General features: G+C 41.5%; 42 protein-coding genes, 3 pseudogenes, 1 riboswitch and 1 other annotated feature (1 of these 47 running past the window's edge). Of the genes and pseudogenes, 17 read left to right on the forward strand and 28 right to left on the reverse strand.

What is annotated here, in order from left to right:
• The first annotated feature begins 298 nt into the window (after positions 1–298).
• Positions 299–913 carry a hypothetical protein gene (locus BGP78_RS21720; RefSeq protein WP_119863363.1) on the forward strand — a complete coding sequence of 205 codons (615 nt, stop codon included), beginning with the start codon at positions 299–301 and terminating at the stop codon, positions 911–913.
• A 502-nt stretch (positions 914–1,415) separates the two neighbouring features.
• Here BGP78_RS21720 and BGP78_RS21725 read toward each other — a convergent pair.
• On the reverse strand, positions 1,416–2,459 hold the full coding sequence (locus BGP78_RS21725; RefSeq protein ID WP_119863364.1) for an IS110 family transposase: 1,044 nt from the start codon (positions 2,457–2,459) through the stop codon (positions 1,416–1,418).
• 437 nt (positions 2,460–2,896) lie between these two features.
• Between BGP78_RS21725 and BGP78_RS21730 the strand changes: the two genes are divergently transcribed.
• From BGP78_RS21730 to BGP78_RS21750, 5 genes and pseudogenes are all read left to right on the forward strand, one after another.
• Positions 2,897–4,402, forward strand: a complete 1,506-nt coding sequence (locus BGP78_RS21730; protein ID WP_119863365.1) for a reverse transcriptase domain-containing protein — start codon at positions 2,897–2,899, stop codon at positions 4,400–4,402.
• Between the two features lie 213 nt (positions 4,403–4,615).
• Positions 4,616–5,835 (forward strand): annotated as a pseudogene (locus BGP78_RS21735) (IS3 family transposase).
• Positions 4,894–5,010: a sequence feature (AL1L pseudoknot), on the forward strand. Its footprint overlaps the pseudogene before it by 117 nt.
• Before the next feature lie 51 nt (positions 5,836–5,886).
• On the forward strand, positions 5,887–6,804 hold the full coding sequence (locus BGP78_RS21740) for a transposase (RefSeq protein ID WP_119863366.1): 918 nt from the start codon (positions 5,887–5,889) through the stop codon (positions 6,802–6,804).
• Positions 6,805–7,215: 411 nt separating this feature from the next.
• Positions 7,216–7,352 (forward strand): annotated as a pseudogene (locus BGP78_RS23010) (DUF1272 domain-containing protein); the annotation flags it as partial.
• Positions 7,353–7,684: 332 nt separating this feature from the next.
• Positions 7,685–8,707: a S9 family peptidase gene (locus tag BGP78_RS21750; RefSeq protein ID WP_119863367.1), complete on the forward strand. Its 1,023-nt coding sequence runs from the start codon at positions 7,685–7,687 to the stop codon at positions 8,705–8,707.
• Between the two features lie 127 nt (positions 8,708–8,834).
• Here BGP78_RS21750 and BGP78_RS21755 read toward each other — a convergent pair whose 3' ends face one another.
• From BGP78_RS21755 to BGP78_RS21765, 3 genes are read right to left on the reverse strand one after another with little or no spacing between them, the layout of a single operon-like run.
• Positions 8,835–10,061, reverse strand: coding sequence for a DUF1552 domain-containing protein (locus tag BGP78_RS21755; protein WP_119863368.1), 1,227 nt, complete (start codon positions 10,059–10,061; stop codon positions 8,835–8,837).
• A 29-nt stretch (positions 10,062–10,090) separates the two neighbouring features.
• Positions 10,091–13,258: a DUF1592 domain-containing protein gene (locus BGP78_RS21760; protein ID WP_119863369.1), complete on the reverse strand. Its 3,168-nt coding sequence runs from the start codon at positions 13,256–13,258 to the stop codon at positions 10,091–10,093.
• A gap of 12 nt (positions 13,259–13,270) precedes the next feature.
• Positions 13,271–15,073, reverse strand: coding sequence for a cellulose binding domain-containing protein (locus BGP78_RS21765; protein ID WP_119863370.1), 1,803 nt, complete (start codon positions 15,071–15,073; stop codon positions 13,271–13,273).
• A gap of 228 nt (positions 15,074–15,301) precedes the next feature.
• Positions 15,302–15,384: riboswitch (cyclic di-GMP riboswitch) on the reverse strand.
• 212 nt (positions 15,385–15,596) lie between these two features.
• Here BGP78_RS21765 and BGP78_RS21770 point away from each other — a divergent pair.
• The 5 genes from BGP78_RS21770 (at position 15,597) to BGP78_RS21790 (ending at position 22,833) form a co-directional block, all read left to right on the forward strand.
• A complete protein-coding gene (locus tag BGP78_RS21770; protein ID WP_119863371.1) occupies positions 15,597–15,962 on the forward strand; it encodes a hypothetical protein in 366 nt (121 codons plus the stop codon).
• Positions 15,963–16,087: 125 nt separating this feature from the next.
• Positions 16,088–16,606, forward strand: coding sequence for a GNAT family N-acetyltransferase (locus BGP78_RS21775; protein ID WP_119863372.1), 519 nt, complete (start codon positions 16,088–16,090; stop codon positions 16,604–16,606).
• A 364-nt stretch (positions 16,607–16,970) separates the two neighbouring features.
• Positions 16,971–20,243, forward strand: coding sequence for a VPS10 domain-containing protein (locus BGP78_RS21780; protein ID WP_119863373.1), 3,273 nt, complete (start codon positions 16,971–16,973; stop codon positions 20,241–20,243).
• Between the two features lie 191 nt (positions 20,244–20,434).
• Positions 20,435–22,315, forward strand: a complete 1,881-nt coding sequence (locus BGP78_RS21785) for a TonB-dependent receptor (RefSeq protein WP_119863374.1) — start codon at positions 20,435–20,437, stop codon at positions 22,313–22,315.
• Positions 22,316–22,323: 8 nt separating this feature from the next.
• On the forward strand, positions 22,324–22,833 hold the full coding sequence (locus tag BGP78_RS21790) for a PepSY-associated TM helix domain-containing protein (protein WP_119863375.1): 510 nt from the start codon (positions 22,324–22,326) through the stop codon (positions 22,831–22,833).
• 213 nt (positions 22,834–23,046) lie between these two features.
• Here BGP78_RS21790 and BGP78_RS21795 read toward each other — a convergent pair whose 3' ends face one another.
• The 5 genes from BGP78_RS21795 to BGP78_RS21820 all read right to left on the reverse strand — a co-directional run bounded on the left by BGP78_RS21795 (position 23,047) and on the right by BGP78_RS21820 (position 29,891).
• Positions 23,047–25,026, reverse strand: coding sequence for a TonB-dependent siderophore receptor (locus tag BGP78_RS21795; protein WP_119863376.1), 1,980 nt, complete (start codon positions 25,024–25,026; stop codon positions 23,047–23,049).
• A 92-nt stretch (positions 25,027–25,118) separates the two neighbouring features.
• A complete protein-coding gene (locus BGP78_RS21800) occupies positions 25,119–25,493 on the reverse strand; it encodes a hypothetical protein (protein WP_119863377.1) in 375 nt (124 codons plus the stop codon).
• Positions 25,494–25,681: 188 nt separating this feature from the next.
• Positions 25,682–26,500, reverse strand: coding sequence for an ion transporter (locus tag BGP78_RS21805; protein ID WP_119863378.1), 819 nt, complete (start codon positions 26,498–26,500; stop codon positions 25,682–25,684).
• Between the two features lie 200 nt (positions 26,501–26,700).
• On the reverse strand, positions 26,701–28,356 hold the full coding sequence (locus tag BGP78_RS21810; protein WP_119863379.1) for an alpha/beta fold hydrolase: 1,656 nt from the start codon (positions 28,354–28,356) through the stop codon (positions 26,701–26,703).
• Positions 28,357–28,898: 542 nt separating this feature from the next.
• A complete protein-coding gene (locus tag BGP78_RS21820; protein ID WP_119863381.1) occupies positions 28,899–29,891 on the reverse strand; it encodes a GlxA family transcriptional regulator in 993 nt (330 codons plus the stop codon).
• A 116-nt stretch (positions 29,892–30,007) separates the two neighbouring features.
• Between BGP78_RS21820 and BGP78_RS21825 the strand changes: the two genes are divergently transcribed.
• Entirely contained in the window at positions 30,008–31,906 is a 1,899-nt protein-coding gene (locus BGP78_RS21825; RefSeq protein ID WP_119863382.1) for a beta-ketoacyl synthase, read from the forward strand.
• Positions 31,907–31,982: 76 nt separating this feature from the next.
• Here the strand turns inward: BGP78_RS21825 and BGP78_RS21830 are convergent, their stop codons facing one another.
• The 3 genes from BGP78_RS21830 to BGP78_RS21840 all read right to left on the reverse strand — a co-directional run bounded on the left by BGP78_RS21830 (position 31,983) and on the right by BGP78_RS21840 (position 36,136).
• The gene (locus BGP78_RS21830; protein ID WP_119863383.1) at positions 31,983–33,953 is read right to left on the reverse strand and encodes a choline BCCT transporter BetT; all 1,971 of its coding nucleotides are present in this window, start codon (positions 33,951–33,953) and stop codon (positions 31,983–31,985) included.
• A gap of 206 nt (positions 33,954–34,159) precedes the next feature.
• Positions 34,160–35,005, reverse strand: a complete 846-nt coding sequence (fghA, locus tag BGP78_RS21835) for an S-formylglutathione hydrolase (protein WP_310732140.1) — start codon at positions 35,003–35,005, stop codon at positions 34,160–34,162.
• A gap of 9 nt (positions 35,006–35,014) precedes the next feature.
• Complete coding sequence (locus BGP78_RS21840) at positions 35,015–36,136, reverse strand: S-(hydroxymethyl)glutathione dehydrogenase/class III alcohol dehydrogenase (RefSeq protein WP_119863385.1); 1,122 nt, start codon at positions 36,134–36,136, stop codon at positions 35,015–35,017.
• A gap of 98 nt (positions 36,137–36,234) precedes the next feature.
• Between BGP78_RS21840 and BGP78_RS21845 the strand changes: the two genes are divergently transcribed.
• Positions 36,235–37,134, forward strand: a complete 900-nt coding sequence (locus BGP78_RS21845; RefSeq protein WP_119863386.1) for a LysR family transcriptional regulator — start codon at positions 36,235–36,237, stop codon at positions 37,132–37,134.
• Here the strand turns inward: BGP78_RS21845 and BGP78_RS21850 are convergent.
• Positions 37,058–38,749, reverse strand: coding sequence for a SulP family inorganic anion transporter (locus BGP78_RS21850; RefSeq protein ID WP_119863387.1), 1,692 nt, complete (start codon positions 38,747–38,749; stop codon positions 37,058–37,060). The two genes, BGP78_RS21845 and BGP78_RS21850, sit on opposite strands and share 77 nt — an antisense overlap.
• Positions 38,750–38,906: 157 nt before the next feature.
• On the opposite strand from BGP78_RS21850, the gene BGP78_RS21855 reads away from it, so the two are divergent.
• The 3 genes from BGP78_RS21855 to BGP78_RS21865 are packed head-to-tail and all read left to right on the forward strand — an operon-like array spanning position 38,907 to position 42,040.
• Entirely contained in the window at positions 38,907–40,118 is a 1,212-nt protein-coding gene (locus BGP78_RS21855) for a lipoprotein-releasing ABC transporter permease subunit (protein ID WP_119863388.1), read from the forward strand.
• Positions 40,111–40,818, forward strand: coding sequence for a lipoprotein-releasing ABC transporter ATP-binding protein LolD (gene lolD / locus BGP78_RS21860; RefSeq protein WP_119863389.1), 708 nt, complete (start codon positions 40,111–40,113; stop codon positions 40,816–40,818). The genes BGP78_RS21855 and lolD overlap by 8 nt, the downstream gene beginning before the upstream one ends.
• A complete protein-coding gene (locus tag BGP78_RS21865; protein WP_119863390.1) occupies positions 40,811–42,040 on the forward strand; it encodes a lipoprotein-releasing ABC transporter permease subunit in 1,230 nt (409 codons plus the stop codon). Before lolD ends, BGP78_RS21865 begins: the two co-directional genes overlap by 8 nt.
• Before the next feature lie 56 nt (positions 42,041–42,096).
• On the opposite strand, the gene BGP78_RS21870 is transcribed toward BGP78_RS21865, so the two are convergent.
• The 10 genes from BGP78_RS21870 to BGP78_RS21915 are packed head-to-tail and all read right to left on the reverse strand — an operon-like array spanning position 42,097 to position 52,502.
• The gene (locus BGP78_RS21870) at positions 42,097–43,728 is read right to left on the reverse strand and encodes a bifunctional diguanylate cyclase/phosphodiesterase (RefSeq protein ID WP_119863391.1); all 1,632 of its coding nucleotides are present in this window, start codon (positions 43,726–43,728) and stop codon (positions 42,097–42,099) included.
• A 3-nt stretch (positions 43,729–43,731) separates the two neighbouring features.
• Positions 43,732–44,796, reverse strand: a complete 1,065-nt coding sequence (locus BGP78_RS21875; protein ID WP_119863392.1) for a chemotaxis response regulator protein-glutamate methylesterase — start codon at positions 44,794–44,796, stop codon at positions 43,732–43,734.
• Complete coding sequence (locus tag BGP78_RS21880) at positions 44,793–45,593, reverse strand: protein-glutamate O-methyltransferase CheR (protein ID WP_119863393.1); 801 nt, start codon at positions 45,591–45,593, stop codon at positions 44,793–44,795. The genes BGP78_RS21875 and BGP78_RS21880 overlap by 4 nt, the downstream gene beginning before the upstream one ends.
• Positions 45,594–45,595: 2 nt before the next feature.
• Positions 45,596–46,129 (reverse strand): chemotaxis protein CheW, encoded by a 534-nt coding sequence (locus tag BGP78_RS21885; RefSeq protein WP_259386417.1) that lies wholly within the window; start codon positions 46,127–46,129, stop codon positions 45,596–45,598.
• Complete coding sequence (locus BGP78_RS21890; RefSeq protein ID WP_259386418.1) at positions 46,122–46,694, reverse strand: chemotaxis protein CheW; 573 nt, start codon at positions 46,692–46,694, stop codon at positions 46,122–46,124. The genes BGP78_RS21885 and BGP78_RS21890 overlap by 8 nt, the downstream gene beginning before the upstream one ends.
• Before the next feature lie 6 nt (positions 46,695–46,700).
• Positions 46,701–48,683 carry a methyl-accepting chemotaxis protein gene (locus tag BGP78_RS21895; RefSeq protein ID WP_212751259.1) on the reverse strand — a complete coding sequence of 661 codons (1,983 nt, stop codon included), beginning with the start codon at positions 48,681–48,683 and terminating at the stop codon, positions 46,701–46,703.
• A gap of 20 nt (positions 48,684–48,703) precedes the next feature.
• The gene (locus BGP78_RS21900; RefSeq protein ID WP_119863395.1) at positions 48,704–50,824 is read right to left on the reverse strand and encodes a chemotaxis protein CheA; all 2,121 of its coding nucleotides are present in this window, start codon (positions 50,822–50,824) and stop codon (positions 48,704–48,706) included.
• Positions 50,815–51,114: a lipid asymmetry maintenance protein MlaB gene (locus BGP78_RS21905; RefSeq protein WP_119863396.1), complete on the reverse strand. Its 300-nt coding sequence runs from the start codon at positions 51,112–51,114 to the stop codon at positions 50,815–50,817. The genes BGP78_RS21900 and BGP78_RS21905 overlap by 10 nt, the downstream gene beginning before the upstream one ends.
• 8 nt (positions 51,115–51,122) lie before the next feature.
• Positions 51,123–51,491, reverse strand: coding sequence for a response regulator (locus tag BGP78_RS21910; RefSeq protein WP_119863397.1), 369 nt, complete (start codon positions 51,489–51,491; stop codon positions 51,123–51,125).
• A 9-nt stretch (positions 51,492–51,500) separates the two neighbouring features.
• Positions 51,501–52,502, reverse strand: a complete 1,002-nt coding sequence (locus tag BGP78_RS21915) for a hypothetical protein (RefSeq protein ID WP_119863398.1) — start codon at positions 52,500–52,502, stop codon at positions 51,501–51,503.
• Between the two features lie 157 nt (positions 52,503–52,659).
• Between BGP78_RS21915 and BGP78_RS21920 the strand changes: the two genes are divergently transcribed.
• Positions 52,660–53,097, forward strand: coding sequence for a DUF4826 family protein (locus BGP78_RS21920; protein WP_119863399.1), 438 nt, complete (start codon positions 52,660–52,662; stop codon positions 53,095–53,097).
• Here the strand turns inward: BGP78_RS21920 and BGP78_RS21925 are convergent.
• The 5 genes and pseudogenes from BGP78_RS21925 to mnmA all read right to left on the reverse strand — a co-directional run.
• Complete coding sequence (locus tag BGP78_RS21925) at positions 53,081–53,539, reverse strand: GNAT family N-acetyltransferase (RefSeq protein ID WP_119863400.1); 459 nt, start codon at positions 53,537–53,539, stop codon at positions 53,081–53,083. The genes BGP78_RS21920 and BGP78_RS21925 overlap by 17 nt on opposite strands.
• Before the next feature lie 139 nt (positions 53,540–53,678).
• The gene (locus BGP78_RS21930; protein WP_119863401.1) at positions 53,679–54,833 is read right to left on the reverse strand and encodes a cupin domain-containing protein; all 1,155 of its coding nucleotides are present in this window, start codon (positions 54,831–54,833) and stop codon (positions 53,679–53,681) included.
• Between the two features lie 63 nt (positions 54,834–54,896).
• On the reverse strand, positions 54,897–56,267 hold the full coding sequence (gene purB, locus BGP78_RS21935) for an adenylosuccinate lyase (protein WP_119863402.1): 1,371 nt from the start codon (positions 56,265–56,267) through the stop codon (positions 54,897–54,899).
• A 34-nt stretch (positions 56,268–56,301) separates the two neighbouring features.
• Positions 56,302–56,904 carry a high frequency lysogenization protein HflD gene (gene hflD / locus BGP78_RS21940; protein ID WP_119863403.1) on the reverse strand — a complete coding sequence of 201 codons (603 nt, stop codon included), beginning with the start codon at positions 56,902–56,904 and terminating at the stop codon, positions 56,302–56,304.
• Positions 56,904–57,671 (reverse strand): annotated as a pseudogene (gene mnmA / locus BGP78_RS21945) (tRNA 2-thiouridine(34) synthase MnmA) (its annotated part continues 342 nt past the right edge of the window); the annotation flags it as partial. The pseudogene mnmA and the gene hflD, both read right to left, overlap by 1 nt.

Raw genomic sequence — 57,671 nt, forward strand, 5'->3', positions numbered from 1 at the left:
TGCATCAATGGTAGCGGGTCGTTTACCTTGTAATTTTAAGTTGGTAAGATGTTGAAGATAAAGGAAGTCGAAATGTTTTTGTTCGAGGTCATTCATGGTATTAACTCCAGTGTGACACCACCAACATGGCGATGTTCCAGAGTTTAAGTATGAATGATGTTTTTCTGCCGCTTAGCGGCTTCGTTCAACAAGGGTTTTCAAGTCGGACAAATAACAGTTGGCTTTTTGTTCGTGCCTCACTTATTTTAGCCAACTGAAATTTGCCGCTTAAAACGGCGTTATAAGCCACAAGGATAGTATGAAGATTGTTTTAAAGTTTATTGGATTAATTTGGGCTGTTTCATTTTTTTCATTTTTCATCCTTTCTTTCTACTCAGGCACTGGTGGTGAAATACCTCCTATCGCTCAAGAGTATGTAATCAATTTTCAGGACTTATTAGAATCTTTTTTAACCTCCCACTGGTTTTTTATCGTTTTTATAGCTGGTTGGTTTGGTGTCTCTTATACGTTAGGAAAAGAAAGTGGCTGGCAAAATTTAGCTAAAAAGTATGGAAATAATAAATACGATAATCCAGACGAAAATTTTCAAACTGGAAATGGGTATATCGGCAAAACAAGACATAATGGTATTTTGAAAGTTGCAGCAAACAGCAAAGGAGTTTATTTAAGAGTACTTTTTCCTTTTAAGTTTGGTCATAAAAACTTGTTTATTCCTTGGCAAGACATTGAGGCTATAACATCGGAAAGTGGTTTGTTTTCGGATAAAACGCCTAGTTTTCTTAAACGAGTAGGTAAATTAATTTCTGGCACTGAGTACTTAAATATTAAATTGCACCAGTTTCCAGAGCAACGGCTAACGATTCAAAGCACTGAACAATTGCTTGGTTTTATACCAAAAAACATTAAGAAATAGGTGTAGGGTAAGTGGCTTATAACACATATGAGCCTTAACTCTGTCAATAGGCACTAATGTTCTTTTTGGCCGTTTTTATAAGTGACGGCCAACCCTAAATCAATAAACAAATCCGTTTATTTCGTCTGTCGATGTGGCTGTTAAGCAAGTTGCTTACGGCAAACACATATAGAGGCTCTCTTATTGCGAGCTCATCGCTGCCTACTTTTTTCCATTTCCTTATGGGTTCGCAGGGGCACTAGACATTCATCGGTTAACCTCATCATGGCACTATTCAAGGCGGCTGGTTTCATCATTGTGATCCAGTTAGTTTCAGGCTCAAGTCAGGTGTAAGCGACTTTGCTTATTGTATTAATGCACGCGTACTGAGCGTCTAATCAAGCCAAATGGCTTTGGTCGTTAGGCATATGATCAGGTTATAGCTTAATGGCTATTTACTCACCCAATTGATTGATGCTCAGCCTTTTATCCAGTTAGACGTTCAGCTCACTCAGTACCGTGACTAACGCTTTAAGAATCGGGTTTCATCGAATACAGTCTCTTTTTTAAGCATATAGTAAACACATCGACCAAGCTTATGCGCCAGCGCTGACAATGCTTTGGCTTTACTCATACGCTTTTGTAATTTCTCAAGGTATTTGGTGGCGTTATGATTATGGCGTAGCAGTAGTACAGCCGCTTCACTGAAGGCCCATTTTAGATGTGCATTACCAATTTTGTTGCCCTGTGTGCCATAGGTTTTACCTGCTGACTCAGCTTTGCATTTAACAAGCCGACTGTATGAAGCGAACTTTTGTACGCTTGGAAAGCGATTGATATCACCAATTTCATAAATAATGGTGAGTGCTAGAATACGGCCTATGCCATTAATGGTTTGCAATATATGAAGGTGAACGGGGTTATGTTGTTTGGCCATTTGTTCAATATAATGCTCTAAAGGCTTTAGCTCTTTTTGATAGCAATCAAGTATGCCCATATCGAGATTAATAGAACGTTGTACGACGGGGTCGGGGAAGTAATAACGCATTTTTTCTCTGTCACAGACATTTTTCAAATTAACATTATGAGCGGGTAAATTGTATTGGCTTGCAGTGTTGGCGACATGGGCTTTTAAATCGGCGCCGTGGCGAACAATTTTGGTTCTGCGACGTAATAAGTCACGCGTAGCACGCATGTCTTTGTGGTAAACATAGGCAAGAGGGAAGTTACCACCTCGAATAAGCTTAGCGATTTTATAGGAGTCTATTTTATCGTTTTTGGCTTTGCCACCATGTATAGCCTTCATGTAGAGGGCATGGCCGAGAATAAAGTGGATATTGTGGTCTTTACAAAAATCAGCGACCCAATACCAACAATGCATGCATTCTACGCCAACAACTATATCGCCGATGTAGGGTTCAAGTAATTTTAGTAGTGCTTCTGGGTCATCTTTAATCTTCTTATGAACGAGGATAAGTCCAGTATTATCAATGATACAGACGAAAAGAAGTCTGGCGTGTAAATCGATTCCACAATAATATGGATGCATGTTATTGTAAAAGTTCATTGAGCTTTCTCCTGTAGGTTTGGTTGCCTGTTTAGCGTAGCGAATAATCGCGGTGCTAGGGAGGAGGCTCAATGAGTATCAAGATGCTCAAGCAGACAGCTAACGTGTGGCATTTTTGGTTTGGTCTAGTTTAGTGTTTACGGTGGCTTTGCTTGAGTGTCGTGGTGTTAGCTGCTACTTAGCAGAGCGTTAGCTGAATCAAATTGGCATTATCTATTGATTCTAAAGTGTTTGATTGATAAAGTTATTTTAATTCCTTATGGGAATAACGGTTTCACCTTCTACTTGTTCAGAAATGACGAGTCTTCAGTTGTAAATTTATACACTGGCGGGGGCGGGGCTTCGAAACTTCGCCAACCAAATGGTAACTTACTTTTACTTGGGTTGACACCGTGATAAAGCCTGAGTTTACTCAGGCTTTTTTGTATGGAAATAATATGGATTTAGAGCAACAAATAGCAAAGATTATCAAAGATGAAGCAGATAAGTTAATTGCTAGATATCATGAATATCATAATAGAATGCACTTGGAGCAAATTAGGAATGAAAAACGCCTTGGTGACTCCGCAAGCAAGAAAGTTATTCATGTCCCTGATTATTGGAAACATGATAAAAAATTCAATCCATTTTATGTAAGAAAACGACATAAAAGCATTGCTCATTCAATAGCAAAAAATATTGAAAAAAGGACTTATAAACCTAATGCTCCATACTTAAAATCTGTCCCCAAATCAGATGGCGGAGAAAGAACCGTTTCTATTTTTCAAATTCCAGACGCTGCAATATCAAAATTATTCTTCAGTCGGTTACTAGCTAAAAATAAACATAGGTTTAGCTCTTTCTCATACGCTTATCGAAATGATCGAAACGTCCATTTTGCAATTCAAGATATTGCTGTCGATTTAGCTCTTGATGAAAGAACCTTTATTGCTGAATTTGACTTTTCTGACTTCTTTGGTTCAATCTCTCATGATTATCTTTTTCAGCAATTTGATAAGAATGGCTTTTTTATAAGCCCAGAAGAAAAATATGTCATTAAAGCTTTTTTAAGTGGACGTAAGGTAGGAATACCTCAAGGCACATCAATAAGTCTATTTTTGGCAAATCTAACATGTTGGAAGTTTGATCATAGCCTAGAAAAAGAAGGTGTTAAGTTTTCTAGATACGCTGATGATACAGTAGTTTGGACTCCTGATTACTCTAAGATTTGTAACTCTTTTGGTTTGATAAATGAATTTGCTAATGATGCAGGCGTTAAAATTAATGCTTCTAAATCAGAAGGTATTTCATTATTAACAAAAGAAGATTTTCCATCCGAAATAAGTGCTAAAAGTAGCGTTGATTTTCTTGGATATACATTGTCTGTTGAGAACGTATCAATTAAAGACAAATCTCTTGAAAAAATCAAAAAACAGCTTTCATACATTTTATATAGAAACTTAATTCAGCCATTAAAACAATCTTCCCTAGCCGGTCAAGAAATACCGGCAAATGATAAAGATAAATCACTGCTATCTGCAATGATGCAATGTAGACGTTATATATATGGAGGGTTGAGCAAGAAACAAATGAAAGACTACCTTTCAGGTAGAACTAAGCGGATATATTTCAAAGGTGTCATGAGCTTTTATCCATTAGTTAACGATGTAGAACAGTTAACTAAATTAGATGGCTGGTTACTATCTATATTACATAGAACTATTCAACTAAGAGCCAAGCTTCTTATTCAGTGGGGTTTTAATCAAAACCATAGCTTTCCATTTAATCAATCAAGAGAGCAGCTTCTAAAGTCTTGCGCTGAAAAATTAATAAAAGGTAAACCATTATTAGAAATTCCTAGCTTTTTGTTAATTCACAAAGCTTTACAAAAAGGCTTGTTAGAAGCAGGTATTGAAAAAGTTATGAACCCAGAATCTCTCAATTACGATTATTCTACGGTGTAAATTCAGCTAACAAGACATTTCAGCAGCAATTTTAACTGACACCCATTCAAAATTGATTGTCCTTCATTCATTGCCTATCTTTTAGATTCAGCTTGAAATATAGGCGCTTTCACTCATGGCTACAGCACGTAAAAGACAAGTGAGTTTGACGGATACCAAATACTGAATCGCCCCGTGTTTGCCAGAGACTCAATAACTTGAGAAACTGGAACTATGAAAAAATCAAATCGCTATACATCAGAATTTCGTGAACGTGCAATTAGGCTTGTTACTACACAACAGCATGAATACCCTTCTCTTTGGGCTGCGCTAGTATCGATTTCAGATAAACTGGGATGTACACCAGAAACACTTAGAGCATGGGTCAAGAAATCTCAAGCTCAACCGTCTAAACCACCTTCTAACACTTAATCAACTGAAGAACGACTTGCCGCTTTAGAGCGCGAGAATAAAGAACTCAAGCGAACGAATGACATTTTGAGGCAGGCCGCCGCTTTTTTCGCCCAAGCGGAGCTCGACCGCAAACAGAAATAAGCGTGGCTTTCATAAATGCTTGTCGTGAGCATTATAGTGTCGAGTCAATTTGCAAGGAATTACCGATTGCACCATCAACGTATTATTCTCATAAAAAGATACAAAGAGAGCCTGAGCGACTGTCTAACCGCAAAAAACGTGATGCTAAGCTGATGATACTCATTCGCGAAGTGTGGGAGGATAATATGTCAGTTTATGGTGCAAGAAAAATATGGAAGCAGTTACAGCTTGACGACCATCAAGTCGCTCGCTGTACGGTCGAACGATTGATGCGAATTATGGGCATTCAAGGTGTTCGTCGGGGGAAAGCACATAAGACAACGATACCTGACGAGCAACAAGATAAGCCATTGGATTTAGTTAATCGTCAATTTACTGCTGAGCAGCCGAATCAACTTTGGGTCGCGGATATTACCTATGTTGCCACATGGAGTGGCTTTGTTTACGTCGCTTTCGTGATAGATGTATTTTCACGATACATTGTAGGTTGGCGTGTATCAACGACAATGCACACAGAGCTTATTCTTGATGCGTTAGAGCAAGCTATTTGGCATCGTGGTAACCCCGAGGGGTTAATTCACCACAGTGACAGAGGCAGTCAATATTTGTCGATAAGGTACACTGAGCGACTTGCTGAAGCTGGAATTCAGGCCTCTGTAGGGAGTGTGGGTGACTCTTATGATAATGCATTGGCTGAAACAATAAATGGCTTATTTAAGACAGAAGTTATTCGCAGAAATGGCCCGTGGAAAAATGTTGATGCTGTTGAATACGCAACGTTAGAGTGGGTTAATTGGTTTAATAATCAACGCCTGTTATCTTCAATTGGGTATATTTCACCAGCTCAATATGAAACAGGCTACTATGATAATTTAAACCAGTCAGGTAAAGTGGCTTGACTTAAACAAACTGGTCTCCGATGAACTCGGGGCGATTCATACTACCATTGTATTTCACGGTGTGTTCGCCGTGCGTATTTGTGTGGTGAAGATAAGGTAACAGGGCAATCGTATGAACACAGAAGAGGGTGGATAGAAGCAAAGCTGCTGGAACTTGCCAAAGTGTTTTGTATTGATGTGTGTGCTTATGCAGTAATGAGTAATCATACGCATATTGTACTTTATGTAGATGATATAAAAGCTAAAAGATTGAGTGATAAAGCCATTATTATCAGGTGGCATAAGTTGTTTAAGGGGACTTTGTTAACACATAAATATATGAGTGGTGAAAAGCTCAGTAAAGCCCAACAATCCTTTTTTAATGAAGAGCTGACAGAGTTTCGAACACGTTTATCGAGTATCAGTTGGTTCATGCGGGTACTGAATGAAAGCATTGCCCGAAAAGCGAATAAAGAAGATGGTTGTACGGGTCGATTTTGGGAAGGGCGCTTTAAATCACAAGCTTTACTTGATGAAGCGGCACTAGCAGCCTGTATGGCGTATGTTGATTTAAATCCAATAAGAGCAAAAATGGCAGATACACCCGAAACGTCAGACTACACGAGTGTTAAAACACGCTGTGAACATGCCAAAGAAGGCAAACAACCTAAACAATTGGCGCGTTTTGCAGGCAGCCCCCGAAAGCATATGCCTAAAGGTTTACCCTTTGAATTAAAGTCATATTTAGAATTGGTAGAGTTAACAGGCAGATGTATGCGAGCAGATAAGCGAGGCGCTATAAACCCCATTAACTCTTCAATTCTAGAAAGACTGAACATCTCCCCAGCAAACTGGTTAAAACTCACCACACAATTTACTAAAGTATTCCATGGCGCAGTAGGGCGACCTCAAAAGCTTGATAATTATTGCGCGAGCCTAGAAATAAAACGGCGCGCTAATTATAAGCAGTGTGAAAAGTTACTGGCTTAATTTTTATACCATCAAGATAATCTCTATATAATCAATACACGATGGTTTATAGGGGTAGCTGTGCCTTATTGATGCTTATGAGTTCAGTTTTTCTCTATTCTTGAGCATATAGTACGTGTAGCTAATTCAATTTTATTAACTACGCGAGATTTCAGGTTGAACATTGCCTGCTTATTGGTTTTTTGAGTGGGTTTCACTGTTTCATTGCAGACCTTACTTAGTTCGACGTGGCACCTGTCTTCAGTGGTAATCCCCCCGAAAAATAACTCAGCCAAGGTTGAGGCATCAATAAAAAACAATTAAAACGAGTAATTCTACTGGCTCGGTATGTGAATAAGGAGACTGTAAACAATGTTGGAAATTCGCTCAAATTGCGAATGCGGTGATAAAGTTTGATCTTCTGATTCAACTGAGGCGATTATTTGCACTTATGAGTATACATTCTGTAAAACTGTGCTGGAGAAATATTGAGCAATGCGTGCCCAAATTGTGGCGGTGGATTTTACCCCAGACCAATTAGGCCCAAAGTAGCATATCGAGAAGGGTAAAGTATTGAACATCAACCTCCTTCAACAACAAGGGTAAACACAAAATATTCGACTGCAGAGTTAAAATTACTTGCGCCAAGTTTAAAAAATATAGCATCAGGAAACAGATGAAAATTCACCAATTAACAGGGCATTTAGGCGGTAGAATTTATCTAAAGCCAGTTTTTCGAGGTACGCTACGTTAAAAAGTAACGATTATTGTGGGTAAACCCTATCAATAATTTGTTTATGAGTGTACTTTACCCGTTTTGAAAACAAAGAGTTGAGCTGTTTTTCATTTTTAGAAACGTTATAGGCTCGTCAAAAATCCCAATCACCGGAATGGAGTTCATGTGAACAAAATAATATTATTAATCACGCTTATTTTTTCATCGTTTAGTGCTCAAGCAAGTAATTTGATCAATGATGAACGGATTAAAGATCAAATAAATTGCTTTAGTTCAATATACGAAAACTATGATTCATGGCGTGGCTTTATGGAAATGAAATATAAAAAGAGAAGTAAATCTAAAGAAGCACTGTCAGACCAATTGTCATGGTTCGATTCTATGTTTGGAGAAGAGGAGTTTAATAAATATAAAAAAAATCTATCGTGCAAAGCGTTTACCTATCAAGTCGATGGCAATGATGTACATGGTTACGTTGTTAAGCCTAAAAAAAGCGCAAAAAAGTTACCTGTATTAGTATATAACCGTGGCGGTAATGGTCCGTTTGGTTCAGTCCAATTTGGTTCAATGATGCATAATCTATTTCCAATTGCTAACGAAGGTTTTGTTATTATTGGTAGCCAATATCGAGGAAGCCAATACCCAGGTACACGTGCCAAAAATGTGATGCACGATGAATTTGGTGGAAAAGATGTGAAGGATGTTACTGAGTTATTGGATTATATCCCTAAAATTGAAGGTGCTGATCCACAACGCATAGGTATGTATGGCTTTAGCAGAGGTGGAATGCAAACACATTTAGCTTTAAAGCAAGTAAAAAACGTAAAAGCGATAGCAACTATTGCAGGTTCTACTGACTTATTACAAGAGCTGAATTTTCGTCCTGCTATGGAAAAGGTTTATACACATAGAATTCCTGATTATGAAACTAATAAAGTAACTGAATTAGAAAAGCGTTCAGTAATAAATTGGGTCAATGAGTTATCATCCAATGTGCCTATTTTACTTTTACATGGGGAAGATGATAAACGCATATCTGCTAATAGTTCAGTTGAACTAGCGGATGCCTTAGCAAAAAAGAATATTCCGCATAAGCTTGTTATTTATTCCAAAGATGATCACGATTTAACAAAAAACAAAGATAAAGCGAATAAAGAATTAGTTAACTGGTTCAACATGTATTTATAAATAATAGCTAATAGAGGCTTTCAGGGTCTTGTTGATCAAATCGCGGTATTATGATCAAGTTCGACCCTGTCACAGTTCTTTTACTCTGTATCTAAATCTGTGTAACTGCCATTTAATTGATTGTTGTCTATGTAATAACTCCTGGAATTTCCTTACCAAAATCAAGATTCACGCCGCATGCTTTGGCTGCGGTATGCAGTACATCATGTTGGTTATAACCAGCGCCAAGATCACTGACGACACCTCGGTTGACTCGATCTCCTCCTCCTGCAATAAGGTACGAACATGGGTTTGCCGAATGTTTATCTGCATGTCCCATATCCGATGTTTCTAGCACGACCGTACTATCCAGTATGCTGGCGGCTTTTAGTTTTTGAATCAAATATGCACTTAAGCTACCGAGGTGGCTACGCATCTCGGTGTAGTAAGGATAGTTTGGTTGACCGCGACTGCCGCCGTGTATTGCATTGTGATAATGTCCTTGGAAGTTCAGTTCAGGAATGCGAAATTCAGACTGGTGATTGCCAAATGCCAGTGATACAGAGCTAGTCAGGTTGCACTGCAATGCGGCCACGGCAATATCTGCTTGTAAACGTGCTTGTTGACTGAATGTGTCAAAGGTCAAAGGAAATTCTGTACCATCAGGGGCTATGCCGCAAGAGACGCCGCCGTAAAGCTCATCTAAACGTCGCTGAGTATCAGATATTGCATCTAGATGGTCATTCATTCTTTGTACTTCGTATCCTGCCAGTCGGTTTTTGATTGCATTGGCAGCCGACATATGCGCATTCATGATAGGTGTTTTACTATTGCTACCTTGTGCACTGCCAAACACCATTTTAAATACGGTGAAAGGGTTCTCTTGAAATGGCAAGTGATTGCGGTTGTCTTTGGTTAACTGCCCTTGACCATTACTGTGCACGCCTAAATTGAGATAGCGAAATGGTAGGTTAGGGCCTAGCGCATTGCCCATTGTGACGTCATAGCTGTCACTGCCCCAGTTTTTAGCAAGTAGGATGGGCATACGGCCATGACCCGCATTGGAATGTGACATATTGACCATAAAGTTACAGTCAGTTTTGACTGGTTCATACCCTGCAGACATGGCGCCTAACTGCATACTTTCACCGCTTCCTGATGGGTTCCAAAGTGATGCTACCGAACCCCCAGGTATATAAATTGATACGGTTTTATTTGGTAGGCTTGCACTTTGGGCATCGGCATCTCTGGCGTAAAGCAGCCCTGATACTAAAGGCACAGTACGAAGCAAGGCGGTAGAAATTCCTGATGCCATAAACACTTTTAATAGTCTACGGCGTGACATCATCATGTTATTTAAATGTTCATTTTTCATTTTACTAACCTTCTGTATTGTGATCCGCACTAGTGATTTCTAGACCAAGCTTTGCGATAACGGACAGACTTCAATGAACCAAACTTTTCTAACATGGCTCTTGGGCTATTTTGCATCATGGTATTTGTAAGTGTGTCTAGTTCACACATGTAACCGATTTGCTCTGTGTCAGATAGGCGTCTTTCTTCGTCATTAGATGGGTCGACTGAGTCGTGACCCACCCCCATAACATAGCGGAACATTTGCTGAGGCAAGCAACTTTGAGCAGAAGGGAGATCAGCAATAACGGCACCTAGCTGTTTGGCGCCATTAAATGGTACTGAATCACTGACTTCTGAATATTTCTGCGGCGCATAGAGGGTGCCCGATGCGTCTATTATATTACCATTGTTATCGTTATTTCTAACTTTACCAACGGCGTCAAAGTCTTCCATCCCAAAACCCATTGGATTGATGTACTTTTCGTGGCAGCTAGAACAAGGCTGACCTTCTGTTAAGCTGTGATACTTAAGTCGGTTAGTTGTGGCTGGGTCTTGTAACATGTCAGACAGCTCGGCAAGTCTTTGCTCTCTGGCTTCGAAAGTCCCCGCAGGTGGGTCGGGTTGATCTTGGCATAGCATACGGCGGCGCACGCGCACGGATCGTAAAATTGGGTGAGACTCATTCACTTCAGCCCAGCGAGACATAAATGCACCATTGGCTAATATGCCACCGCGCTCTGTGGTATCTACTTTTTGTAATTCATCACCAGTTACACCCGCAATATTGTAGTGGTCAGCTAGTTGCTGATTTACAAACGTAAAGTTAGCGTTATAGAGCGAGCCAAAATTTTCATCCGGTTGCGTCATGATGTATGAAAAAGTTTCGCTCATCTCTGCCTTCATCGCTGGCACCAATTGCGCAAAACCCGGGTAGACGTTTTGATCCTTTGTTGCGACTTCCAAATTACCTGTACCTAACCAACTGCTAACGAAATTTCCGAGCACAGATTTGGCATTTCCAGCAAGGCGATTTGCGTGTGCAATGATATTAACCACATCACGAAGTTCATCACGCTCAGCGGCCTGCCAAAGTAGTTGATCAGGTGTTGAGCCTGTAAATGTATAAGATAAAAAGGTGGCCATTTCCCAAGACGTCAGCTCGAAGGCGTCTGAATCTAATTCAGAATTCGCTGGGTTTTGCTCTCCTAACTCATGACGATATATAAACTGTGGTGAAGACAGTAACCCCTCCAAAGCGAGCTTCATGCCAGCTTCAATATCTCCATTGTGGAAAAAGCCCGTAGCAATCAATTTATAGCTTTGTGACTCATCTTGCGTTAATGGACGGCGGAATATTTGTGGTGCAAGCTCGTCAACCAAACTATTGGCGCACGCTTCGTTAATTGTTGTACAGTTCAAAGCGGGTGAAAAACTATTTTCAGCCGCCCAATGTGATAGCTCTTCGGCTACAAGCAAGTAGTTACTGTAGTTGGAGGGCTGTATATTGGCATGAGTATTATTTATAAAAAAACCAATTTGAGAGTCAGGGGATAAGCCATCTGACACCAAAAAATTCACACCCAGTAAATCTTCTACCGTATTTTGATACTCAGTTTGAGTTAATATTTTCAATTGCCTCGCACCGTATGCGACAGGTGTTAAAGTTGGGTCGCAGGCTAAAGATACTGGCCAAAGTGTTTGTAGATATGCTGCGATATCTGTTGCACATTGCTCGTCACACGCACTCGGAGTACCGTAAGGCATGGTCGTGGTAATGATATCAATCATGGTTTGTATATCTCGCTCAGTGTCGAGTGCGGGGAATGATCCCAAGCCGCCAGCTTCTGAGCCGTGGCAACCCGCACAGCCCGTTTTGTATAGTTGCATGCCTCGGGCTACGGGATCAGTTTGTGTGACAACGACACGCTCGATATTACTTGGTTGTGAAGGCACTGAGTTGTTTAGTGCAATTACCTTGTAGTCGAATTCGCCTGACTCGGGTAAACCAGACTCATAAAAGCGTGAATTTGAAGCCAGCTCAGCAGCAGTTTGCCAACGACCATCAAGGCTTTTAAAGCGTACCAAATAATCGGTCTCATTATTGCTGTTGTCATACCAATTCAATTGCGCTTTGCTTTCGGTTGATATGACACTGGCACTTAGTTCGGTAGGTGTAGCTGGCTTCGATGGCATAACCACAGGGTTAAAACTGTCTTGCTCGGCAGATAGGTAGGTCAGGTTAAAGTAGACAGGTACAGCCTCACCAATGCTACTTAGGTTAGCGACGAGGCGTAAAGCCTCTATGCCATAATCCATCTCGAAGGTTTTACTGTCGATGATCAAGGGGGTGAGGGCACTGACATTGATTTTTCCGGTAGCAAGTTTTACGACTAACACGTTTAGGTTTAATGCTTGACTAACCCCATGCAAATTCATCTCACCGGTGATATTTTGAATAACTGGGCTGCCAATCTCCATGTTGCGCAATTGCGTTTTATCTATGTGAGTCGTGAAGTAAGCCACAGGCAACAAACCTGTTTCAAATAGCAAGTCTACAACTCGACTGTTTCTGATCTCTACACCCGTCGAGATGCTATTTAGATCGACTGCGAGGGTAATGTTTCCATCTGCATCGATACTGCCAGACAGAGCAGGATCTGCGTTATTGGTCGTCACAAATTGATTCAGCTCCGCAATGTGATCATTTTTTACTGAAACATAGCTTAGTAAAGACGCTGTACTATCAAGTTGCCACAAACCCGTTTCTGTCACATTGTCTGGTGGTGTAGAACCTGAGTGGGTGCACACATCGCCAATTAGGTTAATGGCTACTTCATCGGTCAGCCCATTTTTATTGGCTACAAAACCCAAGTTAAATGATTGATTTGGGTGTATCGCATGACCTTGTGAGGTAATGATACACCCTGCGTCATTGCAATCGAAATTGCCATTCCAACTATTTTGTAATGAAATGCCTGGGTTCCAAGAGAGTTCGATAGACCAATCATTGAGGGTTTGCTCGGAGTCATTTTCAATGACTATCTCGGTTTTAAAGCCATTGTTCCAATTGTCAGCAATAGTGAATGAGCACTGTGCTGCATGAGCAAAAGACATACATGCCATCACACTCATACAGATAACAAACTTTGCGATTGCTGGCATCAAAGAGCAAGCATGCGTAAAGGTAAAAAAGCGTGTTAAGTTATTGAACGTCATCTTCTTCCCCTCCTATTGTTGAGCTGCAAAAACTAGGTTAAAGCTCACGGGCACTGCGTAACTGATCACAGATAAATTCGCCAATGTTCTTAGCGTTTCAATACCTGACTCTAAGCCCAAATCAGTGGCGTCTAACACAATTGGCGCAAGGCTTTGCACCAATATTTGATTGTTCGAAAGACGTCGAATTATGACGTCTGTGGTTATTTCTTTCACGACGCCTGCAAGAGAGAGCGTGGCAGAGATAGATTGCTTTTCACTACTGCCAACTGGGAGTGCCATCAACGCAGCATAGTTAACTGAGAGCAGGACTTCGGCGGTTGGGTAAGCGTCAGAATCGAATAGAAAGGTTTTCATTCTGCTGTCACGGGTGTCATTACCGGTATCAACACTTGCCAGATCAACGACTAATTTTGCAACGCCTTCTGGTGTAATACTGCCACTGATAGTATTAAATGTATGCGCTTCAACTAGATGCTGTTTTTTAGTTGAAACAAAATAAAGACGAGAGCTTTGAGGGTTTAATAGCAGAGGCTCGTTGACCGGTGGGAGATCTGGTGCTGACACTTGAATATTGATTGATTCACTAATGGAGCTATTTACGCCATCATTTACCGTCAATGTAACAGAGAATACGCCTTCTTCATTAAAAACGTGTGCGGGGTTTGGTTCATTGGAGGTACTACCGTTGCCAAAGTCCCAGCTAAAAGTCAGGGGATCACCGTCTAAATCTGAAGATTCACTGGCTTCAAAATTTACTGTTAATGGGTACTCACCAGATGTGACAGACGCGGATGCAACCGCTGAGGGAGGATGATTAATACTGCCGTCTAGTGAGCATAAACCACCCAGAGAAGGAGACGTCGGTGTGTCATTTTCTTGCGCTTTTTGCGCATTGAACCCAAAGTTTAAACTCTGACCTGGATTGATTGTACGATTGTAACTTTCATTGATGATCTCATAAGGGTTATTACCACTGTGTTTACCATGCCAAACGCCAGTCAATTTAGTATTGTCAGCAAATGCCATTAGCACTTTCCAGCTTGAAATGGCAACACTTTCAGTATTGGTTATTGTAACTTTACCTCGAAAGCCAGAATTCCATTCTTGTTCAACGTCAAAAACACAGAGTGCTGACTCTGGCTCAGCTTCATTAATTGTGACTTCCACTGGCGCAGCGTGGTAGTCGTTAGTACCGTCATTTATGGTTAACGAAACCTGATAATCACCTGGGTGCTCAAATATATGGTGTGGGTTTACTTCATTTGAACTGTGATTATCACCAAAATTCCAAAGGTAACTTATATTATTGGACGGTGCGTTTTCAATCTGACTGTTAAAACTTATTGCTACGGGGGATGTGCCTTGAGTTTCTGACGTTGTAATCTTAACTTTAACTTCATCGTTATTATTTTGTGCGCCATTGTCACAAATGCCAAATAACCTGGGTATCTTGGTGACTTGTTCATGACCTTTTTTTACATTGAAGCCAAAAGATTGAGATGCACTCGGATTGATATTGCTATTCCAACCGAGACTTTTAAATTGATATGGACTGTTACCGCTGAGTTGAGCTCGCCAAGCATTATTGATTGACTCACCGTGATCAAATTCCAATCCTACTTCCCAACCATTTATGGCTGTGTTCGTATTGTTATATACTGTGACTTCTGCGGTATACCCACTTTGCCACTCATTTTTAACTTTGAACTCGCATTGCATAGCCAAGCTGTGTATGGAGTGCCCCAAAACCATTAAGCAGAGTCCTATTTTAAAAAAACGGTGCTGCTTGATATTGTATTTACGGTGTTTCATGAAAATTCCCCGAAACATTGTCATGTGACATGTTATGTTCCCGCCGTTCTTCGTTGAACAGACGTTTGAACAGATCTACAGGCGGCAATAGTTGGCGCAAAAGTCGGGTATGAGGAAAAACCACAAGTTGGAGGTATGGCATAGTATGCCATTGGCGTGAATACCGATCAGCTGCGCAATGCGCATACAAGAGAGCGTATGATCATTGTGAGCATGACAAAATTGGCATTCAGCAACCCCGCTATCTTAGTTCTCACCTTAGACCGGAAGCTTTGCGTCCCTTTTTTTCAAAAGGTTTGCTATTTTAAGCCTGTCTCAGCAAATTAGCTTAAGGGGGCTGTAACCGCAAGGGCGCAACCTTAAAATTCACAATATTTGCACATTTCAGCCCATTGAAGTACTTACTGTCATACCAAATTACGAGTCACTTCCTAAGTATTATTTATAAGTTAAATTTTTATTGAAGCGATAAGGTGTATTATTGTGCTGTTCTGCAGACTATTGTGTTTTTAAGGAAAAATTTATGTTACTCGTAGGCGCATTTATATTAATTTTTATTGGTTTTGTGCATTCTTATCTCGGTGAAAAATATTTGCTGATCCGGCTGTTTAAAAGAGATAATTTACCTAAGTTACTTGGCAGCGATTGGTTTACTAAGCGCGTTTTAAGGTTCGCTTGGCATTTAACAACGGTTGCTTGGTGGGGCTTCGCAGCAATACTTTATTTCATGTCTAATTCGAGCAGCGCGCTGCGTTTTGAAATTCTTATAACCATAGCAAGTGTCTTTGCTGCTAGTGGCGTTATGTCCTTTATATTTTCTCGCGGTAAACACCTGTCATGGTTCTTCTTTTTCTGTGTGGCTGGTGTGAGTGTATTTTGTGCAATATAAACCTGCTAAATATATAAAAATATGGTTAAGTAGTGTTAATATCCCATAGTCTACTTGTGCTAGTTTATCACTTGCATATGGTATAAAATAATGAATTATAAACATATTTTATTTTTAAGGTCGCTATGGAGTATCGCTTAATCATTGGAACAGATTATGTTGCATTGTCGGACTATTATTTGAGAAACGAGCAAGGTTTTAAGATCTGGCAGCCCAAATTAGCATATGATTTTCATTATAAGGAGAATTGGAAGAAGCGGATAAGTGAGCAACTTGATGAGCAAAATTCAGGTAACGCTTATTATTTTGTAGCCGAAAAAAAGGGTATCGTTTATGGTCACTGTACTTTATCTCAAGTCAGTCGTGGCGTGTTTCAAGCTTGTTACCTTGGGTTTAGTGTCTGTAAGTCCTATGAAGGCAAGGGCATCGCATTTAATTTAGTGAAACATGCCTGTGATTATGCATTTGGGACTGTCAAACTCAATAGGATCATGGCTGCACATATACCACATAATAATCGTTCTGCGCGCCTGCTTAAAAGAGTTGGATTCAAACGTGACGGGTTTGCTAGGAATTACCTAAAGATTAATGGCAACTGGGAAAACCACATACTCTGCTCTTTACAAGCAGCAGATTGTTGCTAATTTTGGTTATGTATTCATATGGGAACTGTCAGTCGGTAGGTGAGTTAAGCCATTATTTCGTAATAAGAGTTAAGGCCCATGTTATGTTAGCTTATTATGAAAAGCCATGGTGACTTCCCCGTTTAGGAAAAGACTTCGGCTATTTTAAGGTGTCGTGATCAGCCAGTCCCTTCTTTGGGTAGAACGATGATATTACACGTTTCCTTTATCAGCCTTGCGGTCTAACAGGCTGACAATTACACAAATTGTTACACTATCACGTTTAACTTTGTTTTTTGTAACTTGAGCGATTTTTTACACACTTGCTGTATTTGTTAAGTTAATGTTCGTATCGGATATAATAAAAACAGACTTTGGTGTGAAAATGAAAACTCTCGCAAAAACAGCATTAGCTGTATCCTTAGCATTGGCTTCTGCACATGTATTCGCAGAAAATAGTGAACAAGAAAAATCAATTTTTAGCAGTAAAACGTTTGAAGCGATGAAGCTTCGTAATATTGGTCCTGCTTACATGTCTGGACGTATCGCAGACATTGCAGTTGACCAAAATAACCCGTCAACATGGTATTCTGCAGTAGGCTCTGGCGGGGTATGGAAAACGGTAAACGCGGGGACGACTTGGACGCCTATCTTTGACAAGCAAGCTGTATATTCGACGGGTGATGTAACCATTGACCCAAGCAACTCGAACATAATATGGGTCGGCACGGGTGAAAATAACGGCGGTCGTCACATCAGTTTTGGTGATGGTGTTTATAAGTCACTAGATGGTGGTAAAACATGGAAAAACATGGGCTTAAAAAGCTCTGAACGAATTTCCGATATTATTGTTCACCCAACAGACTCAAAAACCGTGTGGGTGTCGGTACAAGGGCCATTATGGACCAGTGGCGGTGAGCGGGGTTTATATAAAACCACTGATGGCGGTGATACTTGGAAGCAAGTTTTGAAGCCTGAAAATGAGTGGACCGGTGTTACTTCGTTATTAATAGACCCTAGAAACCCAAAGAAACTGTACGCTGCTACATGGTCTCGTCAAAGAACGGTTGCCTCTTATGTTGGTACTGGTCCTGGTGCGGGCATTCATACCTCAGATGACGGTGGTGAAACTTGGCAGGAGCTAAAAACAGGATTACCTACTGGCAACATGGGTAAAATTGGTATGGCGATTTCGCCGACCAACCCCGATGTGCTATACGCAACAATTGAAACTGATAACCGTAAAGGTGGCTTTTATCGCTCGCAGAACCAAGGCGCGAGTTGGAGTAAAGAGTCTGACGAAGTAGGTGGTGGCACCGGCCCTCATTATTATCAAGAAATTTTTGCTGACCCTCATCAATTTGATCGGGTCTACATTGCGAGTAACTACAGTAAAGTGTCTAACGATGGTGGTAAAACGTGGACGCCAATCAGTACAAAACGCAAACATGTAGACGACCATGCTTTTGCTTTTCACCCGACAGATCCGGATTTTGTACTTATAGGCTCTGATGGCGGTATTTACATGTCACATGACCGCATGGCGAACTGGCGTTTCATGGCAAATTTACCACTGACGCAATTTTATAAAGTCGCCCCAGATGATGCCGAACCGTTTTATACGGTTTATGCGGGGGCGCAAGATAACTCCACCCAAGGTGGTCCTTCACGTACAGCTCGCTCCGAAGGGATCAAGAATAAAGACTGGTTTTTAACGCTAGGCGGTGACGGTCATCAACCTGCGGTAGAGCCAGGTAACCCAGATATTATGTATTCACAGTGGCAACAAGGGAACTTAACACGCCATGATCTAAAAACCCGTGAAGGCGTGTATATAAAACCGCAACCGCGTCCGGGCGAGCCTGTCGAGCGCTTTAACTGGGATGCACCAATTAATGTATCAAGTCACGATGCCAAGCGACTATATTTTGCATCACAACGGGTTTGGCGTTCAGACGATCGAGGTGACAGTTGGAACCCAATTTCAGGTGATTTGACTAAAAATGGTAATCGCATGCACATGCCGATGATGGGCAGAACGTGGTCAGTAGAAGCGGGTTGGGATATTTATGCAATGTCTGAATATCATACCATTGCAAATTTCACAGAAAGCCCAGTGAACGAAGATATTTTATGGGCAGGCACGGATGATGGCCTTATTCAAGTCACAACCAACGGTGGTAAAGACTGGAAAAAGATTGATTTAAGCAATGTTGATGGTGTGCCAGCAACCGCGTATGTTAATGATATTCGCGCTGACTTATTTGATGATAAAACAGTTTATGTTGCACTGGATAACCATAAATATGGAGATTTCAAACCTTACCTTATAAAGTCAACTGACTTAGGGAAAAGTTGGCAATCATTGGCAGACACATTACCTGAGAAGCATTTAGTGTGGCGTATCGTGCAAGATCATGTGAAAAAAGATCTTATGTTTATTGGTACTGAATTTGGTATTTTCTTCACCGTAGATGGCGGTAAGAAATGGACTGAATTAGATGGTGGGATCCCAACAATTGCCACCCGAGATGTAAAAATACAGCGCCGTGAAAACGACTTGGTTGCGGGAACTTTTGGTCGAGGCATTTATATTCTTGATGACTATGCACCACTACGAAAACTAACCGAACAGTCGATGGAGCAAGAGGCACTATTGATTGCGCCAAGCCGACCAGTTAAGTGGTTTCAATTAGATGGTAATCATGCCAATACTGACGGCGATGATCGCTTTTCAGCGAAAAACCCAGAACATGGTGCAACGCTAACCTATTTCTTAAAAGACAGTTTGTTGACGACAAAAGAAGCGCGTCAAGAAGCCGAAAAAGAGATGGTGAACGAGAAAAATTACCCTAAATACCCTGATTGGAAAGATATCGAGAAAGAAAACCAAGAAGCCACGCCAGTGGTCTACCTTGAAATTCGAGATGCCTCGGGTGAGTTTGTAAATCGTGTATCAGGAAAAGCGAAAAAAGGCTTACATCGCGTTACATGGGATATGACTTATGCGTCAGGTAAAGCGGTTACTGGTGCAGAGTCATCGGGTTGGAACCCATTTAATGCTGGCTTAATGGCCATTCCAGGTAAATATACTGCGACCTTGCACAAACGCGTGAATGGTGTCGTGTCTCAGCTTGCCAGCGCGGTTGAATTTGAGTTAAAGCCAATTACCGACAGTGCATTCTCTACTGCGACTAATAAAGAGGTACTGGCATTTGGCAAACAAGTCTCCGAAGCTCAGAAGCGAATTACAGCGGTAAATGCAGTATTGGGTGAGTTGAAAAAAACGATGAAAACCCTGCGTACAGCAATAGATCGTACACCGGGTAACATTGAATCATTAGAAACGCGCTATGCAGATATTCAGAGCGAAGCTAATGAGATCCACTTTGACCTAAATGGCTTAAACTCTCGTAATCGTATGGGCACAAAACCGGCAAATATTTCGAGCCGATTGGGTTATGCGATGACGGCGGCTTGGTCATCTTATGGGCCAACGCAACAGCATAAAGAGCAGTTTTCTTATGCAACTAAACGTTTAGACAGTGTCAGTAAACGTGTGAAAGAGTTACAAGAAAGTAGCGTGCCTAACTTGCAAAAATCAGTGATTGACGCTGGTGGTCCTTGGACAACAGGCGCACCACTGATCACTCGCTAACGCGATTGATAAACAGCATTGCATGTTGTGATGCTGTTTATCTTGTATTCAAGGCTAAAGTTTAGCGTTAAGTTTAATGGGAAGCCATCAGTGAGAGTACAGCCTCGCACTGATAGCTGCCTCTATGTTTTATCGCAATATTTTAGTGCACCTCCTTTTGTAATAACCAATGACTAAAGCAGTATCTCAACATGAAAACGATGTATTCCATTTTATTATGCACGCTTTCTTGGCTTAGTAATGCCAATGAGCGTGACTTTGAAATCATGGAGATTTTAGTACCAAAACAGCCTTTGGCAATCGCAGGGGCTGGCCAAGCAGTGTCAGATCTTGACGATCAACTTAATTATTCTTTAGACAGAACGATTGCAGATCAACTCGCCACATTGGTGGGGGTCAATCTATCAGGGCAAGGTGGACAGTTTCAAAGTTATTCTATTCGTGGATTCAGCCGAGGGAGAATAAGAACTGAGATTGATGGTATTCCTATTATTACAGATAGGCGAGCTGGAAATTCAGCTTCATTTATTGCCCCAGAATTGTTTAGTTTAGGTCATGTGATCAAAGGACCAAGTTCAACCCTTTATGGTTCACAAGCGTTAGGGGGCGTAGTCAGTTTAAGCACCGAAGCGCCAGATAAAACGCAACTGACGTTATCAGGTAAAACAGCGGGTGAAGGCATGAGTTTTGCGGTGAACCATCAACTACATGACTTTACCTCAGCGTTTGCCTATCAACATGCCAATAATGATAAAGCCGTGGATGGCACTGCATTAAATTCGCACTTTGAGCGAGCTTCTGGGTTGCTCAGATATAAAAACGTGCATAATGGCGTCACTACAACGGTTTCTTGGCTCCCAAGCTATGGAAAAAATATTGGTAAAAGCAATCGAAAGTTCCCAACAAAACAAGTGAGTAGTTACCCAAAAGAACGTCACTCCTTGGCGCAACTGCAAATGAATGCAGGGGAGCGGTGGTCTGCTAAGCTATTTCATCATTATCAAAATTGGGATAGCAAAACGCTGAGGCGGGAACGCTATGATGGACTTACGCAGTATCAGGGCCATACCCTGGGTGGGCAATGGTTGCAGCAAGTAATGATAGACGACTTTAAAACGCACTGGGGGATTGATTGGCTCTCGCGAAAAGGAGTAAAGATCACCAGCGATTATCGCCTATTCAATGCAGACTTAACTGCTCAGAGTGAACGAATGAATAACGAGATGGCTGGCAAAGAAGACAACCTCGGTTTATATGGTAAATCGGCTTGGCAATGGCGAGATACCACGTTTGATTTGGGTGTTAGATATGACTGGATAAAACAACACAATCAATTGGCACACAGTACCGTTGATAGTAAGTTAAATGCTTCTTTTGCTATATTACAGCCTGTGTCAGAGCAGTTATCGATAGGATTAGATATTGCCACTGGCTTTCGCTATCCAACACTGACGGAGCGCTTTTTCCGTGGTAAAACACCGCGCGGTCTCATTGCGGGCAAGCAGGAATTAAAACCAGAGAGTAGCATAGGAAGCCAACTGGCAGTGACATGGTTCCCGCATGAGCAGGTTCGGGTATATGGTGCTGTTTATGATTATCAATTAGACAATTATATAGAACGTTATGAGCCAAGTGACGAACAACTCAGCTATAAAAATCTCGACAAAGCAGCGCTTTATGGTTTTGAAACAGAGTTACAGTGGTATCAAAGTAGTATGATAGAGCACACCTTAAGTTATCAGCAGCAATCTGGGAATGACAATTCGGGACAAAGATTGGCGGGGCTACACCCGAGAAAGTTAGCTTGGAGCATGTTGTTCACCTTGCAAGATTGGACCGTCGTCAATGCTATTCGTTATTATTTACCGGCTAAGAAAGTAGGCCACTCTGAATTGGCGCGAGACCGTTTTACGGTATGGGACATTTCCTTTGAACATCAACTTAATAACACACAATCGGTTAGCTTGAGTGCGCACAATATTACCAATAAAGCGTATTATGCCAGTTTGGATGATGATGCCCCATTTCAACCAAAACGACATGTTAAATTATCAACCCGTTGGCAGTTTTGAAGGACAATATGAGTTTTAAAAAAACCAATAGAACCATTCATAAATGGGCAAGCATTGCCATTTCATTACCCTTACTCGTGGTGTTAATTACCGGTATTTTACTGCTGGTAAAAAAAGAATTTAGTATTATTCAGCCTCCAACGGCAAAAGGCACAAGCACCGAACCAAGTATCCCTTTTGAGCAGGTGTTGATGATCGCGCAGTCGGTAGAAGAAGCGCAAATATCAAGTTGGGACGACATCAATAGATTAGATGTGAGACCGAGTAAAGGGATCACTAAAATTCGCAGTAATAACAGCATCGAAATTCAAATAGACAGCAGTACTGGGAAAGTGTTGCATGTTGCTGAACGTAACTCAGAACTGATTGAGTCGATACATGATGGCACTTTTTTTGAAAAAAATGCCAATCTGTGGCTTATGTTACCTATTTCATTTATTGTACTGGTGATCTCGGTGACAGGGATTATTTTGTTTATTCAGCCGTATATTAAACACAAAAAGCATAGAAGAAGATAAGATGCGCGTAGCGATCAACTGCTATGATGCATCAAGCATTAACACACTGCTATGTTTTGAAGCTAAGTTTTGAAGTTTGACTTGCAGAAAGAGTGGCGTTACAAACATTTAGCAATCACAGAGTGTTAGGCTATAAACTCATCCCGTGTGTGAGGGACAGACTTATAACCTAACGACTGTATTTATCGTGAATGCAGACCACTGTAACGTGGTTTAGCTGCCAAATTGAAAACGAAATCCGGCATTAACGGTAAAACCATCATTTCTTGACCATATGTCAGTCGTCCATCTGCCGCTTGGAGACTGTGTTGGTAGTAAGAGCGAGTCTTCTTTGGTTTGTCGTACGTTCAGTAAATTTTCGGCGTTAATAAACCAGCTGACTTTGCCCACGGTGATTTGCCCCAATAAGCCTAAATGCCAATAGGCGTCGCTTTTATTACGATAAGGATTATCTGTGAGATGTTGTGTGCCGGTATAATATGCTTCAAACCCAACTAAATGACTGCCATGTTCTTCCCACATAATTACTGCACCCGCCGAGTGTTTTGGGGTGAGTGAAAGCGGGGTACGTGCCAGCGTGTCATTATCGTCTTTAGTGGCGTCAGTATATAAATAACTCCCGGTCAATTTGATGTCTCGCCAGCGATACCTTAGCAGCAATTCTGCACCTCGGATCTCTGTTTGACCAGTGGCATTGATAATTTGAACCTGTTGTAATGCGTTTTCTGGCGTATTGTCTATGAGCTGCAGCTCTGTGACACCTTTAACATCTGAGGCGAATAATGTGACGCTGGCTTCAATACTATCAACGACATAGCTCATATCAACCGACGCTGTCGTCGCGCGTTCTTCCTCTAAGTTCTCTAGCGGCGCAAGGCGTGATAGCCCTACATCTTCTATGTCTTCAATAAACGGTGTTGGCGCAAAAAAGCCTTTACCGTATGAGCCTCTTATCGTCCAACTTTCAGGATTGTATAGTACAGATAGTCTGGGGCTGACTTGGGTGCCAAATTCACTGTGCCAATCGGCACGCGCGCTTAATGACAGTGAAGTGGTTTCGCTGGCTTCATAATCTACCTGCGAAAATAAACCAGGTACATCATAGGTGTAATTAAACACAGGGTAATCAACAGAGTCGAATTTATCAGCTTGATAGGCAATACCTAATACCCACGCAGTTACCTCATTAAATCCTGAAATACTGGACTCGATTAAGTAACTTTCGTGCGTATCATCTTCTTGTATTTGACCGAATTGATGATCATGTGCTTGGTGCATGGCAGAGCCTCGCACATTGAGATTGAGAGTGTCATCCAAGGGTTTATCAAATATAAAACCACTGTCTAATCGCAACGAGTCTTGCGTTTGTGCAAACGGGTTGCCATCGGGTAGTAGGGCGTCATTTAATGTTCCACCACGACGTTGTTCGGTCATTGCACCAAAGGTGAGGTATAAATTAGCACCACTGTCATCAGACCAATATAAGCGCGGGCGTACGCTTGCTCGCTCATAGCCTGCCAGATCTATCCAACCATCATCGTCTAAATCTTGTTCTTTTTGGTGGTGTACCCCAGTGGTAACTGACGTACTCAGGGTATCAGTTACTGGTGAGGCAAAGTATGCGGTGATATCTTGACCATTTTTTGAGGTTGCATTAAAGAGTGTTTCGCCTTCAAATTCTTCAGACGGTGTGCGCGAGATAAGATTGATTACGCCGCCAAGGGCCGACCCACCGTATAAAGAAGACGCGGAGCCTTTAATAATTTCTACATTTGCTAAATCAGTAGGCGGAATTTGTAGTAGGCCAATTGAGGCTGTTTGACCACCATAGAGTGGGAGTCCGTCACTTAAAAGCTGAGTATACCTGCCGTATAAACTTTGCAATCTAATATTCGCGCTACCTAATGCCGGTGAGGTATTTTGCACTCTCACGCCACCAGTTTCAGCGACAAGCATTGAAATATTCCCTGGGCGCATTAAGGCTTTTTCTTGTATTTCTTCTCCATTGATAATTTCGGTACGTGTCGCAGATTCGGTCACTATGCGACCCAATCGGGATGCTGTAACCTGAATTTTTTCTATTTTTTTATCATCATGAGCGCCGTGATGATGGTCATCATGGTGCTCGCCAGCCTGAGAAAGTGATGGAAATAGCAATATAGCCGTGGCCAGCTTAGTTAATTTAGTTCGCATTATTTACCTCAAAGAATGCTAAAAATGGTGCGCGTTGCGCAGAGTTCGTTTTTATTTTTTAATAAATCAGAAAACAGACGGAGCTGTGTTCTTTATGAGGTAAAAATTGGGGGGCGAAAAGGGAGTGATAAAATGGAGATTGGCTGCTTATTCATAGACGAATAAATTGGCTCATTGACATACATAAAGCCAATTACTTGTGGTTCATTGAGTATGTACAGTGCTGATGTGCAAGCATTTGCAGGACAAATACAGTCTATTTCACAGCAGTCAGTGTCACAGCAGTTTGTTAATTGACAGTCACTGTCAGCGCTTTCTGTGTGCTGTGGTTGTTCAACATGTTCGGTCACTGTGTGGAGGTTTGCAGAGGCTTCAATAGAAAATGCGGTGTGATAAGCCATAGCTTGCCCAATAAAGGCAACCATCATCATGATAGCGATGCAGGTTTTTGAAAGTGGCTTAAACATATCAATCTCATTACTGTATACGAGCGTTCGCAAATAGGAACTGCAAGACAATACAAAACAATAAATACAAAGCAGTAGTGTAATGATTTTTTCAGTTAATGTGAATATCACCACGGTTTTTATTCAGTGACTGAACTACGGTAGGTGAACACGTAAGCTCAGTCACATAGTTTACAAATAGCCTTTCTTTATTCGCGAGGGCTGGATTGACTATTTTGTTGTTTTATCAGGTGTTTCAATTCTTGGATTTCGCTGTGCAAGTCTTCAATCGTTGGAACATTCTTAGCACTTTCTTTTTCTTGACGTAACTTTGAACGTTCATCTTCCATGACATTGACCACAATACCAATCACCATGTTTAGAAATGCAAATGCGGTAAAAAAGATGAATGATAAATAGAAAACCCATGACATGGGGTACACTTCCATCGTTTCATATTGAATATCGGTCCAATCTTCAAATGTCATGATCCTAAATAAGGTCAGCATAGAAATGGCAATATCTCCCCACAAAACAGGGTTTATATCAGCGAATATAAAGCTGCCGATTGCGGCATAAATATAAAAAATGATAAACATCAGAAGAATAACATAGCCTAATTGCGGCATTGCTTTAATTAACGAGTTGATAAGGACGCGCAATTCAGGGACGACCGATACCATTCTAAGTACGCGGAAAACCCTAATAAGCCTTGCGAGCAAAGCCATTTCACTATCGTTGATTGGGATCAAGCTAATCGCAACAACCAAGGTATCAAAAATATTCCAACCTTTTTTGAAAAAGCTCTTTTTATCATCGTCGGCAATAAAGCGTACTGAGATCTCAAAAAGGAAAAATAACGTGATAAACATATCTAGGACATATGTCACAGATATGGCGCTATTTGGCAAAGCAAAAGTTTTTGCGCCAATTTCCAGAGCGGAAATAATGATCACCGCAACAACTGTGAGCTCAAATATTTTGTTGTTTTTTAAATTGTTCAGATTAAGTTTGATAGTTTCGTACATAGGCGATGGATCTGTTCAGTTATTTGATTAAAGACGCTGTGATTATATCCTAGTTAAGTTTCAACTCTAGGTATGATTGCAGCGAAAAATGTTACAGAGGATGTTTTTTAATGATTTGGCGCAGAAGTATTGGGAATGAGGGCTCTTCTAAGTCCAAATACTTGAAGAGCCCAACTATGTTTCGTCGTGTATATTTGAATCTAAAAATCAGCTAAGCGTAAAAACGCACCATATGCACGTGTGTACGCGGTTGGATTGTTTTGCTTTAGTGTATTTAGATCAGTTAAAGATTGTGGGGTTGCTGTCCCGTTATAAGCTTCTACGCTGCCAAAGATGACTTGGCTTTCAAAGGGGGTTGCTGCAAAATCAAGCCCTTTCAAATCGGCAATGCAGCTTGTATCGGGCTGTGACCATAAGTTATTGATAAAGCTTTGCATAATATCTACACCACAGGTATTTGCATTGTCTTTTTTGCTATAAGAGACAAAAATAACGCCATGTTCTGTTTCAGGCAATTCAACATAGCGCTGGTTGTTGTTGGTAAACGCGCTTTGAACAATAGGAACATAATAATGCGGCGTTTGTGGGTCTAAGTCGCCATTGAGTAATAGAGTTGGCATGTAGTGTCTTGTTGGCTGGTAGATATACGGATCTGTGTAGCGATTTCCCCACACTTGTTTATCTATATGTCTTTGGTACAGCAGATACCCCGGAATACATGAAATAGCATCTTTACAATATGCCAGCTTGGATTGAAGATCGATTTCGTTGTAATTAATCTCATTTTGGACAATAAGTTTTGACACTATGGGAGATGAATTAAACGGGTCTTTAGCGGCGAGTTCAATAAATTGTTTACCTACGCCTTTGAACATAAAATTATGTAAGTTGTTGAGTGCGATTACATCGTTATTATTACATCGGGCTAACCGGTGGTACATGGGCATTAATATTTGCTCAACTGAGCGGCTTAATGCAAGTAAGGATATTGCCTGTAACTCGAAACGTTTTAAGTCAGTCGCAGGGCAATGTTCTCCAGTGAAAACACGATTGACTAAGGTTTTGAGTTCTTCTACTGAGCTTAAGCTTAATTCAGTGCGACAAAATTCGTCACTTTGACAATAGGCAAACATATCGGCGAAGATGTCATTGAAGTTCTTGTCCCATGAATCTAGGCCAAATTTTTCACTAGGCACGACCGAATCTAAAATGATCCCTTGTGCGCCTGTGGGGGCGACTTGACTAAATCTCTGCGCCCAGAGGGTGCCATATGACGCGCCATACACATAAGTGGGTTGCCAATCGAGCGTTTTACTTTTTGTGATTGCGTACTCAAGATCTTTGGCGGCTGAGGTTGTGGTGAACTTATACAAACTTTCGCCCCATTGCTGGTGGAGGTCGTCAAAGCAGACTTGCATATATTCTGCATAATTAGCAGAAGGTGGGTTACTACATGCCAAATGCGTTGACCAGCCTACGCCGCGATGCTCAAGGACGTATAAGTCATAATCTTTAGTAAAATGATTGAGGTGCGTCTCATATTCATCAACATAGAAACTGCCAGATGCACCGGGACCACCTTGTAAGAACCAAATTTGACCTTGACTGTTACCTGATTTTGCAGGGTACTTAGAGACCAAAACATCTATTTTTTTGTCGTTCGGTGCATCCCAATCAAGTGGCACTTCAGCCAAGCTACATTGGTTTCTGTTATCGAAACTTTGAAACTGCGTTGGGCACTCACCCCATTCAAAGTCGACATATGGACTATAACTCACGTTTTTTATGGGCGTTGCCAAGGTGTTGAATGCGCTTAGCATACCGACACAGGCGAGTGGGGTTATAAATTGTTTCACGGTGATCCTTCCTATTCATGTTGTAAACAAAACCATTATAAATAACGGTTTTATTACTAAAAAATAACATTGGGAGCAGCGGTTTTGTATGATTTCAATTTTTCTGTTGTGTGAAACGAGTGATGGAAAGCAATTTAACGCTCAGTGATCGATCACCAAGCGCGGTTTATTATGTCTTGTGCTTAGGGTTTCGTTGTGTGCTGCCTAATCTTATAGAGTCCAAATAAAGAGAGCGCAAAGTAAATTGTATACAGCGAAAGCTTTTCAACCCAGGTTGCTTTTTCATAAGCGCCATACACTCTTAGGTAATCGTTAAATATAAAGAGTCCAATGCCGGTAAAAGACATTGTCATCTTAAAAAACTTGCCACCCTGAGTTTTAATGGTTTTGAAACAGAGTATTAATGTAAATAGTGAGAAATAGAACGCCAGTAACGACATCGCACCGGGCACGACACTTGGAAGTACTAATAATAATGATAGAGAAGCCAAACACCATCCGAGGTATTTCATAATATATTTCCTTGTTGTATTGCTGTGCAGCTATGAGAATAACTTTTTCCTTACGATTTTTCTATATTCGCTGGGGGTTTGCTGTAACCGAGTTTTGAAGATCCGAGTTAATAATCCCTGTGCATTAAAGCCAACAGAAACCGCAATGTCTTGTAATGATAAATTACTGTTTGCAAGTAACTCCTTTGCGCTTTCTAGGCGAAGGACTTGTAAATAGTCAGCAGCAGTTTGGCCTGTCGCGGCTTTAAAGCGGCGATTAAAGGTTCGATAGCTCATATCAAATTGTTGAGCAACTTCTGCGAGTATGATCTCATTGGCAAAATTGTGCTTCATCCAAAACTGTATCGCCGCAATTTGTTCATCAGGGTGTTTGTCGACAGCACCCTCTAAATAACGCTGCTCTTCATAGGGTTTACGAATTTCATGAGAAAAGTTTTGCTGTACATGATTGGCAGCTTCCAAACCGTATAGTTGCGAAATGAGATGAACAATCACGTCTGCTAGTGCGTTTAGACTGGCAACGGTATAAATTCTTTCTGATTGTGTAATAAAGAAATCAGGTTTTAGGTCGACGTCAGGATAATCCCTCTCAAACTGTTTAGCATAGTGCCAGTGAGTTGTCGCTGGGTGGCTATTTAGCAGACCGGATTCAGCTACAAAGCACACACCAGTTCCAACGCCTATGATTGTGCCACCTTGCAGCCATGTTAGCGTAAGTTGCTTAGCTATATTGCTATTCTTCCTTACGACGGGTCGAGGGTTACGCCAAATACTCGGGACTATCACATAGTCTTGCTGAGCGAGCAAAGTTAAATCACCATTGGGGCTGAGCTGCATCCCTAAATCATTTCCAATTGGTTTGTCGCGCTGGGCAAGCCAATTGAGTTTTAAAGGAATGAATTTTTCTCCTAAATATCTTTTGGCGTAGGCTTCACCAGCTCTGAGCATTTCAGCTGGAAGCGTGACACTGGTGAACAACATGTGCTCATATAAGGTAAATGCGATATTTATTTCTTGTTTCATCTGGACTGACCACCACTATTTGGCGAGTATTACACTTTATATGGCTAATATTATAAAATTTGTGTCTCACTTCCAACTAGAATCAAGTCATTAGCAGTTATATAGATAAGAACATCATGACAGCATTACCAATTATCGTCGGTATGGGCGGTATTAACGCCTCTGGCCGTACCTCATTTCACCAAGGCTTTAGACGCATTGTTTTAGATAAGCTAGGGCAAAAAGCCCGTCAAGAGACGTTTTTAGGTCTTGCTACATTGATGAACTTAGCAAAATATGATGGCAAAGACCTTGTTACCAACGATGGTGAAATAATCTCAGCGTCAGATATTGAAGATAAGCTTGGTGATCAAATCAAAGCGGGTACCTTGATCCGCAAAATAGAAAAGAACCACTTTGATGTTGATGCGACGCATTGGCAGCAAAAGCTGGCGATTAAAGCTAACAGTGATGAAGGCTTGCGTTTTACTTGTCGTTTAAGAGATTTACCAAACCCAGTGCCATCGTCTTGGCAGGTTACTGAAATCGATAAAAAGACGGTCAATGTCATTGTGCCTGATCAACTCGATGTGAAACACGACAGTTACCGTGATAACCCAATTAAAGCCGCAGGTCAGTTTCCAACTGGCTTTGAGCCATCAACAATGTATAACAGCCGTTATCAACCTAGGGGTTTACAAGCCACTATATTCGCTGCAACAGATGCCATTCGTTCAACAGGGCTTGACTGGGAAACAGTGATGAACAGCGTTGAGCCGGATAAAATTGGTACATATTCGGGTTCAATTGCCGGACAAATGAATGATGAAGGATTTGGGGGCTTAGTACGCAGCCGAATGAAAGGCGAGCGCGTTAGTACCAAGCAACTGGCATTGGGTTTAAACACCATGTCAACCGACTTTATCAATGCTTACGTTACAGGCAGTGTAGGCACTACTTTTACAGCATCTGGCGCATGTGCCACGTTTTTGTATAACTTACGTGCTGCGGTAAACGATATTCAAGCTGGCCGTACCCGTATTGCGGTAGTGGCAAGCGTAGAATGTGCTTTAACACCAGAAGTGATTGAAGGATTTGGTACCATGGGTGCGTTGGCTAATGAAGAGGGCTTACGCAAACTGGATAATACCGACAATGTTGACCATCGTAAAACCAGTCGTCCATTTGGTGAAAACTGTGGTTTTACAATTGGGGAAGGTGCGCAAGTTGTAATTCTAATGGATGATGCTTTGGCAATCGAGCTCGGCGCTGAGATAATGGGCTCTGTTGTTGATGTATTTGTTAATGCCGATGGTGTTAAAAAGTCAATTACAGCGCCAGGTCCTGGTAACTATATTACCATGGCTAAATCGGTCGCCTTGGCTGAGCAAATAGCGGGAACAGAGGCACTAAAAGAGCGAAGCTTTATTTTAGCCCATGGCTCAAGCACACCTCAGAACCGAGTAACAGAATCTTTGATTTACCACAAAGTCGCTGAAGCGTTTGCTATTAATGGCTGGAAAGTAGCTGCACCTAAAGCATTCGTAGGTCACACGATTGCACCAGCAAGTGGCGATCAGTTAGCAATGGCATTAGGTGTATTCAGTCACAATATTATGCCTGGGATCACAACGATAGACAAAGTAGCCGATGACGTACACGCTGAGCACTTGGATATACGCAATGCACATTATGAGTGTCAGCCCATGGATATTGCCTTTGTGAACTCAAAGGGGTTCGGTGGAAACAATGCGACCGCGACAGTGTTTTCTCCGTCGTTGACAAAACAACTGCTAAATAAACGTTATGATGATAAAGCATGGAACTGCTATGCCGATAGGTTAGTGCAAACGACGGCTATGCAACGTCACTATCAAAACGCGGCTGATTTAGGTCAGTACGAGCTTATTTATAAGTTTGGTAATGGCATGTTAGATGAAGCGGGTTTAAAAATAGAGACAGATAAATTGACGTTACCAGGCTTTAACAAAGCCGTTAAGCTCAATGTAAATAATCAATATGGTGATTTAAAGTAACCTTTAAAAAGCTATGTTAAGCAAAGCAGGGCGCTCATTTAGAGCGCCTTTTTGTTGATTGGAATAAAACGATAAATTAACGAACCGTGTGTAAAAAGTGCATGTGTTTATGGTATTGGTCAACAATATCATTGATCACGGCTTCTTTTGACCAGCCCATTACATCGTAGTCTTGGCCACCTTCACGTAAATGGACTTCAGCCCGATAATATTTTTCTTCACTATCGTCATCATCTTCGTCTACGTAGCTTGGCTTATCTGATGATCTGCGGCGGACTTCATATTTAAAGTCTAATTCTTCACCTAGGAGCACCAGTAGGCTGATCCGACCGAGCTTTTCATCTTGATCAACTTGCGTTTCAATATTGTGTTGATTGAGCTCACTGGCAACCGAATTGATAGCGGCTAACGCAGCATTGTTGATGAACTTATTGACGTTTGGTTTATTTGGGAAGTCTACTATGTTACCTAATCGCTCTTGCCAACTACTCGCAGTATTACCATTTGCTGGAGCGACAGGCGCAACGTTCATTTGCAAGCTTTCCCGTTTTGCTGCATCAACTCGGAGTGCTTTTATTAAGCCCCAAGTTGCGATCAGTAAGATCACAGCGAAAGGCAGCGCACTGGCTATTGTCATGGTCTGCAAAGCTCCTAATCCGCCAGCTACCAGCAACACAGCAGCAACTACGCCTTCGCCGCCAGCCCAATAAATACGCTGCCAAAGAGGGGTGTTGTTATTACCGTTAGAACACAACATATCGACAACCATTGAGCCTGAGTCTGATGATGTTACGAAGAAGATGATAACCATTAAAGTGGCGACAAAAGACAATATGCCGGACAAGGGGAATTGCTCAAGAAAAACAAAAATAGAGACCGCAACATCTTTTGATACGGCTTCCCCAAGACTCGCAATACCTTGATTCATAATTAAATCAATGGCGGAGTTACCAAAGAAGGTCATCCACATTAAAGTGAAACCTGTGGGGATAAATAATACGCCCATAGCGAACTCTCGAATGGTGCGGCCGCGCGACACTCGCGCAATAAAGAGGCCAACAAAGGGCGCCCATGACATCCACCAACCCCAATATAGAATTGTCCAGCCACCTAACCATTCAGTCTTTTCATAGGCAAACAGGTTAAAGGTATTACGTACTATGTCTGCGGTGTACGCGCCTACATTTTGCACAAATGCTTGAAGTAAATAGATGGTTGGGCCTAATATTAAAACAAATAGCAGCATAAGCACTGCCAAGCCCATATTAAGCTCAGATAAACGACGGATCCCTTTATCAAGGCCTGTGGTGACTGATAATATTGCTAATCCCGTCACTAAAGCAATGAGCACGACTTGAGTGGTTAATCCAACAGGGACGTCAAATAAATAATTTAAACCTGAGTTAACTTGCAATACGCCGTAACCCAGCGAGGTTGCCACACCAAAGACGGTGCCTATCACAGCAAAAATATCAACCGCATGACCAATTGGGCCGTAGATTTTATCGCCGATCAATGGGTAGAGTGCAGAACGCAGCGTGAGAGGTAATCCGTGTCGATAACTGAAAAAAGCCAAAATTAAAGCAACAATGGCGTAAATCGCCCAAGCATGTAATCCCCAGTGGAAAAAGGTAATTTTCATGGCTTCACGGGCTGCTTCAACGCTCCCTGACTCGGCAACTGGCGGTGAAAGAAAGTGCATGACTGGTTCGGCTACCCCAAAAAACATTAAGCCAATTCCCATACCTGCTGAGAAGAGCATAGCGAACCATGTCGTGTGGCTGTAATCTGGCGTTGAATGGTCTGGACCAAGTTTGATGTTACCAAACCGAGAGAGTCCCAAGTATGCAACTGTAATGAGTATAATGGCGACTGTTAAGACATAAAACCAGCTTGCGGTATGTACAATACTGGCTTGTAGAGATTGAAATAAAGTATCTGCGGTTTTGGGCATAAATGCGGTAAAAATGACCAGTAAAATGATCAAACCTGACGCACAGTAGAAAACCGGTGGATTCAACTTTGCTTTGACGTCATGCTCAGACATAGTGTTCCCCGTGTGTATTACTGACAGGCTCAGCAGTGTGTTGTGAGAGCCTAATAAGGATAAATCTTTAAGATAAAACAACTTAAGATAATAGCACAGATACCAATAAAAAATATCAATGTAAATATGAGTGAGTAATTAGAAATTCAAAGTAAAAAGAGTACAGGTACAAACTGTACTCTTTTTATGACTGCTTTATTGTAATGTTAGGCAAAATATTTAGCATGAAACGCTAAATGTTGATCTATAAAACTGGCGATAAAGAAATAGCTATGGTCATACCCTTCGTGCTGCTCGAATTGCAGTGGGTAATTGTGCGCCTTTGCTGCTTTTTGCAAGTGCCATGGTTGTAATTGCTCATCGAGAAAGTTGTCGGCACTACCTTGGCTCACCAGCACCGGCCGTGCAGTCGTGTATTGCTTATTCTGCATCAGCAATACCGCATCGTGATCTTCCCATTGAGACTTGTCATTACCTAAATAACCAGTAAAGGCTTTAATACCCCAAGGGCAACGTGTAGGGTGCACAATTGGGCTGAAAGCGGAGATACTGGTATAGCGAACGCTGTTTTTAAGGCCTAAAGTAAGCGCCCCATGGCCGCCCATAGAGTGCCCGCTGATGGCTCTTTGCGTAGTAACAGGAAAGTGGCTTTCGATGATTTCTGGCAATTCTTTAACGATGTAATCATACATTTGGTAATGTTTATCGAAAGGGGGCTGCGTTGCATTCAGGTAAAAACCTGCTCCTAAGCCAAAGTCATAACTTTTTTCATTGTCGTCAGGGATTAACTCACCTCTAGGGCTGGTGTCTGGGGCGACAATGGCAATTCCTAGGGCATTAGCCGCTTTAAAGGCCCCTGCTTTTTGCATAAAGTTTTCATCGGTGCAGGTGAGGCCTGATAACCAATAAAGCACGGGGACTTTTTTTCCTGAACTTGCAATGTCAGGTAAAAATATTGCAAAGGTCATTTCACAGTCGGTTGTTTGGCTCGCATGGCGATAACGCTTATGCCAGCCGCCAACGACTTTATTGTTGGCGACAAGTTCCATAATTAGTCCTTATTAAAAATGCACAACTGAGCGTATGCTTTTACCAGCATGCATCAGATCAAAGGCATCATTGATGCCATTTAAGTCCATTGTGTGGGTAATAAAGTCGTTGAGCTTAAATTCACCAGCCATGTAACGCTCAACGATGTCAGGCAATTCAGAACGGCCTTTAACCCCTCCAAATGCACTACCACGCCAAACGCGTCCTGTCACAAGTTGAAATGGACGTGTTGAAATTTCTTGTCCGGCGCCAGCCACACCAATGACTACCGACTCGCCCCAGCCTTTGTGACAACACTCAAGTGCAGAGCGCATAACATCGACGTTACCAATGCATTCGAATGAGAAATCAACGCCTCCATCGGTCATGTCTACAATGACTTCCTGAATTGGCTTATCATAGTTCTTAGGGTTGATCAGATCAGTGGCACCGAGTTTGGTCGCAAGCTCGAATTTATCTTCGTTGATATCAATACCAATAATACGTTTAGCACCTGCCATCGTTGCCCCTATGATGGCTGAAAGCCCAATACCACCGAGGCCGAAAATAGCAACCGTATCGCCAGCTTGTACTTTGGCTGTGTTCATTACAGCGCCCATACCGGTTGTGACGCCACAGCCTAGCAAGCAAATTTCTTCAAGTGGTGCGTCAGGGTTTACTTTGGCTAACGATATTTCAGGCAGTACGGTAAACTCTGAAAACGTTGATGTGCCCATATAATGATAAATTGGCTCACCGTCTTTATAAAAACGGGTAGTGCCATCCGGCATTAGGCCTTTACCTTGGGTTTCGCGAATTTTTTGGCACAAGTTAGTTTTACCTGATGTACAGAACTTACACTCGCCACATTCCGGTGTGTATAAAGGAATTACATGATCGCCAATTGCAACACTTGTTACGCCTTCACCGATAGCTTCGACAATACCTGCACCTTCGTGACCTAAAATAGCCGGAAATACGCCTTCGGGATCATCACCCGACAAGGTAAACGCATCGGTATGGCACACCCCTGAAGCGATGATTTTCACTAACACTTCGCCTGCTTTTGGCATCATAACATCGACTTCTTCAATGCTCAGTGGTTGACCGGGTCCCCAAGCGATTGCGGCTTTAGATTTTATAAACTCTGACATAACTACTTCTCATCTATTTTGATTTTATAAACAGTATAATTACTTTATTATTTTTGATAATCTTTAATTATAAAAAATACTTTTACAGATTTGTAATAATGGATAGATGGGTTGGCATTGATGAATTTGTGGCCGTAGCGAGCAGTGGATCTTTCACGCAAGCCGCTAAATTACTCGATACATCAGTTGCACAAGTGAGTCGTAGAGTAAAAGAGTTAGAACAACGGTTAGATCATCAACTCTTAACGCGTACCACACGCAAATTGGCGTTAACACAAGAGGGGGAGGTGTTTTTAACACATGCGCGCCATTTGCAGCATGCATACGATGACGCAGCACTTGCGTTACGCCAGCGAGATCAGCAACCGACCGGTACTCTCAAGTTGACCGCACCAGTCATGTATGGAGAGCGCTATATTATGCCTGTCGTTCATGACTTTATGGCGAAATACCCCAAAGTAAAAGTTGAAATGCATCTCTCAAATGAGCAACTCGACTTGGTGGCAATGGGGTTTGATATTGCGATTCGGTTAGGCCACCTAAAGGATTCAAGTTTAAAAGCGCGCAGGTTATCGTGGCGCAATACTTTGGTGTGTGCCTCTGCGACTTATTTAAGCCATTACGGGCAGCCACACAGTTTGAGTGAACTATCGGAACATACTTGTTTGGTCGGCAACAGCAGTTATTGGCGCTTTTTTGATAAAAATAAAGAGCGTAATATCAAAGTAACAGGTCCTTTGAGCTGTAACAGTGGCTGGGCGTTGTTAGATGCTGCTCGCAAAGGGTTAGGGTTAGCTCAACTCCCACACTATTACGTTGAAAAAGCGATTTGTGCAGGAGAGCTCATTGAGGTGTTATCTAGTTTCAAGCCAAAAAGTGAAGGGATCTGGGCAGTCTATCCGCCCAGACAATATATGCCGACTAGCCTACGTTTGCTGCTTGACCACTTGGCTGAACATTTTGATCAGCGAGATTCATCGCAGCTAACGCCTGATTAAGTGCATCTTCACGGCTGTCACAAAATGCATCTGCGCCGAGCTTTTCACGGATATTGAAGCGATGTAACCTGTCACAAGTTTCTTTATTAGGTGAAAAGATATAAACCTTACAATTGGCGTCTAGCGCATCCTTTATGGCGTTTTCTAGCGCCAAACTCACGGTTACATCAAGCATTGCCACGTCGCTTAAATCTAACACCATTGCTTGATATTTATTGATGTCTCTATGTTGACGTGCGATAGCTTTTGAAACACTGAATATCATTGGGCCAGATAGGTAAAAATACAGTAACTGACCTTTAGCTTGTTCAAATAAGTGACGCTCAGTGTCACTCATTGGTACATCGCCATCAGTATCACTGATGGCTTTAACTTGCTCTGCTTGAACTTGGCTTAGGCGCTCGATAACAATAATGTTAGAGATAAATACACCGAGTCCTACAGCGACAATTAAATCAACAAATACGGTTAAGAGCATCACCCCGTACATGATAGCCATCTGCATTAAGCTGAGCTTGTGGGCGCGTTGGATAAAACTCCAATCGAGGATATTAAATCCGACATATACAGCGATACCGGCTAAAACAGCCATGGGGATCGGTTCAGTTAGGCTACCAGCAACAAACACGACAGCCATTAAAATCAGCGCCCGAAAAATACCGGCTAGCGGAGAACGTGCGCCTACTTGTACGTTAACTACGGTGCCCATGGTGGCACCTGCACCAGGTAGTGCGCCAAACAGTCCAGATATCATGTTTGCAATACCTTGGCCACGTAGCTCTTTATCTGAGTCATGTTCTGTACGCGTTAAGCTGTCTCCAATGACGGCAGTTAACAAGGTATCAATACAGCCCAGCGTGCCTAAAACAAGCGCATCAATGACCATTTCTGTAAAAAGTTCACTGGTAAATGTGGGCCACACGACAGAAGGCAGACCACTGGGGATTTCGCCAATACGTCGAATACTGTCAGTATCAAATATGATGATAGAAAGTAACGTGATTGCAACTAATGCGACTAATTGGGCTGGCACATATTGACGATATTTTTTTGGTAGATAAAACAAAATACCTAACGTTAAAATACCGAGGAGTAATTCTGAAAAATGGATGTTGAGCAGCAGCTCAGGAAGTGCTTCGAGCGTGCCAATGACACCACCTAAAGGGGCCTTGTGACCGAGCAAGGGCGCTAATTGCAATATGATAAGAATAACGCCAATACCTGACATAAACCCCGATATGACACTGTAGGGCATGAGAGTGACATACTTACCTAATTTAAGGGTACCAAGCAGTATTTGAAATGCCCCAGCCATCATCACTACGGTAAAACCCATCGCTAACCCAGTTTCGGGGTAATTGGCCATCATGGTGGTCAAAACGGCCGTCATGATAACAGTCATCGGACCTGTAGGCTCAGATATCAGAGATGTAGAGCCGCCAAATAGGGCAGCAAAGAGGCCGACTAGGATCGCGCCCCACATACCAGCTTCAGCGCCAGCGCCAGAAGCGACACCGAATGCTAATGCCAGTGGCAGAGAAATTATCGCAGTGGTCACACCACCGAATAAATCTCCTTTTAAATTCATGTGCTTAAATCGAGATAAAGACAACATTGGACTTCCATACCGCGAGATTTCACGCATTTTACACTAATTTGTTCCTTTAACTATCAGAACTTCAATATTTTTTTACAATTTGCCGCGTACCCAAGCGATATAGCTTTGTGGTAGTATCCCTAACTATTAGTCTTGGAAGTAGTTATAATTAGCCATGTTTCAACCAGTTAGCCTCTTTGTCGGGTTACGATATGCCAAAGCAGCAAAGGGAAATGCTTTTATTTCTTTTATCTCATTTTTTTCTATCGCAGGTATTGCGCTAGGCTTAATGTCGTTGATCACGGTGAGCTCTGTGATGAATGGGTTTGAGCAGTCTTTAAAAAGTGCGATGCTTGACTTAATTCCCCATGTGCAATTAAAAACACACAATGCCGCTAAAGCCGATACAGAAAAATTACTCGAGCAGTTAAACAGTCACCCATTAGTTGAACGCGTACAACCCTACATCACTTCTGATGTGATATTACAGACCAATCAAGAATTAATGGGAGTGCGTTTACAAGGGCTCTTTTCTGGATACGATAATGCGGTCAGCAAACACGTAGAATTAGGTAATCTTAAAACGATTGATAAGCAAAAATACCAATTGGTGATCAGCCGTTACCTAGCCAATAAACTCGGCGTTGGGGTCGGTGATAAGCTCCGTGTTATGTTACCAGAAGTAACCAGTTATACTCCATTAGGGCGGGTGCCAATGCAGCGCCTTTTTACGGTTGCAGCGTTATATAATTCAAAAAGTGAAGCAGATATGCACTTAGCTTTTGCTGACGGTAAGAGCTTGATGCGCTTAATGAGACGCAATGATACACATTCATTCGATATTAGTATCACGCTAAAAGATGCTTTTGCGTTACAACCCTTTTATACAGCAACCGCCAGCAGTTACGCAGAATATGAAAAAGATGACTGGCAAACGCAACAAGGCGCGTTGTTTGCCGCTGTTGCTATGGAAAAGCGTGTTATGTCGATGCTATTAGGATTAATCGTCATTGTCGCTGTGTTTAATATTTTGTCGGCTTTATCAATGATGGTTAGAGAAAAACAAGGAGAAGTCGCCATTTTACAAACCTTAGGGTTTACACCAACTATGATTGCGCGGGTATTTATGGTGCAAGGTTTATACAATGGGTTGGTTGGAACTATTATTGGCACGGCCTTAGGTTTAGTCGTAGCGAGTAACATTAACATCATACTTGACTCGTTAGGCTTATCCTTATTGGGCGGGGCAAAACTTCCCGTATTATTTTCACCAATTGGTTTAGTCTCAATGGCCATCGCGAGTATTGCGATGAGTTTTGTTGCGACATTATACCCTGCAAAAAAAGCAGCTAACGTTTTACCCGCTGAGGTTTTAAGATATGAGTAATTTAGTAATTGAATGCAAACAGTTGGGCAAATCGTACCAAGATGGGAAAAACCAAGTTGAGGTTTTAAAAGGCGTTAATTTATCCGTTACCCAAGGTGAAATGCTGGCCATTGTAGGCAGCTCTGGATCTGGTAAAAGTACCCTGTTACATATTTTAGGCACTCTCGATAAAGCATCGAGTGGTAGCGTGAAAATCAAAGGCGAAGAAGTAGCTGCCTTGTCTCGTAACAACCAAGCCGAGTTTAGAAATCAATATTTAGGGTTTATTTATCAGTTTCATCATTTATTGATGGAGTTTACCGCATTAGAAAATGTTGCGATGCCGCTTCTTATCAAGGGAGTTAACAAGCAGAAAGCAAAGGTTACCGCAACCGATATGCTCGATAAAGTAGGGCTTGCACACAGGGCTGACCATAAACCTTCAGAATTATCTGGTGGGGAGCGCCAGCGCGTTGCGATTGCACGGGCATTGGTAACTAAACCCGCTTTAGTTTTAGCTGATGAGCCTACAGGTAATTTAGATAAACATAATGCCATGAAGATATATGAGCTTTTATCGCAATTAAACAAAGAATTACAAACCAGCTTCGTGGTGGTGACACATGATTTGGACCTCGCAGCCAAGTTAGGTCGCAGTGTGCAACTCGATGATGGGGTATTGTCAGAGGCTACGGTTAAACCCGGAGCTGAACATGCTTAGTCTTTATTTAAGTAAACGGTTTCGTCAATCTAAGCAAAAAACTGGCTTTGTGAGTTTATTAAGTAAAGCATCAACCTTAGGTGTGATGTTAGGCGTTGCAGTACTTATCATTGCATTATCGGTGATTAATGGCTTTGAACAGCAGTTGGAAGAGCGATTGCTGTCGGTTGTGCCACAAGTGAGTTATCAAGCGCCGTATGATCCTATTGATGATTGGCAAGCTAAAGTGGCACTGCTTAATCAACATCCTCGGATTGTTGCAGCTGCCCCAGAAATTAATTTAACAGCAATGGTGCAGTTCAAAGGGCAACTCAAAGCTGCACAACTCAAAGGTGTACAGCCAAGTATCCACACTGAGGTTTCTTCAGTATCACGTTATATTCAAGGTGGTAACTTAGACGAATTAGTGCCTGGCAGTTTGATTTTAGGTAATCGTATCGCTGAGCGTTTAAATGTGAATGTTGGTGATAAAGTAACCCTTCTTGTAGCAAATAAACATGCTGAACAGCCTCTGGCTGCACCAAAGCGTATGAGTACCACCTTAATTGGTGTGGTTAAAATGGGGGGCCCCATTGATGAGTCTATCGCATTGGTTAATTTGGCTGATTTACAAAGTGCGCTGGGGTTGAAGCCAAGTCAAACGACGGGGCTCAGAGCTAAAGTGCAAGACGTGTTCGACGCCCATCAAATAGCAATGACAGCGGGGAGCCGTTTGCCTGATTTGGTCTATGTAAATAGTTGGTTCAGGACCCAAGGAAGTTTATATCAGGATATCCAGATGGTACGTACCATTGTGTTTTTAGTGGTGTTTTTGATAATTGCGGTTGCCAGTTTTAATATTGTTTCCTCGATGGTAATGGAAGTAAAAGAAAAACAAGCCAATATAGCGATACTTAAAACCATGGGAGCTAAAGATCGCACAATATTTGCAACTTTTGCGATGCAAGGTGTTGGTTACGCACTCATTGGCGCTCTATTTGGTACAGTCATTGGGGTGCTACTTGCGATCAATCTACCAGATTTATTTAATGCTATATTTAGTCAGTCGGGTAGTAACCCATTGGCAGGTGTATATTTTGTTGAGTTTTTACCCTCGAAGTTGGTTTGGTCTGATATTCTTATCACGCTCAGTGTGACGTTTATTTTAGCTGTGCTAGCGAGTGTTTACCCCGCTTGGCAAGCGACCAAGACGGAGCCTGCATCTGTATTAGGCAACAGTTAACCCCAGTTTTTGGATAACTTTTCAGCAGTTTATTATTTGATAGGCTGCTGCTTTATTTATGAATCAAAGTGTAAATAGCTAGATTTATCCGCAACCACATAACTGATGAATTCCTCTAAGGGGAGTGGCTTACTGTAATGGTAACCTTGAATATACTCGACGCCCTTGGCTTTGGCATAAATCATCTGCTCCATGTCCTCAACGCCTTCTGCCACAATTGGCTTATCTAGGTTTTTAGCTAACGACACAATAGAATTAAACACGGATTGCAGACGGTCATCTTTAACCACGTTAGTTACAAATGAGCGGTCAATTTTTATCTCATCAAAGTTTAGCTTACACAAGTAACTTAAACTTGAAAAACCGGTACCAAAGTCATCGAGAGAAATGATAAACCCATGGCGCTGGAGTGACATAAGTACTTCGTTTACATAGTTAAAATTATCTATTAGTGCTGATTCGGTCAGCTCTAACTTAATTTTATTAGGTGAAAGATGATACTCGGCCAAAGTAGAAAGTAGCTTTTTCTCAAAGTTAATATCTAATATTTCAATGACGCTAATATTGATTGAGAAGAGATAAAACCCAGAATCAATTGCCTCAGTATCAAGTTCACTGAGCAGGCGCCTTATTTGTGAAAGGGTAAAAAGGGTTAATTTATTGATTTCCCCAGAGCTTTCAATAATCGGGATAAATGTAGCAGGTGATACCGGTTTTCCTCCCATACTCCAGCGCATCAGGCACTCAGCACCAATCAAACACTCTGTACTGGTATCGTGTATTGGCTGAAACGCGATATGAAAGTCGTTTTTTAATGCCTCTATTTGCATAGATGCCCGCAGTTCTGTTTCTATTTTATTTTGCCATTCAATTTGTTTAGCCAGGGCGTCTTGGAATTCGACTAAACGCAATTTCTCAGACAGGACATCAAAGGTGGCCATTTCAGCTTTGTTTAAGCTAATCTCATGGTCGTCGTGTTCTTTTTCTCGGTAATAACCAAGGGCAACGTTGCTGTAAAAGCTATTGCCATTAAAGTTAAAAGGTGCATTTAGTTCATTGTATAAATGCTCAATATTAAATGCATGCTCAATAGGCACAAAGGCACTAAAGCAGTCGGTTGAATACTTAGAAAATGTGGCGTCTTCAAATTCGATTTGAAAGCGAGAGAGCACTTCCATAAAGACTAAGTTGGCAACGCCAATATTCCAGACCTCTGAGATGCGTTGGTAGTTGCAAATTCGCACACAGCACATGGTGCCATACCCACCGACATCTTTAATTCTGTTAACGAAGGCATCTCTATATAGTAAGCCGGTATGAGGATCTTGAATGGCTAATTGTTTATTTAAACGACGGATTGCGATTAATTCTTCAATTGGACTAAAACGTACATAGGTCATGGCCTCTTTCGGGACAAAATCAAGTTTCATCCAAGTCACTGTGCTGTTATCAACACTGACCCCGACTTCTGAACTAAATGGCTCACTTGCACAGACAAAGACTTTACGCGTGCTTTGTGTCTCGTAATTTTCATTCAGTAACTTTAAGTGGGGAGCGTCATTTAAATTATCGTTTTCTGACAAGTTAAACAGGCTACTGGCACATTTCGAGATATCGGTGATCATACCCGACGTATCGTATGCAATGTAGGTGAGTGAGAATAATTCAGTGATCTGCTGGCTCGACATATTTTAACCTAGTAGCTTTTGAATTTGATAAGGTATGTTCTCTAAAGCGTAAACTTTATCTACACCACCACGGTCTATTGCTTCTTTTGGCATACCAAAAATGACACAACTGCCTTCACTTTGCGCGAACGTAATCGCGCCTTGCTTTTTCATTTCTAACATACCAGTAGCACCGTCGTCACCCATGCCCGTCAGGATGACACCTATGGCATTGTTACCCGCTGATTGTGCGACTGAACGAAACAGTACATCAACAGAAGGTTTATGCCGACTTACCAAAGGGCCGTCTTTTATTTCCAAATAATAGTCTTTACTTTGGCGGTTTACCAATAAATGGCGTCCACCTGGCGCGATATAAATGCCATTTTTCTGCAGTACGTCACCGTCTTTAGCTTCTTGAACATGATGGTCGCTTAACGCATTTAAACGTTGTGCGAAGGCAAAGGTAAATTTAGCTGGCATGTGTTGAACAATGACAATGGGCGGACCGTTTACAGGCATCATGGTGATGAGCTGACTAATGGCTTCTGTGCCACCCGTAGAAGCGCCAATAGCAATGATTTTGGTGGTTTTCACAACGTGGTTTTGGTCTGTTTTTTCTAGGATCACATCAGTGGAATGCCGTTCCCGTATGGTACTGTCTCGATTTAAATAGCTCACCGCTCTCACTTTTGCTTTACTGGCTGCTTTTAGGGTTTTTAAAAGCATGTTTACATGATCACTCTCCAAGTAATCTGTTAATTGAGAGGTGGGCTTTGCAATAACATCGATTGCGCCACAAGCCAAGGCTTCAATCGCAGTGGTAGAGTGCTTTTGAGTCAATATGGAAAAAATGACGATAGGGGTTGGGCGTTCTTCCATAATTTTCTTTAAGAAGGTGAGCCCATCCATTTTTGGCATTTCGATGTCGAGCAAAATAACATCAGGCCAGTTTGTGCGCATCTTTCGTTCGGCAATAATCGGGTCGGGTGCAGCACCTAGCAGAGTTAATTTTGGGTCGCGCTTAATGATGTCACCCATTACTTGGCGAATGACCGCGGAATCATCAACAATAAAAATAGAAGTCATGGCGCAATCTTTTTGTAAATACAGGGTTTGAGCATTTCTAGGTCATCACGTTTATAACGTAACGCTTCCGAATGACCTAAAAATAGTAAGCCGGCATGATTCAAGCGTTTAACTACGTTATTGAGTATTTCTAATTGTTTTGCTTCATCGAAATAAATGAGTATGTTGCGCAGAAAAATAATATCAAAAGAATAGTCGACCGTTTTTAAAGCTAAGAGGTTATCTACATTAAATGTACACCCTTCTTTTATTTGTTTAGCAACAGAAAAGCTTCCTTCATGAATACCAAACCCTTTTAGGCAGTATGCTTTTTTAAATTTGGCAGGCACTTTGCTTACGGTAGACATGGCAAAGCAAGCTTCTTGTGCCATAGAAATAGCTGTTTGAGATATATCAGTGCCATAAACATGCCAACTGCGGTTATAAAATAAGTCTTCAAGTATCATGGCAATACTATAGGCCTCCTCTCCTGTTGACGCGGCCGCACTCCAAGCCCTAACTGGAGAACGAGTGGGGGGCTTATCTTTCAAGTACGTACAAAGAAACTCAAATTGACTCATTTCACGAAAAAAGTAAGTCTCGTGGGTGGTCATTTTATCAATAAATTTACTTAATTCCGCTGTGCCTTGCTCACTGAGTATTAAACGATAATATTGTGCGTACGACTCACTGCCGGTCACTCTCAATCTGTTGGCAAGTCTACTCGCCATGATATCGCATTTATGTCGTGCTAAGCGGATCCCTGTTTGCTGTTCCAATATACGATTCAATTGATTGAATTCTTGCTCAGAGATCATAATTACAACTTACAATAGTCGGTAAAAAATATATCCTGAGATGTTTTTAATAGAGCGTTTATTTCATTGATATCCAGCACCTTAGACATGTCTAACAGAGTCGTTAAGCGGTTATGTAATTTCGCCATTTTCCATACATATTGCCGTGGAATATTAGAACCAAATGAAGGAGATGATTCTAGGTGGTCATCAATTATATATTCAATCGACACAACACTATTGACGAGCATACCTACCGTGACAGTTTCCCCAATTACCTCATCAATAAATTCATACAGGACAATGCAGCTATATCGGTCATAGTCTAGGGTCTTTTTGAGTGATAATCGGTTTTGAATATCGAGCACAGGAATAACACTCCCGCGTACATTTATTACTCCTTTTATAACAGTTGAACACATAGGGATCATGGTGGTATCTGTGTATTCAATGACCTCTTTGACTGATCCGATAGGGATCCCAAAATTATCATGACCAATACAGACAAATAAGTAACGGTTGTTATTATTTGCGTGGGCGGTGTGACTCTCAATCATGTCCATCGATTACCTCACTGCCGGTTGTAGTTAGAGCGTCATCTATATGTTGGAGTTCATCTTCAGACTGGCTTAGTGCTTCAACTAGCTCTTGGTTATTTAATGTTAAAATACGCAATATATTTAAAATAGTGAGTATTTTATCCTCTAGCTTAGCTAGCCCGTAGACGAAGCGGCTTTGAAATTGGCCTCCAATGCTGGGCACATCATCGATGTCTGATTGAGAGATATCAATGACTTTAGTTACCATATCGACTTTAAGGCCGATGACAATCGGATTTTCGTTGTATATGCATTCAGCAATAATGATACAGGTTCTATTGGTACAGGGTTGTTCTGGTTTACCAAGGCGAACCGACAAATCAAACACCGGAATGACATCACCTCTTAGGTTAATCGCCCCAATAATAAAGTCAGGCGACATTGGGATCGGGTCAACCTGAATGTATTCCATAATCTCTTTAACTGAAGAAATAGAAAGAGCGTAGGGGGTTTTATTGAGCTCAAAAGCCAAATATTTATCTTTTTCAATAAGGCCAACACTTTTTAGCGATTGCATAGGCATAACGGATTACTCATCAAAAGGCATAAAGCCGTCTTCTGGTGACGGGGCAGTTCGGTTACTTTTTGTAGCCGCTCGACGTCGTTTTGTATTGGCTCTTTCATTGCTCAACTTGAAGTAACTGACCGTGGCTCTTATATCCCCAGTTTGGTCTTGCACCATTTTGGCGGTAGATGCTAGCTCTTCAGATGCTGAGGCATTTTGCTGAGCTATTTCGTCGAGTTGAGAGACCGTGCGGTTTATTTCAACCACACTGGTACTTTGCTCTGTAGAGGCTGCGGTGATCTCTTGGACTAAATCGGCGGTTTTACCGATATTTGGCACCATTCGGTCTAACATGCCGCCAGCGTGTTGGGCTATTTTTACGCTATTATCCGCTAGGGTACTAATATCTTGCGCCGCGACTTGAGAGCGCTCTGCAAGTTTACGCACTTCATCTGCCACGACTGCAAAGCCTTTTCCATGTTCACCTGCTCTGGCAGCCTCAATTGCTGCGTTGAGAGCGAGTAGATTGGTTTTATAGGCAATATCTTCAATAATACCAATTTTTTCAGCAATTTGTGTCATAGCGATAACGGTATCTTTCACTGCTTGCCCGCCATCGTTGGCTTCACTGCTAGACTGCTTGGCAATGTCATTGGTCATGGTTGAGTTCTCGGTATTCATAGAAATTGATGAACTCATTTGCTCTAACGAGGCGGAGGTTTCTTCGACACTTGCGGCAAGTTGGTTCGAGGTAGAGCTCAACATACGAGAGGTTGTACTGACTTCGTTTGTGCTGTGCGCGATAGACTCAACAGATTCCTGTATATCAAGGAGAATATTTTGCAGTCGCTCTATAAAGCCGTTGAAGCTGCGCGCTGTTTTTCCTATTTCATCATTGCCAAAGTCAGGAATTCGGCGGGTAAGATCACCTTCACCAGAGCGTAAATCTTCTGCGGCATCAGCAAGAGCATTAATTGGAATAACAATACCATTAATCAAAAATGCGGCAGTTGCGGCTGCTAATATAATCGCAACGAGTAGCAAGGCCCATACTAAAGAAATACTTTCTTGGGCTGCTGCAATCAGCGATGCCAATGAATTATTACCTTCATCGATAGCTTCGTTTGATATTGCTTCAAGTAGGTCTTCAATTTTACTAAACACTTCGTGTTCAAGTCGGTCAATATCGTGTGCTGCCTGAATTTTCATTCGAGGGTCGTAGAGCGCAAAGATTTCTTTACCGCCGTTATAAAGCTCTAAATACATGCGCTCTACTTCAGAAATACTTTTAATTTCTTGCGGTTTACGCTCTAAAGGCTTTATATCAGCTAAAAAGCCTGAAAATGTTCTGGCATCTTTTTCGAAAGCGGTATCAGCGCCTACGCCTCCTCGCATGTAAGCGTTTAAAGAACTCATCATGTCTCCTTGTTCATCAATCAGCTCTAAGTAATATCGAACACCGGGTAAGTCGTCATTAACTACTTCTTTGAAATCACCGCTGCTCCCAGCATCAGCGACTTCTTCTTCTTTTAACGTATCGAGGAGTTGCTCTAAGGGCTCGGCAAACTCTTTGTTCAAATAGTCGTATTTGTCTGTTGCTTTTTGCTCTAGTTGCGGGTCAAAACGTGAGAATATTAAGTCTTGGCTTTCATTTGAATAGCGGCTGAGTAAATCTTCAAGTTGACGGATAAGGCCAGGATCTATGGTGTTAAGGCGCTTTAAATCTTCTAAGTAGTTAATAAACTCATTATGGTTGTCTCTAAAATCCTCACTTTCATCGGCTTCGCCTGATATATACTCCAGTACATTACTGTTCATATCACCCAGTTCATCGAGCATATTTAAGGCGTATATCGTTTCTGGAATATTGTTCTCGCCAACTTTGACAGCAAACTCTTCAATACTACCGTTTTTGATTTGCACTGATACAGCAATGACAAGTAGCAGTAACCCCATTGTAAACATCGCAAAAATGATTTTATTGCGAATGGTTAAGTTCTTAAACATGGTTTATCTCCGATAACATGTTATTGCTTAAATTCCAGCGTTTCATACACAGCAATGGCTGATTTTATTAAGGCAGATACATCGAGAATAATGGCGACGTCACCACTGCCAAGTATGGTAGCTCCACTAATACATTTGAGACCCTCAAAAAGCCTTCCTAACGGCTTTACTACCGTTTGAAATTCTCCTTTGAGAGAATCTACGACCAGTCCAGCACGTAATGTACCAAACTGAACAATAACTAAAGACTCTCTGGTGTGCGCGATACGTTCTTCAATCCCAAAGAGGGCGCGCAAGCGTATAAAGGGCAAGACCTCAGTGCGAAGGTTTATATAGCTTTTATCTTGAATGTCTTGTTCTGCAACGACTTCATGTAATTCTAAACACTCAACGACGGTATCAAGTGGGATCACATAATTGTCGTTATGAACGGAAAACATAAACCCATCAATAATTGATAAGGTCAGTGGTAAGCGAATTAAAATAGTTGATCCCACACCCGGTTCACTTTCAACCTCGACACTGCCTCGTAAGCTTTCAATGTTTCGTTTTACGACATCCATCCCAACACCACGACCAGAGATGTTAGTGATGTTTTCAGCAGTGGTGAAACCCGGTGCAAATATCAGTAAATTAATTTCTTTATCTGGCAGTGATTGTTCAGCACTGATCAGGCCTTTTTCAGTGGCTCGCTTTAGAATTTTGGCTTTGTCGAGGCCACAACCATCATCGCTTATTTCTATAACAATAGAACCAGAGTCATGATAGGCCTTTAATTTTAGATGTCCGGGTACTGATTTGTTGTTGGCTAATCGAACATGTGGCGGTTCTATACCATGATCAATTGCATTGCGTATAATATGCATGAGTGGATCGCTGACTTTTTCTACAAATGTTTTGTCCAGTTCGGTATCAGCACCTTCAATGGTCAGTTCGACCTCTTTGCCTAACTCTTGCGATATATCACGTACTACACGCTTAAATTTATTGAATGTTTCTCCAATCTGTACCATGCGTAACTTTAATGAACTATCGCGAATGTTTTCAACCAGCCTCTCTAATAACGCCATTGCTTCAATGAGTGTTTCATTGCCTGTTTCATGAGCGAGTAAATTGGTTCTAGCACCTGTTATTACCATTTCTCCGACTTGATCAATGAGTCGATCTAATTTAAGCGCTTCAACACGTAATGTTTTACTTTGGTGAAGTTTGGTGTGCGTTATAGAAGGAGATCCCGCTGTTGATTGAGTTGGCTCTGGGTCTTGTATATAGTCTTTGTTATCTGCGATGGCTTTGAGAACAGTGTCGTCAATACTGTTTGTGTTACGTAGCATATTTAAGATATCAGCCACATCGCCAAATTCATAACACGCTGCTTTCAAGTCTGGAAAGTGGGCTTTGGGTGCCAATATTTTGATGATTGCTTCGGTTTTTATGAAATCAAAAATGTCAGCAATTTCGGACTCGCTCTTGTTAGATGCAAAACATAAATGGAACGATAAGTAGTTACTTTCGGGGTCAAACATGTCCGTTGTGTTGAGCGTTTTGGTATAGGTATTAACGTGCAGGTCAATAACTTCTTTTGACAAAAAGTTTATAAAAGCAAAGGGATCTAACCCATTGCGGTATACGTTCTCATTAGGGATAAAAAATATGTGCCATAACGTGTTGTTGGCTCTGTTGTGTGGAGCTTGTGTGGTCGGTTGTATCTCACTAGGCATAGCGTGTGAATGTGGGTCATCCAAGTAGTCATTGAATATCGCAGCTAAATCTTTGGCCTTATTTTTCGTGTGTGAGTCTACTTCACTCTCTTGTGCTGATAGAACCACCAATGTTTCTATAACATCGCGGCTGCTCAACAAAGCAGATATAAGTCGGTTGTCGAGCGTAATAGTGCCTAGCCTGATTTCATCAAGCGTTGTTTCAACCAGATGTGTAAGGTCCACAATACGTGTAAAACCAAAAATGCCAGCGCTGCCTTTTATGGTATGAATTGCACGAAAGATACTATTGATGACTTCTGATTTTTGTTCATCGATCAGACTGGTCTCTAGCTCTAACAACCCATCTTCCATATCTTGAAGGAGTTCTTTAGATTCAGAAACAAATGTAGAGACCGCGGCGGACAAATCTATAGACATTCTGAGCCTCCAGAATCAGCTAGAACTAGCAGGCAGACTCCAAGCATATCAAATTTGGCTTTTACCAATTCACTTTGGGCAACATCGGTCACTTGTTTATTATGTTTCACGCAGTGATCAAGCATCCACAAAGCAAGCTGTAATCCTGCCGAATCTATTTCTGTAATTTGGCTTAAATTAAATGCAACGACATCGTGTGAGCTTAAGTACTGTTTTAACTCATTGTGTGTGTCGGCGACTTCATAAATAGTCAACTCACTTGGAAACTGAAAGCTTACGGGCTCGGTCATGAGGCTACCTACATACTTAAAAGCTTAGCCACAGCTTGAAGCATCTGTGCTGGTTTAAACGGTTTAACCATCCAAGCTTTGGCGCCGGCTTTTTTACCTTCTTCCATCATATGCTGTTGGTTTTCTGTGGTCAGCATAATCACAGGCGTAAACTTATATTGCGCTATTTGTTTGGCTTGTTTTACAAATTCAATACCGTTCATGTTTGGCATGTTCACATCACTAATGATCAGATGTATTTTTAAGCCAGTGAGTTTTGATAATGCATCTTTACCATCGCATGCTTCAATAATGGTATATCCCGCGCCACTGAGTGCAATGTTAACGACTTGGCGTAGAGAGTCAGAGTCATCCACGATCAAAATTGTTTTACTCATTTAAGTTCCTCACAAAAAAGTTATATCGTCGACTCGTTTTCCCTGGTCGTCAGATAAAATGGCCTTTTGTTCATTCGTCGCTGCTGTTGTTTGTAACGCGCTATGGATCCGTTGGTAATTAAATTTGGAATGGGCATTACGCTTTTTATCTGTAATAAAACACGCTAGTTCGTCCTTTATGATGGTTAGCACTGAGATAGTACTATTTTGAATTTGGTCAACGCGGTCCTGAAATTGTAATTCGATTAGGATATCGTCAAGGGTGTTTTTGATACCATCTGGACTTTCGTTGCTATCTAACGTCTGCTCTGGGAGGGATGTTTTTTTTATGAGCGCAAGAATTTCATCGCCAATGCTCGTCATTAGCGTTTTATAATTACCCAAAACCTTCTCGCGGTGGGCTGCTTTTTGTTGCGCTATACTCACTAAATCCTCTATTTCCCTATCTAATACTTCGAGCGTAGTATTAAATTTTTGCTGATGCTCTTGAGAAAGACCGTGAGCAATATTGGTTTTTAGCGATTGCAATGCGTTGTTGATAGTTGCTATGTTTTGTAAATCAATCGTAATATTGTCGTGGTCGACTAGGGTGATATTTTCAAGTTGTTCAAGCCATTTTGTCTGTTTCTGAGCAAGGGCGATGGTGAAGTGATTTTGCTTTGATGGATCTGCTGAGACGTTTAAGTGATTTAAACATGCAACGATATGAGAGAACTTTGCTGTTATATTGATCACAGCATGATGAGTTTGTTCACGTGCACATATAACTTGTTCAATAAGCTGAGGAATAATAACGGTACTGAGTTGTTCTAAAGAGCTTAGGTCGTTTTGTATTTCTTGTTTGTGGTTATTGTTAGCAGAAGTTTGCTTATGCATTTTGCTTAAAGAAATGTCCGATACCACAATAATACCTACAATTATCCAACTTAATGCACTCATCCCACCTAATAAAAAAATTAGTGGTATAACGACAATATGACTTAAATACTGCATTAAGTATGGTTTTGGCATAACTTAGGCCGAGAGTGTTAACAACACCTATAAGCCTAGTAAAGTATAAATATTGTGCAAAATGAAATTCTGTTAAATATATGGTGCCGTTTTGGTTGCAAGTAACTAGCCAAACCCTTACATTAATGTGATTAAATTAGCATTAAGAAGTAATACTATGAGCGAACAACAGCAGCCTGAACTAACAGAAGAACAAAAGCAGCAACGAGACATTCAGTGGCAAAGAGAGTGTTTCCAAAATGCTCAAAAGCATTTAGCCGAGAAAGGCATTATTCCAAATACTGTGATTGATAAAGACAGTCGGTTTTTAGCGCCTTTGTGCGCCGTATGGAAAATGAAGGCACAAAACGGTAAAACGTATTGGGTTATAACGGGTCAGTTACCAACAGACCATGTTGACGTTGTTGCGGCCACGAGTGCACGTGCAGTGATGAAACATTTCTCATATCAGTGGCAATTAAAAGCAGATGCTATTTTAGCCAATGCGGGGCATGACCAATCTCAAGTTCAATTTGCAAACTTGCTAATTAGCCGTGCCCATGGTCTTTATGATATAGCTGAAAATGACCAGTTATGGCTTAATGAAGCATCGTAAATGGATCGGTTTTAAATGAGGAAATAGGGCACTTGAGCTTTTGTCTCGGGATCCCTGCCTCCATAAACACACAGCCTTGTTTTAAAAAACCATTTTCAACAAAACTGGGGACTTCTTGTAATACACAATTAACGAATATATCGTGTAAACCTTTTTCTTTCGCTAGGTGAACGAGATAATTTAACAGGGAACTATAAGCTGAGCGATTTCGATGGGCTTGTAGAAGGGCTATTCGACTTATTAAACCGTCAGGACATAATCGACCTGTGCCTACCGGTTCATCTTGGTCATCACTAATAATGACGTGTTCTGAGTGTGAGTCTAATCCATCAAATTCAACTTCCATTGGCATATGAAATTCATAGACAAAGACGCGCTCTCTTATTTGCTTTAATTGCTTTTGGGTTTGGTACCAATTGACTCTGTCGACGTGATAATTCATGATTCCTCCGCAAAGTACAAAAACAACGGCTTTAGCCTGCTTGCTGAGTGCGAACAGCTACGCTAATCTACCGTGGTAGATTAGCTAAACTCAAAAGCAGGGGAAACCTTTGATCTGTATACAACGACGTACTACTAGATCAGTCATCTTCTTGTAAGAAATACGTTCCTTCATTAAATAGTTTAGTTAACATTTGTGCAAATTCAATACAGTTTAATGAATCTTCTATTTCAGAGCCTGAAAAGTGAGGTAAATCAGTCAGTAATTTAACGGATTCTAAATGTTTTGCCGCCAGAGAATAGTTCTCTCCGTTAACACTTATTACTATCGACGCAGGCAAAACTTGATAAATTGCACGAACACCACCCGCACGTTCTATTACTTCGCTCTCGCTGACGTATGTCGCTAGATCTTGAGTTGATAAAGGAGGGTCAAGTGGCGCTAGATCCATATCATGTTTGGGTTGACTGAGCATGGCACCAAGCCAGTGTTTTAGCTGCTCAGGGTCGTTTAGTGCATCTTGCATAAGAGTTTGAATCTGAACAACCTCTTGAGCCGTCAGTTCGCCCTTTGAGTCACGAATAGACAAAGTTGGGTCAGAATAACGCGTGAGACCTTTCTCAGAGTCAATTAAGTGGTCAGCAAAACCAGACAAGAAATCTTTCTGATCTGGGGCCCTAAAGCCAACAGAATAATTTAACGCATTTTCTAGTGCATAGCCTTCATGGGGGCACCCTGGCGGGATATATAAAATATCGCCAGGTTCTAGCACGGCATCAATAGTGGCATCAAATTGCTCTACTTGAAGCAGGCTTTTATTTTGCGCAAATTGTTTGAGGTTTACATCAGGCAAACCGACACGCCAGTGACGTTTACCTTGGCCTTGAATAATAAACACGTCATATTGATCTAGGTGTGGTCCAACACCACCATGAGGTGTTGAGTAGCTGACCATCAAATCATCAATGCGCCAATTAGGTATAAACCTGAATGGTTCGAGTAGCTGCGCAGCAATAGGGTGCCAGTGGTCAACAGCTTGAACAAGCAGGGTACTATGCTGCTCTGTTAACTTACTGAAGTCTTCGAATGGCCCATGATAAGATTGCCAATCATTTTTATGATTAGTGATTAAACGTGACTCTATGCTCTCTTCCATTGCGAGTCCTGCAAGCTCTTCGGGCTCAATAGGATCTTCAAAGTTAGTAAAGCCACCTTTGATCAGTAAAGGACGTTTTTGCCAATATTGTGAGAGAAACTCGGCGTGGCTCAGTTGATTAATTGTCAATTCGTACATGGTTTTTCCATAAAAAAAGCGAAAGAGGAACTCTTTCGCTTTAAGATTTAACTTACGAGCGAGTTATACAAGTTCGTCAATAAATGCTTCAGCACGACCAATGTAGTTTGCCGGTGTCATTAGCTTCATTTCAGCTTTAGCATGATCAGGCAGTTCCAAACCATCGATAAACTCAGCCATGATCTCTTGATTAACACGCTTGCCGCGAGTGAGTTCTTTAAGCTTTTCATATGGCTTTTCAATACCGTATTTACGCATAACGGTTTGAATAGGCTCAGCAAGCAATTCCCAGTTCTGGTCTAGTTCTTCAAGTAAACGGTCAGCGTTAACTTCAAGTTTACTAACACCTTTAAGTGTTGCTTGGTATGCAATTAGCGTATAACCCATACCAACACCTAGGTTACGTAGCACGGTAGAATCCGTTAAGTCACGTTGCCAACGAGATACGGGTAATTTTTGCGCAAGGTGCGAGAAAATAGCGTTTGCTAAGCCTAAGTTACCTTCTGAGTTTTCGAAGTCAATCGGGTTAACTTTATGAGGCATTGTTGATGAACCAATTTCACCAGCAATGGTTTTTTGCTTAAAGTGATTGAGTGCAATATAGCCCCATGCATCACGATCAAAATCAAGCAAAATAGTATTAAAGCGTGCTACAGCATCAAAAAGCTCTGCAATGTAATCATGCGGTTCAATTTGAGTTGTGAAGGCATTCCATGTTAAACCTAGGCTTGTAACAAACTGCTCAGCATGTTCATGCCAGTTATACTCTGGGTATGCGCTCAGGTGTGCGTTGTAGTTACCTACAGCACCATTGGCTTTACCTAGTATAGAAACGGCCGCAATTTGATCACGCTGACGTTGTAAACGCACATACACGTTTGCAAATTCTTTACCCATGGTAGAGGGAGACGCAGGTTGACCGTGCGTACGAGTCATCATTGGGATTGAACGGTATTCAATTGCTTTTTCTTTGATTGCAGCAAGTAACTTGTCGCAATAAGGTAGCAAGACTTCATCACGCGCTTCTGTAAGCATTAGACCGTGAGATAAGTTGTTGATATCTTCAGATGTACATGCAAAATGAATGAATTCATTTACGGCATGTAACTCTGCGTTATCAGCTACTTTTTCTTTTAGTAAATACTCAACGGCTTTAACATCATGGTTAGTTGTGCGCTCAATTTCTTTTACGCGTGCTGCATCAGCTTCACTAAAATTTGTAACTATGCTGTCTAGAAGCGCATTTGCTTCATCACTAAAAGCAGGTACTTCTGCAATACCTTCAGCTTTAGCTAAAGCTTGCAACCAGCGTACTTCAACCGTTACACGGTACTTAATTAAGCCAAACTCACTGAAGATGCTTCTAAGCTCAGCAGTTTTACTGCCATAGCGACCATCTACTGGAGAGATAGCGGTCAACGCTGAAAGCTCCATAATTTCTCCTAAACTAATTGGTTTTGAACGATATTTAAATTCTACTTTGTGCTTCTGCGATGATTTTCTTTTTACCAAAGAAAAACTGACGGCGTTTACCGCCTAGTTGTCGCCAAAGCACTGCGCTGCGTATACCGGCTAAAAGCAACGCTCTAATTTTTTGTTGGATCCCAGGCTGTTTTAATAGCTCAGGTTTACCAAAAATCTGAATTTTTTGACCCAAAGGGCTTAATACTTCACTGTAGATGTCGGCAAATGCAGCAATAATGGTGCTGTCACACACATCAAAATGCTGCAACTGGCGTTCAACATCTTTTAGACGTCGTGCTAATTCATCCAACGCTTGGCTATTGTTTGCTAGGGCTCTTTCTAATTGCATTAAACTGCCAACGTACTTCACCATTTCAACATCTTTATCACCAGCTGGGGTTAATTGCTCAACCAAGGTGCGGTACCCTGATTTAAGAGCAAAGCTGTCTTCATAAACATCTGATGGGTTATTGGGTGAAAGATTGACAATACTTTTTAGAAAACTTTCAACATCGGGTTCTGAAAACTGACCATATTTCGATGCTTTTTGAACCAGTTTTGTGATCTGGCACATTGCCGCTAAAGGCATTACATATTCAGAGGCCATTACTTGATCACCGAGTCGATAATACCGCCGCCTAAACAGACATCATTTAAATAAAATACTGCAGATTGCCCAGGTGTTACGGCTTTTTGTGGTTCGTCGAATAATACACGAGCAAGTCCATCTTGACCCACTAGTAAGGTACAGGCGATATCAGTTTGACGATAGCGTGTTTTGACTGTACAACGTAACGTTCCCTGAGGGCCTACGCGGTCTACCCAATGCAGTTGATCAGCATTTAAGCCATTACTAAATAGGCGAGGGTGATCTTTACCTTGGCCAACGACTAATACATTGCGTGCAATATCTTTGTCTACAACGTACCAAGGTTCTCCGTTGCCTTCTTTCATACCGCCAATTAATAAGCCTTTACGTTGGCCTAATGTGTGATACATCAACCCTTCGTGGTCGCCGACTTCTAAACCGTCAGTGTCTTCAATCTTACCAGGCTGTGCTGGTAAAAACTTTTGTAAAAAATCTTTGAATTTACGCTCACCGATGAAGCAAATTCCTGTACTGTCTTTTTTGTCATGGGTGATTAAGTCTTGCTCTTCAGCTATACGACGTACTTCAGGTTTTTCAATTTCGCCAACAGGGAAGAGTGTTTGTGCGATATGTTCGTGGCTTAACGTGTACAAGAAGTAGCTTTGATCTTTGTTGTCATCAAGCCCGCGACACATAACAAACTTTCCATCACGCTCTTCACGCTGCACATAATGTCCAGTTGCAATATAGTCTGCGCCAAGTGCTTGTGCGGCAAATTCTAAAAA

This window comes from Pseudoalteromonas sp. MSK9-3 (assembly GCF_003590335.1).
Lineage (GTDB): Bacteria > Pseudomonadota > Gammaproteobacteria > Enterobacterales > Alteromonadaceae > Pseudoalteromonas.

What these genes read in the sequence shown, in the direction of transcription:
- BGP78_RS21720 (WP_119863363.1), top strand. Translation starts at nt 299, where the DNA reads ATGAAGATTGTTTTAAAGTTTATTGGATTAATTTGGGCTGTTTCATTT.
- BGP78_RS21725 (WP_119863364.1), bottom strand. Translation starts at nt 2,459, where the DNA reads ATGAACTTTTACAATAACATGCATCCATATTATTGTGGAATCGATTTA.
- BGP78_RS21730 (WP_119863365.1), top strand. Translation starts at nt 2,897, where the DNA reads ATGGATTTAGAGCAACAAATAGCAAAGATTATCAAAGATGAAGCAGAT.
- BGP78_RS21755 (WP_119863368.1), bottom strand. Translation starts at nt 10,061, where the DNA reads ATGAAAAATGAACATTTAAATAACATGATGATGTCACGCCGTAGACTA.
- BGP78_RS21760 (WP_119863369.1), bottom strand. Translation starts at nt 13,258, where the DNA reads ATGACGTTCAATAACTTAACACGCTTTTTTACCTTTACGCATGCTTGC.
- BGP78_RS21765 (WP_119863370.1), bottom strand. Translation starts at nt 15,073, where the DNA reads ATGAAACACCGTAAATACAATATCAAGCAGCACCGTTTTTTTAAAATA.
- BGP78_RS21770 (WP_119863371.1), top strand. Translation starts at nt 15,597, where the DNA reads ATGTTACTCGTAGGCGCATTTATATTAATTTTTATTGGTTTTGTGCAT.
- BGP78_RS21775 (WP_119863372.1), top strand. Translation starts at nt 16,088, where the DNA reads ATGGAGTATCGCTTAATCATTGGAACAGATTATGTTGCATTGTCGGAC.
- BGP78_RS21780 (WP_119863373.1), top strand. Translation starts at nt 16,971, where the DNA reads ATGAAAACTCTCGCAAAAACAGCATTAGCTGTATCCTTAGCATTGGCT.
- BGP78_RS21785 (WP_119863374.1), top strand. Translation starts at nt 20,435, where the DNA reads ATGAAAACGATGTATTCCATTTTATTATGCACGCTTTCTTGGCTTAGT.
- BGP78_RS21790 (WP_119863375.1), top strand. Translation starts at nt 22,324, where the DNA reads ATGAGTTTTAAAAAAACCAATAGAACCATTCATAAATGGGCAAGCATT.
- BGP78_RS21795 (WP_119863376.1), bottom strand. Translation starts at nt 25,026, where the DNA reads ATGCGAACTAAATTAACTAAGCTGGCCACGGCTATATTGCTATTTCCA.
- BGP78_RS21800 (WP_119863377.1), bottom strand. Translation starts at nt 25,493, where the DNA reads ATGTTTAAGCCACTTTCAAAAACCTGCATCGCTATCATGATGATGGTT.
- BGP78_RS21805 (WP_119863378.1), bottom strand. Translation starts at nt 26,500, where the DNA reads ATGTACGAAACTATCAAACTTAATCTGAACAATTTAAAAAACAACAAA.
- BGP78_RS21820 (WP_119863381.1), bottom strand. Translation starts at nt 29,891, where the DNA reads ATGAAACAAGAAATAAATATCGCATTTACCTTATATGAGCACATGTTG.
- BGP78_RS21825 (WP_119863382.1), top strand. Translation starts at nt 30,008, where the DNA reads ATGACAGCATTACCAATTATCGTCGGTATGGGCGGTATTAACGCCTCT.
- BGP78_RS21830 (WP_119863383.1), bottom strand. Translation starts at nt 33,953, where the DNA reads ATGTCTGAGCATGACGTCAAAGCAAAGTTGAATCCACCGGTTTTCTAC.
- BGP78_RS21840 (WP_119863385.1), bottom strand. Translation starts at nt 36,136, where the DNA reads ATGTCAGAGTTTATAAAATCTAAAGCCGCAATCGCTTGGGGACCCGGT.
- BGP78_RS21845 (WP_119863386.1), top strand. Translation starts at nt 36,235, where the DNA reads ATGGATAGATGGGTTGGCATTGATGAATTTGTGGCCGTAGCGAGCAGT.
- BGP78_RS21850 (WP_119863387.1), bottom strand. Translation starts at nt 38,749, where the DNA reads ATGTTGTCTTTATCTCGATTTAAGCACATGAATTTAAAAGGAGATTTA.
- BGP78_RS21855 (WP_119863388.1), top strand. Translation starts at nt 38,907, where the DNA reads ATGTTTCAACCAGTTAGCCTCTTTGTCGGGTTACGATATGCCAAAGCA.
- lolD (WP_119863389.1), top strand. Translation starts at nt 40,111, where the DNA reads ATGAGTAATTTAGTAATTGAATGCAAACAGTTGGGCAAATCGTACCAA.
- BGP78_RS21865 (WP_119863390.1), top strand. Translation starts at nt 40,811, where the DNA reads ATGCTTAGTCTTTATTTAAGTAAACGGTTTCGTCAATCTAAGCAAAAA.
- BGP78_RS21870 (WP_119863391.1), bottom strand. Translation starts at nt 43,728, where the DNA reads ATGTCGAGCCAGCAGATCACTGAATTATTCTCACTCACCTACATTGCA.
- BGP78_RS21875 (WP_119863392.1), bottom strand. Translation starts at nt 44,796, where the DNA reads ATGACTTCTATTTTTATTGTTGATGATTCCGCGGTCATTCGCCAAGTA.
- BGP78_RS21880 (WP_119863393.1), bottom strand. Translation starts at nt 45,593, where the DNA reads ATGATCTCTGAGCAAGAATTCAATCAATTGAATCGTATATTGGAACAG.
- BGP78_RS21885 (WP_259386417.1), bottom strand. Translation starts at nt 46,129, where the DNA reads ATGATTGAGAGTCACACCGCCCACGCAAATAATAACAACCGTTACTTA.
- BGP78_RS21890 (WP_259386418.1), bottom strand. Translation starts at nt 46,694, where the DNA reads ATGCCTATGCAATCGCTAAAAAGTGTTGGCCTTATTGAAAAAGATAAA.
- BGP78_RS21895 (WP_212751259.1), bottom strand. Translation starts at nt 48,683, where the DNA reads ATGTTTAAGAACTTAACCATTCGCAATAAAATCATTTTTGCGATGTTT.
- BGP78_RS21900 (WP_119863395.1), bottom strand. Translation starts at nt 50,824, where the DNA reads ATGTCTATAGATTTGTCCGCCGCGGTCTCTACATTTGTTTCTGAATCT.
- BGP78_RS21905 (WP_119863396.1), bottom strand. Translation starts at nt 51,114, where the DNA reads ATGACCGAGCCCGTAAGCTTTCAGTTTCCAAGTGAGTTGACTATTTAT.
- BGP78_RS21910 (WP_119863397.1), bottom strand. Translation starts at nt 51,491, where the DNA reads ATGAGTAAAACAATTTTGATCGTGGATGACTCTGACTCTCTACGCCAA.
- BGP78_RS21915 (WP_119863398.1), bottom strand. Translation starts at nt 52,502, where the DNA reads ATGCCAAAACCATACTTAATGCAGTATTTAAGTCATATTGTCGTTATA.
- BGP78_RS21920 (WP_119863399.1), top strand. Translation starts at nt 52,660, where the DNA reads ATGAGCGAACAACAGCAGCCTGAACTAACAGAAGAACAAAAGCAGCAA.
- BGP78_RS21925 (WP_119863400.1), bottom strand. Translation starts at nt 53,539, where the DNA reads ATGAATTATCACGTCGACAGAGTCAATTGGTACCAAACCCAAAAGCAA.
- BGP78_RS21930 (WP_119863401.1), bottom strand. Translation starts at nt 54,833, where the DNA reads ATGTACGAATTGACAATTAATCAACTGAGCCACGCCGAGTTTCTCTCA.
- purB (WP_119863402.1), bottom strand. Translation starts at nt 56,267, where the DNA reads ATGGAGCTTTCAGCGTTGACCGCTATCTCTCCAGTAGATGGTCGCTAT.
- hflD (WP_119863403.1), bottom strand. Translation starts at nt 56,904, where the DNA reads ATGGCCTCTGAATATGTAATGCCTTTAGCGGCAATGTGCCAGATCACA.